This window comes from Shewanella sp. BJSY2023SW007 (assembly GCF_047314525.1).
GTDB lineage: Bacteria > Pseudomonadota > Gammaproteobacteria > Enterobacterales > Shewanellaceae > Shewanella > Shewanella chilikensis.
Map to the genome: position 1 here is coordinate 1 of NZ_JBKORL010000095.1, position 57,439 is coordinate 57,439.

The following is a 57,439-nucleotide window of genomic DNA, read 5'->3' on the forward strand; positions in this document are numbered from 1 at the left end:
TGTTGGGCTTGTATATCTCAGACACTGAAGGTGCACATCAGTGGCTAAGTATACTAACCGATCTTCATAGTCGCGGAATTAAAGACATCCTGATTGCCTGTGTCGATGGCCTTAAAGGCTTCCCTGAAGCCATTGAAACCATTTACCCACATACAGAGGTGCAGTCATGCATCATTCATCAAATTCGTAACTCAATGAAATACGTAGCGTCTAAAAACCAGAAGGCGTTTATGGCTGATTTAAAGTGTGTCTATAAAGCCACAACCCTCAATGCAGCTGAGATGGCGCTGGACGAGCTGGAAGCCAAATGGGGCGACAAATATCCTGTGGTCATCAAGTCCTGGCGCAACAAGTGGGCGCTGTTATCGACCTATTTTAAGTACCCGGAATACGTGCGTAAGGCTATCTACACCACGAACGCGGTTGAGGCCGTACATCGTCAGTTTCGTAAACTGACGAAAACCAAGGGTGGTTTTGCCAACGAGAACAGTTTACTCAAACTGCTCTACGCCGGTATATTGAAGGCTCAGGAGCGGTGGTCACACCCGATTCAAAACTGGAATTTAACGCTATCTCAGCTGTCCATCCATTTTGAAGGACGACTGGATGCTCACATCGATCTGTGATTTTTAACGTGACACAGAATTTTGAACACCCTCCTGAAAACAAACCCAAGCCAAGCCCCCTTTACCTGATAAAACAAAGCCTCGCGAGTTCGAGGCTTTGGATTCAAAACATTATTTTAATAATCAGAACATTTTTGGGGCCTTATACATATACCTCTTATCAATATAAAGCACTTTGCTTTCCATTGAGTTTGCTATCACTAGATATGACTTTTTATACTCTTTAGTCTCATTGAATCCTGCATATACCATGTACGAAAGATAATCACTATTCAATTTAATGTTCGAGCAATTTAGAGGTTTATTGTCAATCTCATAAGGCTCGTAAACCAAACTTTTACTGCCAGCTAATGCTAAAAGTTCATGCAGGCTTATAGATTCCTTGCCTACTAAGCCTAATGTTTCTCTGGCTTCTTTTTCAATTTCTGGGGGGCAAAAATCCATAGCTTCAGCCTCTGTACTATTACAACCTGTAACCATAAATAACATAGATATGATAAAAAGTTTTAATTCGACTCTCATTTATCCAGCTCCTTCTCTAACCCAATATACAGCAGGAATATACAGGACACCCTAAACACTTTCCGAGCTGCAAGAAAGCCCGCTGCAAGGTGTCACTCTCTGATAAATAACGACGGATTTTTGGAAATGAAACTCTCTGAGACGCTCACTTTCGGAGGTTCATGCAGAATTGCCCTTGCCAGGCCTGCCTGCGGCAGGCTTAAGCCTGTTTCTGCAAAGATCACAATCGATTTAGATTAATAGGGATGCATTTGCTCCAAGACTTTCTGCCGCCACAGCGGCTATCAACTTCGCCCAAGAGCAATTCATGAACCAGCGCTAAACTCAGCTGCCGAATCAGGGATTCGACAGCATTTCTCAGGCTGTGCCGCCGACCGTCAGACGGTCCAGTTTAAGCGTTGGCTGCCCAACCCCGACCGGGACACTCTGGCCGTCTTTACCGCAGACGCCGACGCCTTTGTCGAGTTCAAGATCTGTGCCCACCATGGAGATCTGCCCCATGGCTTCCGGGCCGTTGCCTATCAAGGTCGCCCCCTTCACCGGACTGGTGATCTCGCCGTTTTCAATCAGGTAGGCTTCAGAGGCCGAGAACACAAACTTACCCGAGGTGATATCCACCTGACCGCCACCGAAGTTGGGGGCGTAGAGGCCTTTTTTCACCGACTTGATAATATCGGCGGGCGCCGACTCACCGGCCAGCATATAGGTGTTGGTCATCCGCGGCATAGGCAAGTGAGCATATGATTCGCGGCGGCCATTCCCGGTGGGCTTTTGCCCCATCAGGCGGGCATTGAGCTTGTCCTGCATATAGCCCTTGAGAATGCCGTTCTCAATCAGCACTGTCTTGTGCGCCGGGGTACCTTCATCATCTATGGTCAGCGAGCCACGGCGGTTTTCCAACGTGCCATCGTCCACCACAGTGACCAACTTGGAGGCCACCTGCTGGCCAATCTTACCGCTGAAGGCGCTACTGCCCTTACGGTTGAAGTCACCTTCCAGACCGTGGCCAACCGCTTCATGCAACAAGACTCCGGGCCAACCTGCGCCCAGAACCACAGGCATTTCACCGGCAGGGGCGTCTATCGCCTTTAGGTTGACCTGTGCCTGACGCACGGCCTCGCGGGCAAAGGCAAAACACATGGGCAGGCCGTCATCAGCGGCAGCCATCAGGGTTTGATAGTGGTGACGACCACCGCCACCGGCACCGCCCCGTTCACGGCGGCCGTTTTCTTCGAGGATCACCGAGCAGTTGAAGCGTACCAGCGGCCGGATATCCGCCGCCAGAGTACCATCGCTGGCAGCTACCAGTATCTCTTCATGCACTCCGGCCAGGCTGACCACCACTTGAATGATGCGGCTATCCAGGCTGCGGATATAGGCATCCGCTTCCTTGAGCAGGGCAATTTTACGGCCCTCTTCCAGTGCCGCTATCGGATCTTCACTCAGATACAGCGCCTTGGCGCCGCGGCGCTTCCAGGCCTGAGTTTGATAGCTGCCCCCAGTCTGGGCTATGCCTCTGGCGGCATCGGCGGCGGCAGCCAGGGCCTTGGGGGTTATCTCATCGGCGTAGGCGAAACCTGTCTTTTCACCACTGATGGCTCGAACACCGACACCACGCTCAATATGAAAACTGCCTTCCTTGACTATGCCATCTTCCAGCACCCAGGTTTCATGACGGCTGCCCTGAAAATAGAGATCGGAAAAATCCACCTGGTGTTGGTGGATTCGCTCCAGGTAAGTTTGCAGATCGTCGAGGTGCAGTCCCTCTTGCAGTAAACTCTGTCCCACTTGGGTTAAAAATGGCATTGGGTCTCTCTCAATCCGGCCCTGTGGCCTTGTTGGTTATTTCCGCTTACCGTCGCCCAGTTGCGGCGGCAAAAATCTATTGTGTGTCTCTACGGGCATGGCGCTGCGCACCCGCGCTAACTCGGCCTTGTCCAAACATGCCTGCACCCAGCCTGTGCCTTCGGCCTTCTGCGCCAGAATGCGTCCCCAGGGGTCGACTATCATGCTCTGGCCCCAGGTCTCGCGGCTTCCTTGATTATGCTGGCCCCATTGCGCCGCCGCCAGTATAAAACACTGGGTTTCTATCGCCCTGGCTCTGAGCAACACTTCCCAGTGCGCCTCGCCTGTCACCTTGGTAAAGGCCGAGGGCAAGGCGATGATCTCGGCGCCTTGCAAACGCAGCGCCCGAAACAGATCCGGGAAACGCAGATCATAACAGATAGCCAGGCCGATGCGGCCAAAAGGGGTATCCACCACGCTTATCCGCTCACCCGGGCAAAAGGTATCGCTCTCGCGGTATTGGCCTGTACCGTCGGTCACTTCCGCGTCAAACAGATGCAGCTTGTCGTAGTCGCCGAGTACCTGCCCCTGATCATTAAACAGATAACAGCGGCTGTAAACCCGGCCATCGCCACAGGCTACCGGAATAGAGCCGGCCAGCAGGAAAACCTGAAACTGGGTGGCAAGTTCGGCCAAGCGCCGTTTAAGCGGACTTTGCCCAGGCTCACCGGCCCAGGCCAGCTGCATGCTCTCATGGCCGCCAAACAGCAGGCTGCACTCGGGCAGCACCACGAGTTGGGGTTCATTATCTTGGCGGGGAAGAGTCTCAAGCTGCGAGACGATAAATTGCAGGTTCTGTTCCGGCTCGCGGCAACTCTGACACTGTAGCAGACTGACTTGCATGTTCGACTTCCTGTTTCACTGGCACTTCTGTCTTGGGTTCACTCGGCGATTTGAGCGGCAGCGGCGTGACTTTATCGGCTTGAGGCAAAGGTTTTTCAGCCTCAGCGCCGCCCCCCTCTTCAACAGCCCTCACTGGGTCGCTGTTAAGCGCTTTGGCTTTGTTGTACTTGGCTTGATCGCCTTGGCCTGCATCCGAGGCCGCAGGCTCATCATCCTGCACATGAGTCTGTCCTTTCCCAGGCGCCGATTTGGGTTGCCGTGGCAGTACAGACTCAGGGATCTCTATCTCTTTGCTCTTTCGCTCCAACTCTTCCAGCTTGGGCTCTGACATGGTGCCGGTCAAGCGGAAACGTATCTCTGAAATAATCTCAATCACGGGTTCCAGCACCTTGGTCAGGGCAAAAGCCCCCAGGCCCATGGTCCAGGCACTGGTACTGAGCAGCACAACAGTCGGCACGCTGGAGGCCAGTTGCGGCACAAAGCGAATATCATAGTTGAGGCTCTCGGTAACCAGATCGGTATAGCCGCGCACCTTCATGTTACCGGCAATGGCGTCCATCTCGGTATTGGTGGTCTTGAGCACCCCGTTCTCCAGGGTCAGATCGCCGCCAAAGGAGTTGTAATACAAGCCCTTGCCAAACACATCGGTAAAGTCCAGTGACAACTTGCGTAAAAGCGAGTCCAGACTAAAGAGAGAGAAGATCCGCGCCCCCTTGTCACTGAGCTGTTCGATATGCCCCTTGCCGAGATCGAAACGTACTTTACCGCTGAGACTCTCCAGATTAAACGCCAGCGGCGCCCCCAGCCAGTTGAGCTCGGCCTTGACCTCCAGCGGCGAGTCTTTCACGCCGGGATCCAGTCCCAAGCGAGTAGCCAACAGATCAAATTTATCTCCCTTGAGATTGAGCTCGACCTGGGTCCGGTTGTTACCATCACGGCTCAGCCATTCACCCTTGCCCTGCAAACTGGCATCGTTGCTGCTGAGCGCCAAGGTCTGGATCTGATAGCCCGTCGCCGACGGGTTAGCCTGCAACAACAAACGCCCCAGCGCCATATCCTGATAGCGGAAATCATCCACCTCCACCGCCAGCGGCGGCAGGTCACTGCCCTGAAGCAGATTGGTTTCAGGCTCGGGCTCGGATTGCGCTTTGGAATCGGGCTCAGCCGCTGCTGCCGCTATCGGATTCAGATACAGGCGCGAGGCCACCAGCTTCAATCCTTGGCTGTACCAATCCGGATAGATCTCTACCCGACCGGAAAACTCCGGTGACAGTCCCTCTATCTGCCAGGCATGCTCTCCGGGGCGGGCACTGAGTTGCAACTCGGTAAAACGCTGCCCCAGTAGCTCGAGCTGTTTCACTCTGGCCTCTATCCCCTTGAGCGGAGGGAAGAAGGCCTTGTCGGCTGCAATGCTTGTAGTGCCGGCCGTGCTCTCGGTTTGAGTCTCATCCTGGGTCTTGGCCTGGGTCTTAGCTTGAGTCACGGCTTGAACTGCTGTTTGGCTCTCGCCAGCAGCCTTTTCGTCATGGTTACCACCGCCGACAAAGGCGTTGATCAGCGGCTGCCACTGGGCAAAATCCACCTCATCCAGGGCCAGCCGTAAGTGACCATCCTGCTTCTGCAACTGATCGCCGCTGCGATAGAGGCGCCCCAGCAGCAGGTCATAGTGTTTCAGGCCCTTACCTGAGTCGGCATCAAAGCCACCCCAGAATTCGGCCTTATCCCCCAGACGCACGCCCAGGGAGCTGGTCTTGTTGTCACCGAGCAGCTCGGCCTTGAGCGTCAGCGCCTGCCCAGATGCCTTTTGATAAGGCGGCGGCAACAGCAACTCTGTCTGCTTGAGATTGGCATTAACATTGGCTTGAATTCGATAGCCTATCTCATCAAAGATCAGCTTCAGATTCCCCTGCCAATCCAACGCGCCCTGATAAAAATCGCTTAAAGGATTATCCAGCTCGGACGGCAAGTTGGCGAGGTTCCACTGGCCCTTGAGCCTGGCATTGAGCCCCATATTCTGATTGACCTTGCCGGTATCGAACCCAAACTGCAACGGCTGGCCAAACAGGCTGGCACTCAAGCCTTCACCCTTGACCACCTCGTTATGAAAACTCACCTTGCCGCTGACCTTATCCAGCAGCACCCCTGGCTCACGGATATAAATCGGCACCCCGGCAAACTGGACATCACCGAGGATCTGCGCCTCTTCACCGTCATAGAGCGGAATACTCAAATCCAGCTTGCCGCTGACAGGCCCCTGAACCTGCACCACATCCAGGGTGATACCGACACTGTCTCTAAGCGGCGAGCGCTGCAACACCTCAGTGGCATCCTGCCCTTGAGTCGCCAGTTGCGCCTCGACCCGCAGCAGACTCCGGTGATCCATCTTGGGGATATAGACATGGGCGCCATCGGCCGCCACATTCAACAGCTTGCCCTTGTTGACCCAGAGATCCATCCGGGCATTTTCAAACAGCGCCTTGAGACTCAAATCTGTCACCGCCGGCCAATCCGGCTGGAAGGCATATTCGGCGTGGGTCAGATTGAACCCTGCCTGAAACACCCCGGAATGATCTTGATAGGGAAATCCGGCCAACTCACCGTGCCAGACCACGGCGGCATCATCGCTACGACCGGCCTTAAGGGCGCCTTCCAGATAATCGGCCAGCGACTCACCCATGGCATGGCGCGGGAAATAACGCCCGGCATTGGCGGCGTTGAGTAGTTTGACCCGGGAAGACAGCGCCAGGTGTGGCTTGTCGGCCAGCAGCAAACGCATCGAGGCGTCCAGGCTGATGTCGTCATTGCCCAGATGTAGTGCCGGCAGCACCAGCGCCTGGCGCTCAAGCGAGAAGCCCAGCTCAAAGGCATCGGCGCGAAAACTGAGCGGCGCCTTGAAACCATCGCCAAAGTCCAGTTTATAGTCCTGGCTAGGCAATGCCGCGCTGAGGAAATTGTTCCGCCATCCCAGGGAAAGATCGATTGGTGTGCTGCCAGGGATGGACTCGGAAGGCTGCCAGCTAACCCGCTCCAGCGCCACTTTGGCCTGCAGTTCACCGTCCTTGGGGCGATAGATAGCCAAAGGCCCGAGCTTGCCCTGAGGCTTGAGTTGCTGCCAGGTACGCAAGCCTTCCAAGGGCATGCCGGGAACTAGCGGTAACAGCGGCAACAAGCCATCGAGTTGCAGTTCATTGAGTTTGCCATAAAGCACCCCGGCGGTTTCCATGGCGTGAAACTCCAGCTTGGGCCAAGGCTTGTCATTGGTTGCCAGCTTGAGCTCGCTGCTGTCCAGGCGCCAGCCGTCGGCTATGGGCTGCCAGGCGATCACTCCACCGTCTATGGCAAATTTTTGTGGCTCATCTCTGAGCGACCAGCGCAGCCAGCTGGGCAACAGCTTGATCACCCCGGATTCCAGGCCACGGTTGGCAAACTCAATCCAGGCTTCCAGGTTAATCACGCCCTCCAGTGGCAGCTTGGTTTGCGGATCGTAGGGATTGGGCTGGCGCGAGGCCCACTTACCTAGATCCAGCGACTGCGCCTGCAGATAGGCCTGGCCCTTGATACTATCAGGCTTGTAGCCATCGCCCTTGAGATCCAGCCTGAGAGTGAGTTGTTCGGTCGCCGTTGCCAGCTCGTCCAAATAGAGAGCGCCGCTGCCCTGATGCAACTTGCCGCTGTTGCGCCAACTGAGGTCCCGCAGATGAATGGGACGATAATCATGGCTGCTGGACAGCAGTTGCACACTGGCATCGCGAATAGAAAAACGGTCCAGCTGCTCCAGCAGCAAAGCGTAGAGCCAATCGATATTGGTGGCTGGGGCAGGTTTACTTTCAGTATCAAGAGTCGCGGTCGATTTTTGCCCCAGATGATCCAGATCCAGCGCCAGTTGCACCCCGTCGAAGATCACGTCTTCCACTTGCGGGCCGGCGGTCATCAGACTCTGCCAAAAATCCAGTTTGACATCGACCTTGTCGATCATGAGTGTCACCGGCAAACGCTCCTGCGGCGGCAACACCAAGTCCTCAACCGTCAGCGCCGGGCCGAAAGCCTGCCAACGGGCCGACAGATTGCCTATCTGGACCTCGACGCCATATTCGCGCTCGACATAGTCGGCCAATTGCTGCTTGGCTTCATCCAGTTGCGGCAACAGCCCGCGGATGAGACTCACCATCAAGGCAAACAGCACCAAGGTCACGGCCAAAGTGCGCCAGCAATAGCGGCCAAGGGTTCGAGGGCAAAAAGACAGCCGCACTAGACCATCACCACATCATATTTACTCTGCACATACATGGGCTCGCAGTGAATGCGAATACGCTTGCCGATATAGACTTCGAGTTCAGCCACCAGGTGGTTCTCGTCATCGGACAGGCAGGCGTGTACCGCAGGGGCACAGTAAATCAGGAATTCATCGGCATCATAGGTGCGGTTGAGACGGATGATCTCGCGGAAGATCTCAAAGGAGACGGTATCCACTGTTTTCATCGAGCCGGTACCACGGCAGGCAGGACACTCGCCACAAAGTACATGCTCCAGGCTCTCGCGGGTGCGCTTGCGGGTCATTTCTACCAGGCCGAGGCCGGAAAAACCTGAGATATTGGTCTTGACCCTGTCATTGGCCAGTGCCGTGGCCAGGCTGTTGAGCACCCTTTGTTTGTGCTCATCCTGCAGCATATCGATAAAGTCGATAATGATGATGCCGCCCAGATTACGCAGCCTCAGCTGACGGGCAATCGCCTGGGTCGCTTCCAGGTTGGTGTTGAATATGGTTTCTTCGAGGTTACGGTGGCCGACAAAGGCCCCTGTGTTAATGTCCACAGTAGTCATGGCTTCTGTCTGGTCGATGATCAAATAGCCACCGGACTTGAGTTCCACCTTACGCTCCAGCGCCCGCTGAATCTCATTCTCCACATCGTAGAGATCGAAAATCGGCGCCGGGCCACTGTAGTGTTCTATCTTATCGGCAATTTCCGGCATGAACTCCTGGGCGAAATGCAGCAGTTCCTCGAAGGTGTGGCCCGAGTCCACCTGAATGCGATCGAGCTCGGCACCGACAAAGTCCCTGACAATTCGCACCGGCAAGGCCAAGTCCTGATACAGCAGCGTGGCCTTGGGCCTTTTGCGCCGCTCGCTGACCTTGGCCCACACCCGCCGCAGGAAAGCAGCATCCTGCGCCAGTTCATCCTCACCTATGCCTTCGGCCGCGGTGCGAATAATAAAGCCGCCGTCATCGTCGACAAAAGGCAGGGTAATCTTCTTCAGCCGCGCCCGCTCCTCTTCGGAGTCTATTCGCTGGGAAACCCCCACATGGCTTGAGCCCGGCATAAACACCAGGTAACGGGAAGGCAGGGTAATATCCGTGGTCAGCCGCGCGCCTTTGGTGCCAAGGGGGTCTTTGACCACCTGCACCATGATGTCCTGGCCCTGACGTACCAGCTCGGCAATATCACGCACCACGAAGTTGCCCTTTTCCACATCGGCAACGCACTCTGTGTGCGGCACTATGTCCGAGGCATGCAGAAAGGCCGCCTTTTCCAGGCCGATATCGACGAATGCCGCCTGCATCCCGGGCAAAACCCGACTGATCTTGCCCTTGTAGATATTGCCCACCAGGCCGCGCTTCATACGCCGCTCGATATGCACTTCCTGCAGGACACCGTGTTCTACCAATGCGACTCGCGCTTCCGTGGGCGTCACATTGATCAGCAGTTCTGACCCCATCTTCCGCGGAGCCTTGCTATTGACTGTGCGACTGGTATTCACGATTTACCCTTGTTGGATGTTAATTCATTGATTTTATCGACTGGCGGGCGTTAAAGCTGCTAAAAATTCGTCAGTTTGTGTAAGCGAGCTTACAAACATCCGGCCTTGTGCAACAGCGAGCGGGTTTCAGCCATGGGCAGGCCCACTACCGCCGAATAACTGCCTTCAATCTTGGCGACAAAGCTGCCACCCAGCCCCTGAATGCCATAGGCTCCCGCCTTGTCCATGGGCTCGCCCGAGGCAACATAGGCCTGAATATCGGCATCGCTCAAGTCGCAGAAGTACACCTGGGTGACCACCAGAGCCGCCTCTGTGCGCTTGCCATCGGTCAAGGCCACGGCGGTCATCACCTGATGACTGCGGCCACTCAGGCTCTTGAGCATGGCGCAGGCATCGGCCTTGTCCACGGGTTTACCCAAAATTCTGTCGCCCAATACCACTATAGTATCTGAGCCCAGCACTAGAGTATCAGACCCTTGCTGATGTTCAGGGTTCCCGCGCCACAGGGCTAAACCTGCAGCCGCCTTCTCTTCGGCCAAACGGCTGACAAACTGCTGCGGGGTTTCCCCGGCTTGATGACTCTCGTCGATATCGGCGGGCAGGATCTCAAAACCAAAGTTCGGATTTCCCAGCGCCAGCTGTGCCAAAAGCTCGCGGCGTCTGGGGGAGGCTGAGGCCAAAATCAGCGGCATATTAACGTACCTTGTAGTGGCGCCTGACGCGGCGCAGTATCCAGAAGACCCAGGGCCAAATGACCAGGCTGGACAGGGAAGGCAGGAATAGCTCCATGGTGAAATGCGCCCCTGATACCACAAACTGGGCCCAGAAAATAATCAGATGATAGAAGCAGATCAGGCTGGCGATCACCAAAGACTGCTGCCACATGGGGAAGTTACGCAACTTCTGAAAGTGCAGTACCACCACATAGATCACCAGGGAAATGGCCAGTGCGCGGATCCCCAGGGTAGCCCCCAGGAGAATGTCCAGCAGCACCCCCAACACCCAGGCGGTGAGAATATTGTATCTATGGGGCAGTGCCACGGCCCAATAGATCATCACCAGCACCAACCAATCGGGGCGCCAGGCGCTGAACATTTCCGGTACCGGCATGATCTGCAGCAGCATACCCAGCAACAGGGTCAGCCATACCGCCAAACGGCCATTGGCATTTTCCAGACTCATGATTCGGCTCCACTGTTGGCGTCGATTGCAGCCGGCTCTAGTGACTCAGGCTTGGCGCCGGGATGGTCTTCAGGCCAGATAAGCAGCAGATAACGGATTCGGTCCAGCGCCGCCAGCGGCTGCGCCGTGACCTTGAGGTAGCTCTGGCCATCGTCCCGGGAAACCGAAATCACCCGCGCCACCGGATAACCTTCCGGGAAGCGGTTGCCAAGCCCAGAAGTCACCAGCAGATCGCCGACCTTGATGTCGGTACTCTTGGCCACGTGTCTGAGTTCTATCTCATCGAGCTCGCCTATACCGTTGGCTATCAGGCGCACATCGTTGCGGGTAATACGCACCGGCAAGCCGTGTTTGGGGTCGGAGAGCAGCAACACCCTGGCGGTGAGTTCGCTGACCTGTACCACTTGGCCGACAACCCCCTGGGCATCCACCACCGGCTGACCGACAAACACGCCGTTGCGACTGCCGTGGTTGATCACCACATAATGATGGAAGGGGTCACTGGCCACTTCCATCACCTCGGCCACCATCTTGCGCGAGTCCATATGCACCGGCGAGCCCAGCAGTTCACGCAAGCGTTGGTTTTCCTGGCGCAGGTGTTCAAAACGCTGCAGTCTTTCACTCATCAGCAGTTGCTGGCGCAAGAGTTCTTTGTTTTGCTGCTCCAGCATGTCACGGGTCGCCAGACTCTGGGCAGACCAATCCAGCAGCTCACCTGGCACATTGGCCAGGTACTGTAGAGGGCTCAGTAAGGATGCCAGCGACTGTCTCGCAGGTTCGAGACGATCATTGGCAACCAGCAGGATCACCGACATGACCACTGCCAATGTCAACCTGAACTGATTTGAAATACCGCGAACAAAAATAGGCTTCATAGAAAAGCTAAGGCGGTAAGATACCGCCTGTGCTGGAAAGTATTAGTTTTCTTCTGAGAACAGGTCACCGCCGTGCATATCGATCATCTCCAGTGCTTTACCGCCGCCGCGGGCCACACAGGTAAGCGGATCTTCGGCGACCATTACAGGGATCCCGGTTTCCTGCATCAGCAGACGGTCCAGATCCCGCAGCAAGGCACCACCACCTGTGAGCACCATACCGCGCTCAGAGATGTCGGACGCCAACTCCGGAGGCGACTGCTCCAGTGCTACCATCACGGCACTGACAATGCCCGACAGCGGCTCTTGCAGCGCTTCGAGGATCTCATTGCTGTTCAGGGTAAAGCTTCTCGGTACCCCTTCGGCCAGATTACGGCCGCGCACTTCAATCTCCAGTACTTCATCGCCTGGATAAGCCGTGCCGATTGTGTGCTTGATGCGTTCGGCCGTGGCTTCACCAATCAGGCTGCCGTAGTTGCGGCGCACATAGTTGATGATGGCATCGTCAAACTTGTCACCTCCGATACGCACGGAAGAGGAGTAAACCACGCCGTTGAGCGAGATGATGGCCACTTCAGTGGTACCACCACCTATATCCACCACCATGGAGCCTGTGGCTTCGGAAACCGGCAGGCCGGCCCCTATGGCGGCCGCCATTGGCTCTTCAATCAGGTAAACCTCACGGGCGCCGGCACCCATAGCTGACTCCTTGATCGCGCGGCGTTCAACCTGAGTGGCACCTACAGGCACACACACGAGTACCCGAGGGCTTGGGCGGAAAAAGCTGTTGTTGTGCACTTGCTTGATAAAGTGCTGCAGCATCTTTTCGGTTACATAGAAGTCGGCGATAACCCCATCTTTCATTGGGCGGATGGCCTGAATATTGCCGGGGGTACGTCCCAGCATCTGCTTCGCCTCAGTACCGACTGCGGCCACGGATTTCTGCCCAGAGCTGCTTCGTTCGCCACGGATGGCGACCACGGAAGGCTCATTCAATACAATGCCTTCTTCACGAACATAAATGAGAGTGTTAGCTGTACCCAAATCGATCGACAGATCGTTAGAAAAAATGCCACGCAGCTTCTTGAACATGTAACTAGCCTGTATTCTGTGGAGTCAGAAGAAATGAAAATCAGCTAACTTTATCAATGCCTCCGGCATTCCACAAGACTCGCGGGGTTAACATTCGCTAATCCGTGAGGGTTTTTGGCATATATCTGTAAAAGCTGTCGCAATGCGCTGAGATAAAGTTGCCAAAAGCTTGGATCATGCCAATCCCTTGACATGATTTGTGTGCTTATTAAGCAAAAAAGGTTTGCACCAACATAAAGAGCCCGGCCGACAAAACTATGGTCATAGGCAGTGTCAGTACCCAGGTTAACAGGATCTGTTTAATAGTGTTTTTCTGTACTCCGGAGCCATTGGCCACCATGGTGCCGGCCACGGCCGAAGACAGGATATGGGTGGTAGATACCGGCATGCCTGTCATACTGGCGATACCGATAGAACCGGCGGCGGTCAACTGCGCGGCGATACCCTGACTGTAGGTCATGCCACCGTTACCGATTTTCTCGCCAACCGTGTGCACAATCCGGCGCCAGCCCACCATGGTGCCGCAACCCAGCGCCAGGGCAACGGCCACTATGACCCATAGCGGCGCATATTCGGTAATGGCGTTAAGCTGACCACGCCAATGTTTTAACTGACTGACTTCTGCAGCGGGCAATGGCTGCTTGGCCAATTTGCGGGTACTGTCATCGATACAAAGGATCAACTGCCTGGCTTGCCGGCGCTGCTCCTGGGTCAGCTGTTTAACCGTATTCCCTTGCTCAAGGAGCCTATCCAGGCTTTGCATCGAAGCTATGGCCGAGTCCTGACAGCGACTGTCGGCGGCGTGCTCACCCAAGTTAGCCACCAGCTGCGGGTTGCGATCATACAAGGCCATGATGCGCCGGTTGGCATCCTGAGCCTTATCCATATCGAAGCTTTGACTGTTCAAGTCCAGGGCAAAATACCCCGGCGCCATGCAGATAAGCACCAACATCACCAGACCTATCCCCTTCTGACCATCGTTGGAACCATGGGCGAAACTCACCCCCATGGCTGAAGCTATCAAGGTAATCCGGGCCCAGAATGGCGGGTGCTTCTTGCCATTGACCGCCATCTGCTCTGCCGGAGTGCGATGCAGTTTGGGCTTACGCCAGATACGTTTCATCACCAACAGCAAAATCGCCGCCAGAATAAAGCCCAGGGTTGGAGACAAGAGCAAGGAGAGCATGATATCTATCGCCTTGCCGGTATTGACGCCATCCAGCGGCGATTGGCCGTTGAGCCAGGCATAGGCACCACCGACACCCATGATGGAGCCGATCAGAGTGTGGGAGCTGGAGGCGGGAATACCGAAGAACCAGGTACCCAGGTTCCAGACGATGGCCGAGAACAGCAGGGAGAACACCAGCAACAGGCCTTGGGAGGAATCCATGTCCAACAAGAGCCCGACCGGCAGCAGATGCACTATGGCGTAAGCCACACCGAGCCCCCCCAGCAACACCCCGGCAAAGTTGAACAGCGCCGAGGCCAGCACTGCGCCTCTGGCCGGCATGGCATTGGTATAAATCACAGTGGCTACCGCATTGGCGGTGTCGTGGAAGCCATTGATGAACTCGTATGCCAACACAAAAAGTACAGCCAGGATCAGCCCCAAAGACCAGATCCACCCCAAACCCGCAAGCGCTTCCAACATAATTTAATCAGCCAAATACAGCAGAGGCTGTCGATTATGCTCAATGTGAGTTGAAGACAAAGTTAAATTATCTACATCTTGGCGCTTTAGTGATTTGCTTCACACTGTTGTTATTTGGCTTCAGTTAACTTCCCGCCAACTGATGATCCTGTCGTTGCCGCGATAGCGGCCAAAGAAGGCACTGGCTCTGGGGTCGCTAAGTGTGCCGTCATTGAGACCATTCCAATTCCAGTACCACTGCAACCATTCAGGCGTTTTGAGCGGCGCCGTCACCTTACCGCGATAGCCGGAGCTTCCGAGCGCACGCCACAAGAGTTCAAATTCACCGCCAAAGGCAGTGACTGTGTTGCCGCCGCTGGCGAAGCGGCTAATACTCTGCCCGGCACTGAGCGCAGGTTCATAGCGGTAACCCAGGGTGAGTTGATCCTGTTGATATTCAAGCGGCGTGTTGAACACACTGCAGTTATCCAGCTCGTTCAAACGCCAGCCACTACCATCCCAATACTCTGTCCTCGCCGCCATGCTCAAGATTTGGGTTTCCGGGCCAAAGGTATTGTCCAACAGCAAACGCCCATGACGCATCTTTTGGCTACCAAGACGCACGGCGCTGCAGCTGCCTGCCACAGAGCAGTCACCGCTGAAATCGCTTTGCATATTGCTCCCCTGCAGCTCGGCAATCTTGTCCGGATCCTGAATTTCCAGGCCTATATCCAAAAGCGGGAAAGGCCCGTCTGTTGCAACAGGGTCCTTACGGGCAAACTTGAGTTGCCCTTGGAACTCAGCCAGGCCATCCACCCAGGTATCTGAAGTGATCTCGCCCCCCGAAACCCGGCTGTCCAAGGCCACTCCGTCGAATTGATTGACTGCCTGATAATGACTGTAAGCCTTGGCAAAATCACCGACATAATTTTGGGTCACTTGCCTATCCAGTGCCAAGGCGCTGACTTTATAACTGACTTCAAATGGCTGATCCATATAACTGAAACCATTACAGGCGGGCAGCAAACTGGCTTCATCGACTCGGAAAAAAGCCGGCACAAAACGCCCGACTGGCATTTTGGTTTTGCCGCTCGGCCCCTGCCAATAAGCACTGGCCACCAAACTCGGGAAGGTCACACTGCCCTCGTAGGGCAAAGGCGCCGTGACGCCGAATTCAAACACCCCAACCTCACTGACCGCCTGAGCGAGCCGGTTATTCTCAGGCGTTTGCTGGCGCAGATGATCATACTGCTGCAGTTGCAGTTCACCGGGTTGACCTGAAGCCGGTGCAATCAACTTATGCCATAAAGAGAGACCCGCCTGTTGATAGGACGGAGTAGTAAGGTTTTTACAGAGATCGGCATTGCCATACTCAGACCAAGCCTTGGCGCTGATGCTAAGTGGGAAATTTTCCTGCGCTCGCCGAAAAGGCGCACAGGAGGCATCCGCGGCCTGGCAGTATTGCTCTACCTCGATACAGAATCCCAACGGGAAGCTGACAAAATCATCGGCGCCGTGCATCACCAGCCCCGCATCCCCTTCGCTGGTCGTTCCCGTATAGAGGGTGTTTAACTCGACCCGACCGGCATCGGCATAATTGATATCGATTCGGCTTTGGCCTTGACTATCGAAGGCCAAGGTCAGCGGCGTGGCGGCAGCTTGACTGCTGCCTATATCCTGCCAGCTCAGGGCGCCTGTCGGTTTCAGTTGCATCTTGGGTGAACCGACAACTACCGACAGCGCCTCACTCCAGAACGAAAGCGTCTTGTTGGTACTGGCAAAGGCCGGTACACACTGGGCTGTGCCATCTGACTTCATAGCCTTAACTAGCACTCCCGTCTCTGGCTTGTTGGCCAGCTTATCTGCCACATCAAAGATGAAACCACTATCGGCAAAACTCAGGCGACAGGCGGCCGAACTCAAGGGATCGCTGCCACTTCGGCAAAGGGTATCACTGCCGGGGCGTGTGGCCGGTGTCGAGGAGGAAACCCCCAGTGTCAGCGGCGTTTGATCAAACTTTTGCAGTTGAATTTGGGTACTGCCACCGTTGAAAGTCACCGAACTTGCCGGCAACCAACGGCCGTTACTGACGGGGTTAGGGCTCAGATTGGCGGTGACAGTACCAGTGAAGAGCTCTGAGCAGCTGGCATTTTTACAGGCCCTCAAGGTGATGGGTTCGGCGCGACAGGTAAAAGGCGCGCTGCTGTAATCAAACTCAAAATGATGCACCTGCTCGCCCACGGGTTTTGACTCCAGGGCACAAACCTTGAAATTGTCTATCTCATGGTTGTTGTTGGCATCACCGGTAGAGCCGGTCAGCGACAGGTAAAAATCTGTCGGCACACGGCTTTGGCCAGGAAAGTTACGGGCATTGAATGGGCTCACCAGAGTTTGGTAACCGGCACCTGTATCTCGCTCAACAGACACCATGGCCATGTTGGCCTGGCGGGAATCTACAGTAATCTTATACTTGTGCCCCGGCGCAGGAGACTGAGAGCCTCGAACATCAATACCGGGACTGATAGAATCTTCCGTCCCCTTCAGGTAACGATAAGAACCCGCCTCTGAACCACGAATAGAAACAGATTGTCGAATCTCCCCCAGGCCTCCGACACGCCCTTCTGTAGGGTTGGAAAAATTTCCGTATTCATCCAGTGCCACCCCCAACCAGCCTCCGGCAAAACCCGGGGTACCATCATTACGCTGGGCATAACCCAAGGCGCCACCAAAACTGCCCGGCTGCGGCGTCACCGCCGCATCAGAAAGGATCACCGCCACCCCATCACCGCCGGTGCCACGCCGGGGCGACCAAGCGTAATAATCAAATTCAACTGTTACCAGGTTGCCTTCGGCCGGAAACAAGCGCTGATAGGTACTGGAGGTTGCCTGATTGCCCCGGGCAGGAGTCAAACGCAGACGTCCGCCCACTATGCTGGGCGGCACTGAATTGCCCAGCACCTTGATGGCCCAATCATCTGCCGATAGAGAAGCCGAATTAAAATAATCTTTGAAACAATGCAGTTCCTGCGGTGGAGGATCCACTATGACTTCGTTAACTTGAGTATCACTATTCATTACCAAATGGCGACTGGTTACTCTGCCATTCACCACAGCTCTATTATTTAAAGTCACCGTACCGTCGGCGTATACATAACCATTAATTGTACTATCGTTATTCAATGTCAGGCCGTTATAGGCCACTATGGTCAATTGCCCACCCGAAGCCACATTAATAGTCGCACCATTTAATTCTGCATTATTCGAGATAAAAATGCGGCTGTTACCTTGCACATACAACTGAGCACCTTGATTAAGCTGCAAGGTTTCCAGCCAATAATCTCCCTGTGCCAACATTAACCTGGTATTGTTACCAAGCTCCATTGAACGGAAACGATATTCCATATTCGCATTAGAGAACGTGCCCACACAACCACTGTAGATTGACAGCCTTCCCCACATATTTTGCACGGCACTTTGCTGGGTCAGGGTTGCACAATCAGAAATCGAGCTCCAACTGGTACTCGTCTTAAATCGATTTTCGTTGGCATTAAGGTTGAAGCCACCAACACTAGAACTGGCAATCTGGCATTGCATTCGCCCACCGTTACCATCATCACACGCATCCGTAGGTGACCCGTTATTTATTGAGCAATACTTCAATGCCATCCCTTGGGTTCCATTGATTTTAGCATTGTTATATAAGGTTAGAGATGAAGTACCCTGCGCATTACAATTCCGATTGTTATTACCATGATGCCCTTGCACCACTGCTGGAAAAATTTCACTATTATCAATAACCTCGAATGACATTGCCTGAAATGAGCAACATAAGGTGATAACCCACAACAAGTATCTATTCACGGGCTTCCACCTCCACAACCCGGCTCACTCTCAGACATTGACTGTCATCAGCCGCGCCCACACCACAACTGCCGCTCTCGCATACCGCCTTGCTGCGGATACGATACAACTTGGCACTGACCGGGCTGGTATCCTGGCTTAAGGTCTCGCAACTAAGCTGGACATTACAGCCATGAAACCCGGTCACGTCCGGCACCGTCCAACTTGAACCCACGGCGGCGCAACCGGCAGTGCCGCCGCTTAAGGGGAACAGCCTGGCCAGGGCCGCATCGGCGCCGCTGTTGGCAGCATTGAGCGCCCTTAAGCCCCAGACTTCCAGGTTGACGCCCTCGTCGGCGTCGCCGCCAACCCGCAACAGAGTCACCGCCAACAGCGACATCACCAATATTACAAAGATGGCTATCACCAAGGCGCTGCCGCCCTGATGCTTTTGCGCATAACAGTGATAATTTCGACTAAGGAACATTGATCACCTGCACTTGATGTTGATACTGAAACTGCTCGCCGACAACAGCAAACTGCGGCTGCAACTGTACTATGGCGTTGTTAACCAGAGTCGCAGGCAACAAACGCACCGCCGGGTTGGTGGCCATATCATTACTCAAGCCTTCGGCCATCAAGGCTCCAGTGCCCATGGTATCGGGCAGAGGTTGGCCGGCATGATAACCATAGTGGCTATAACGGCGAATGCTGCCATCCACGGAAGAAAAGCAGTAGCTGACAGGTTGCCCGGCCACATAAAAGCGCTTCGCCGGCGAGGCTTCGGCAAAATTAACCGCAGCGGCAAACTGCAAGGTCAGCAGTGAGCCGTTGGCAGTGACCTTCTCTATAGCGTGACGCTTGTTGCTGCCACTGCCATAAACCTCCGCATTGGTCAGCGGATACACCAGCAATTGTTCACCGGCCGAAACCGCCGTTGCCGGTGCAAATGCTGTGGCATTGTCCGCCTGGACATCCGGCGCCAGTGGCAATGACAGATAGCTGCCGCTGGCACTGATGGGCAGAAACTCCAAACACTGCAGCTGAGAACTGGACTGCAACCTGAGGCTGGAAGGCACGGCATTACGCAGTTCCCGGCTCAGGCGCTCCATCACGAAACGGCTGCTGCCCAGCACTCTGTCAACGGCGGTAGAATCCACAAAGATACGGGTACCAAAGATAATAAAGCTGCTGACACCCACCACCAGAACCCCCAGGATAAGGATCACAGTGACTAACTCCACCAAGGTAAAGCCCTTGGCGAAAACCTGTCCTTTGAGCTGCATAAATCCCTTACTCTGCCTGCTGCGCATCAGAAATTACTCCTCAGCACGTCGTAACGGATAGCTTCGCCTGCCGGGGTGGTTACCGTGACAGTCACCAGCTTGCTGTTGGCTTGATACTGGGATACCTGAACGCTGAGGCGATAGCCTGGATAGTGTTTAAGATAATTCCGGCTGGCATTAAGCATCAGGCTCTGCTCGTTAAGACCGTGGTAATCGTCGATATCGTCAAATTGATCCCGACTCTCACCATCCGGGCCATAATCGCTAACCCGGGTACAGCTGACACCGCCCAAACCGTCACAGGCGGGTAGACCACCGTTGGCGCCGCTATGCTCATCATAACGCTTGCCCCAGATTTCATTGATCACAGCCTGAGCCAACTCGGCGCTGCGCACTCTATGCAGGGTCTGCGCCGCGTGATCGCTTTGGGGAAACAGCACACTGGTCAACAGCACTAGGGCGATACCGAGCACCAACATGCCGATCACCAGCTCTATCAGGGTGAATCCCCGCGCTTCAGCCCTCATGGATATAGCCCTCGGACTCTATGGCGATAGTCAGGGTTTCATCGGCGACCACAGAGAGGCAGGCGCCATTGCAGGCAAGGTTAGTGCGGCCCAAAGCATCGAACTGGATCTGAAAACTGTCAGCGCCGTTACTTTGAAGCAGTATCCGGGTATTGCGCGGCAAGCTTTCGGCGCTATTACTGCGGATAAGGGTGGCGCAATCCTGGGTCAAATGGCTGAGTTGATAAGCGCCGCTGCTGATAGTGAGTCGATAACAGCGGTCGGGATTATTGAGAGCCAACATCTGGGTCTTTTGCAGCTCGGCAATCAATTCCTGTCGCAGCGTCCAGGCACTGTAACTACTGGAGGATACCAATTTGGGCAGCACCACAACAGAAAGTATGGCCAGCAACATGATAGTCACTACCAGCTCCACCAGAGTAAACCCCCGGGCGCCTGTGCCCTTGGTCGCAGCCATATGATTTCCCGCCAACGCTATCCCCGCTCAAGTATGGCAAATAAGCTCAATAGTTTGAATCCTGACGTAAAAAAGGCCTGCTTGGCAGGCCTTTTCAGCTACAGGCTATTAGCAGTTGGTATCCACGATCTCATATACGGGCAATGAGTTACTGGTAGCTTCCGAATACTCAACAAAGCATTTATAGGTGTCTGAAGGCGTTGTTCCCTTGCGATAAATGATCACATCAGCAGCACTGACATTGGCTGCGCTGGGAGCTGCGATAACCCAGTCCCCGCTGGAGGTGGTATCTGCTTCCAGAATTTTGAGAATATTGGTTGCATCAGCCTTCACATATCCATATACAGCAGTGATATCCGCACTATCATCCCCTGTAAGATCAACATTGTCACCATTGCTACCGTCGTCTTTTTCTTTACCTTGAATAGCAGCTTTCGAATAGAGCAAGGAATTACCGCCCTGTAACGCTGCTTTCATACCAGAAAGAGTTGACTTGGTTGCATCTGATTGCAGATTCAAAAACTTAGGCGCTGCAGTGACGGCCAGTATCCCCAAAATGATAATCACCACCACTAATTCAATCAGCGTAAACCCTGTTGTTTATTCATTTTCTATCCCTTTCAAATTAGCAATCTGTACCTGTTACCACATACTTTGGCAACGAAGTTACTGTGGCTGGGGTGTAGTTAATACGACAGGCCTCACTGCCTTTCTTACCCTTGGGGACAATAATGAAAGAAGTTTCACTGACATAGATCACCCCAAAGTCTTCAGTTGCAACGGTATCTGTTCCGGTAATAGCCTCGAAAGTATTGTCCATGGCTTTTTCCAGATTGGTTTTCACTGTGGTGGAATTGGTCGCACTATCCAAATATCCAAAATCCACAGTAACACTAATATCACTGTTACCACTCTTGCCAATGACAACACTCTCACCCGCAGTTTTACCTTGACCGGCAATAACAGCCTTGGAATACACCATGGCATTGGCCCCCTGAAGTGCCGCCTTCATTCCCTGGAGAGTGGATGCTCTGGCATCGGATTGCAGATTGATAAACTTGGGCGCTGCTACCACAGCTAAAATACCGAGAATGATGATCACCACCACCAATTCTATCAAGGTGAAACCTTGTTGTTTTCGCATAGCGCTTTCCTTTGGTTCAAAAAATACAATTCAATCAGTTGCTGAAACTCAAGACCTGGCCGGTTCCCGGGTTATAGGTAATACCCTTGGCACCTGTGGTGTTGAGATCCGGCGCCGGTGTTGCCACGCCTGAACTTTGGTTCAGTGCCAATGATGCCACCTGATGGTAAACACAGAGATCCAGCCCGGTTATTAAAGTACCGTCAATGGCTGTAGCACTTACACCTGCACCATCCAGGGCTCTGACGGTATAACGTTGTTCTCTGGCGTCAGCGGTATAAAGCACATTTTTGGGCGCGCTCTGAAGCACAGTATTAAACACTTGCTGGCAACTGGCATCATCCATGGAAGTGGCCGAAGTATTGCCAGTGCCGGTTGGATAACCGAAACGGGTGTCCAAAGACACGGAAATACCATCGAGGAGCACTGACGTATTACGGCGACCATCAACCTCCCATTGGGAGCGTACAAAACTCACCGCCGTAGCCAGGCCACCCGTCACGCCTTCGAGGCTGGCATCCTCGGCATCATCTGTCACATTCAAAAAACGCGGAATAGCAGTTGCGGCCAGCAGGCCCAGGATAACTATTACTATCACCAACTCGATTAACGAGAAGCCTTGCATCTGTCGTTTCATCTAGGTTTCCTCCACCTGTTCGCCATGGATATTAGCAGCTCCGTTAAGATAAAAAACCATTTAGTCAATAATCTGTATTTGACGTCAAAAAAATGACCCTTCCAGTGTCCAACTGATAGCTCAAACTGTCACCGGCAGGGCTCAGATAACGGCAACTTTGATCCCGGTTGATAAACTGAGCTTGAATCACCGCCTTATCCGGTATACCTCCCAGAAGCTGCTGCCAAAGCACCTCGCAGCCTTTGTCATCCCGGCTGGGTGCCTGTGGCCAACCGGCCGGATTCATTGCCAATGGACTAGGCTGCACCTCGTGATCCAATGTTTGCCAATCCAGTTGCATCTGTTCAGGGCGCCCCAAACGCAACCACTGGGATCTCACCATAGCTATCACATTCAACAACCTGTGGTGTTCAAGCTGCAGCCCTCTGGCCGATACCTTGTCCACAGCAGAAAAATAACGCATTCCCAACACCGCCAAAATAATCAACAGAATCAACAGCGCCGCCATACTGGCAAAGGTTCGCAGCAGATCTTCCTCAGCCTGATGCTGGCTTGGCATCAGCCGCCTCCCTTGACCACATTGAGCATGTCCCACATAGGCAGATAAATACCCAGGGCCAGGATTAACACAACAACTGCCACTATGCCGATCAAAATAGGTTCCAGCCTGGCGGTGAGGTTCTTGAGGTCATAATCTACCTCACCCTCATAAAAATCGGCGGCATCATTGAGTAGCTGATCTATGCGGCCGGTTTCCTCCCCAACCGCCACCATCTGCAACACCAGAGGCGTAAACAACTGACTCTGATTGGAAACCCTCAGCATGGATTCCCCCGCTTCGACCCCGCGGCGCATGTTGACGATTCTGTCGTGCATATAACTGTTATCCACGGCGTCGGCCACCAAGCTGAGCGTCTGAGTCATGGGCACCCCGGCGCTCAACATCATGGCGAAACTACGGCAATAACGAGCCAGGGTCGAGCGCTCTATGATGGAACCCACCGCCGGAATATGCAGTTTCCAACGATCCCACTGCTTTTCCCCCTGCTCGGTTTTGTGCCAATAACTCACCCCGAGTACAGTTACCACCAGCGCCACCAGCATCAAGGGCCAATAATTGACAAACAGGTTGGAGGTACCGATAAGCAACCGGGTCGCCCAGGGTAATTCGGCACCGAAGCGGGAAAACATTTCGGCGAACTTGGGGATCACCATAATATTGAGGATCACCAGTGCCAGCACCACCGCCAACAGAACAAACATAGGGTAACGCATGGCAGATTTGATCCGTCTGCGGGTTTCCTGCTCCCGCTCGATATAACCGGACAACTGCAAAAAGGCATCTTCCAGTTTGCCGGTGTTTTCTCCCACATGCACCATGGAGACGAACAAGGCGTCGAACACGTCCGGATGGTGGTTCATCGCCGACGACAGCGGCCGCCCGGCGGTCAACTGCTCTGAGACATCCTGCAACGCCTCTTTCATCCGCTTTGAATGGGTGGTTTCCGCCAGCCCGGCAATGGCTCGCAGAATAGGAATGCCGGAGCGGGTCAGGGAATACATCTGCCGGGTAAAGATCTGCAGTTCATCCAGGCTGACTCTACGTTTCAGTAGGCCCTTGAGGCTAAGATCCCGGCCCGCTTTGACCTCATTGAGTTCCAGCGGGATCACGGCTCTGGCCAGCAGTTGATCGGCTGCCGCACTTTCAGAGGCGGCATCCAACTGCCCTTTTACCTGTTCACCACCGGCATCCCGGCCCCGATAGGCATAAAGCGGCATAATCAGACCTCATCCCTAGCCATCATCTCGGCCGCCAACGGCACCTGAGCTTCAGAGACATCTTCCACCAACTTGGCGACCTCTTCTATGGTTGTCAGGCCAGAATGCAAATACGCCAATGCCGATTCAGCCAGCGGGGTAAACTGCTCGCTGGCGTAAGCGGCGCGGGCAAACTCATGGGGATTACCGCTGCGCATCGCCTCTATCATGGCTTCATCCAGTTCGAGGATCTCAAATACCCCAATCCGGCCACGATAGCCGGTGCCGGAACAGCTCTGACACCCAGTGCCCACTCTAAACCTGGCATCGGAAAAGTCGCGCTTGCTGATGCTCTGGAGCCAGACCCTGTCCTGCGGCGTGAGTTGATAATCTGTGGCGCAGTTCTTACACACCCGCCGCACCAGGCGCTGGGCGATAATGACCCTGAGGGCACTGGCCACCAAATAACTGGCCGCCCCCATATCAAGCAAACGCAGGGCGCTGGTAATGGCGTCATTGGTGTGCAGGGTCGAGAGCACGAAGTGACCTGTCAGGGCGCCGCGCAAGCCGATTTCGACGGTTTCCTGATCCCGCATCTCCCCCACCATTATGATGTCGGGATCCTGGCGCAAGGTGGTGCGCAGTACATTGGAAAAATCCAGGCCTATCTTGTGATTGACCTGCACCTGGTTGATCCGCGGCAGTTGGTATTCCACCGGATCTTCCACAGTAATGATCTTGCTCTCAGCCTTGTTCAACTCGCTGAGAATGCCGTAAAGTGTAGTGGTCTTACCCGAACCTGTAGGGCCTGTGACCAACAACATGCCGTGGGGGCGTTTTATCTGCCGCCGTACCCGCTCAAGAATATGAGGTGGCATCCCGGTTTCATTCAGGGTCAAGAGCCCTGCCGATTGATCCAACAGCCGCATCACCACAGACTCACCGTGATAGATGGGCATGGTAGACATACGCACATCTATCTGATGGCCTTTGATTTCAATATGAAAACGGCCATCCTGGGGCAAACGTTTTTCCGAGATATCCAAGCCGGCCATCAGCTTAAGCCTGAGCACCAGCGCCGCGGCGATATTGACCTCTTTGAGCACGTTTTCCTGCAACAGACCATCCACCCGCTGGCGGATCCTGAGCGACTTGTCACCGGGTTCAATGTGAATGTCCGAGGCGCGGATCTGCACCGCATCCTCGAAAATCGACTGCAACAGCTTAACCACTGTGGTCTCGTTGTCGCTGTCGCCTTCAGTCAAACTGGCGAGATCGAACTGATCATCGGCGGCGTATTCCTCCTCCAACTTACCGGCCATCTGGGCAATGTGGCCGGTGCGGCGATAGAGGTTGTCAAAAGCATCGAACAGCTGCTGTTCCTTCACCACCGCCAGTTTCAGGCGTCTTGGCGCCAACAGCACATCCAATTCATCCAGCGCCTGCAGATCGGCAGGATCGCTCATGGCCACCAGCACGGAATCGCTATCGGCCTCAATCACCAAAGCTCGAAAACGCCGCGCCTGCACTTCAGACAAGAGGTTGACCACCTCGGCAGGAATGGGGCGCTTGCTGATATCGATAAAGGGAATATTCAACTGATGCGAGAGAAACTGCAGCAGCTGCTCCTCGCTGATAAAGTCCATGTCTATCAGGGTGCGTCCCAGCTTGCGGCCGGTTTGTTTTTGTTGTGACAGCGCGTTTTGCAGCTGCACCTCGCTGATAATCTGCTCCTGTACCAGGAGATCACCGAGGCGCATTTTCAACTTGGGTTTCACTGGCGGCCTCCTAACTGGACGAGTCGGTTTTCTATGTAGTCACGGGCATCCGAGGACAAGCCCTGGCGCTTGAGTGCTTCCTGGTAACTGGCCTTGGCGGCATCATAATCGCCACTCGCATCCTGGGCATAGGCTAGCCCCAACCACCAGCGCCCCTGAGAGGCATCCTGCTGGATCAAGCTAAGATAACTTTGTTGTACCAAGGGCCAATCCTTGAGACTTTGGCCAAGTTCCGCCTGCAGCAGCCATTTCTCGCGCCCAAGCTCGCTGCCATCGGCTATCTGTTGCAAACTGGCAAGAGCCAGAGGTAACTCGCTGCGAGCCTTCTGCACCCGGGCCAGCAACAACCAAAACACTGGTTGCTGCGGATAACTTTCGGCACCTTGACGCAGCAGTACTGCCGCCTTGTCCAACTCGCCACGGCCATAAAACAGCGCAGCCAGCTCCTGGCGGGCGTTGTGATTAGCATCATTCAAACGCAAGGCTTCGGCATAGGCCGACATTGCCTTGTCTGTCTGTCCCAGTTCCTTGGCCTGTTGTCCCTGTTGTAATTTCTTTTGCGACAGCTCTGCCGGGGTCAGAGAGACCTGAGTCACGCTCATTTTCGTCTGGCTTGGTTTAGCAGCCGCTGATCTGGATTGGGTTATCCGGCCACTCTCATTGGAGCTGGGCTTCTGCTCCAAGCCTGACTTTTCATTGCGACCCGGTGTTTTTATTTGTGCTGACTGAGCCGGCTCTTGTCCAGCCTCCTGTCCGAGCGGCTCTGCCTTGGCGGCCGGAATATCACTAACGGCCTTGGTATCAAATTTCCCAGAGGCGGCACGGCTCGAATTGAAGCTGCCCGTTTCTGAGCCATAGATTTCCGGGCTTTTTGTTTCAAAGTCGTTCGTTTCAGAGCTTTTTGTTTCAAAAGCTGAGCCTTGAGCATTCAAGCCCGTATCAGGAGCTTTGGATTGTTCACTTGGAGCCAGGCTCTTGCTGGGAAGTTGCAGCACCGAGATCTGCGCCTCAGGATTCAAATTTAATCTATCACTGCCATCGGCAGCACTTGAGACTGCCCTCGGCTGTGGCCGATTTCGGCCCGTGGGCCCAGGCTCATACGGCACAGTCTGCGATGGCTCTGCTCGGTCACCACTAAAGTTTTGAGTTTGGGATGAGCTTGGGTTGTTACTTTCCAGATAACCCCCCAGCCATAATCCCAGCGCCAACAAAGAGATGCCGAGCAGTGTGCCACCCAGCAACAACCACCAGGGGGTGGCCGCCGCGTGACTGGCCTGCCCCACCGGCACATGAGCTAAGTTGTGGGGCTGCTGGCGTTTATCCAGGTCCTTGAGCATCTGATTGACCACGCTCATAGTCCAGTTCCCCTCATGGCATAAACCCCGATCGAGGCGCCGACTGAAGCAAGGAGCAGCGCTAGAGTCGACCAAAGCCAGCGCCAGTTGGAAGTACGGGAAGCATCTTCGGTATCCTTGATGGCGCCTTTGATATGAGTGGATGTTACTTGCTGTTTACCTTCACCGAAACAGAGCAGCAGCGCCTTGTGCGCCAAAATATTCACCAATCTGGGGATCCCTCTGGCGGCGATGGCAATACGCTTACTGTCTGCGGCGCTGAACAACGCCGGCCCCTGATAACCGGCCACTGCCAATCTGTGGCGCAGATAGGCATAGACTTCGTCCCGGGTCAGCGACCGCAAGCGATAGCTGAAGGTAATCCTCTGGCGTAACTGGCGAAACTCTTGCTGCGCCAAGCGCGCATCAAGCTCGGGCTGGCCGAAGATCACCACCTGCAGCAACTTGCGGCTCTCGGTTTCCAGATTGGTCAACAGCCGCAAAGCTTCAAGACTCTCATCCGGCAGAGCTTGGGCTTCATCAAGCAGCAAAACAATATTAAGCCCTTGGGCACTGAGCGCCAGCAGTTGCTGCTGAATAAGACCACTGAGTTGCTGCTGATCTTTAATATCACTCACGGCAATCCCCAGCTCCTCGGCAATCGCCAGCCTGAGTTCTGCCGGGGTCAGATAAGGATTAGGCAACCAGGCGCAGCGAAACTGCTGCGGTAACTCGTTGAGCAGTTTGCGGCACAGCAAGGTCTTGCCGGTTCCCACCTCGCCGGTGACCTTGATAAAACCTTCACCGGTTTGCAGCGCCACCTGCAATACTTGCAAGGCCTCCACATGGGGAGCCAACCCCAGGAAGAATCCTGTGTTGGGGGTCAGGGCAAAAGGCATGCTCTGCATGCCAAAGTGCTGCAGATACATAGAAGCGGTTATTCCTGTGGATACCAGCGGTCGAGCAAGCTCTGGGAACGTTGCAGTTCTTTTTGCCAGGTGCCATCAACTACCACGGTCGGCTTGAGCAAAATCACCAGCTCTGTCTTGCGCTTTAACTTACTGCGGTTGGTAAAGGCTTCACCGATAAAGGGAATATCGCCCAGCAGCGGCACCTTGGATACCACTTCGGTATTCTCGCTCTTCATCAGGCCGCCAATCACCACCACATCACCGGAAAGCGCCTTGATGACAGTGTCGGACTCACGGATTTCACTCTGGGCCAAGGGCAGATCCAACGAAGAGTCACTTATCTTGATACTCTTGTTCTGCTCTTTCACATCTGTGACTGAAGGATGTACATGCAGCAAGACACTGCCGTCTTTGTCTATTTGGGGCGTCACGTCCAGAGCGATTCCCGAGAAGAAGGGCGTCAACTCCACCTCAGGAGAGGTCACAGGCGTAGTGCTGGCCACTGTGGTAGAGGAAACATCCGTGACAAAGTATTCGTCACGGCCAACTTTGATCACCGCCTTCTGGTTGTTGGACGCTGTCACCCTGGGGCTTGAGAGCACATCGACATCGCCTTGGGTATCGAGCAGAGTGATCAAAGCCGAAAAATCCGTACCCGTAATTTTCAACGAAGTTACACCGCCGATCACATTTGAGATTGAATCAGCAAACGTTCCTCCAGAAGTACCGAAACCCACCTCAGCTTTATGACCTCTGCGATCATAACTGCCGGTGATTCCATCCCAATTGTTATCTGCACTCCCTCCATCAGAGGCTAACCTATCCCATTGGATCCCCTGCTGATAACCATCGGAGAGGGTCACTTCGAGGATCTTGGCTTCCAGAATAACCTGCCGCTGCAGATGGCTCTCGGCGGTGGAAAGGAAACTGCGAATTTGCCGTAACTCATCCGGATTGGCTCTGACGGTTACCAAGCCGGCCTGGGGAGTGACCACCACGGAGCGGCCATCGCCACTGTTGCCCAGAATCGATTCCAGGGTCTTTTGCAGCTCGCCCCAGAAATCTGTCTTGGTGCGGGAACTGATAAAGGTGCCGTTGGTGTTATTGCTGTTCTGGTTGTTGCTATTGTTATTGTTGTTATTGCCAAAACCACTGTTGTTATTGTTGTTCAGGCCATTATTGTTCTGATTGCTATTGCCGTTGTTGTTATTGTTGTCAGAGATCCTTCCCGAGCTGACCGAGGTCAGCGACAGACCGATACGCTCCATATAGAGGTAATTGACCGGGAAAGTCTCGGTTCTAAGGCCAGCGGGATAGACCCTCAAGACTCGTCCTTCCCGGCTGATCTCATAACCGTAAATATCCTGCACTACCTGCAAGGCTTCACTCAGAGTTACGCCCTTGAGCGATAAAGAGATATTGCCGCTCACTTGTGGATGCACAGCCACACTGAAGGGAGTGCCTTCCACCAAACTCGGAAAAAACACTCTGGCATCGACATCATTGGCCGAGACATCAAAACGCCGCTCTGTCTGCATAGGTGCCGCCAGCCCGGCCAAAAGACCATCGGCATTCAACTCCTGCTGCACACCGGGAGGCAAGCTGGCCGGAGGGGGCACTACTGCCCTGGCACTTTGCTGCGCCATGGAATCGCGCAGCGCCTCTTTGGAAGCTGCTGGGTTGGGCCTATCCGTGGTTTGGCAGGCCGCCAGGCCCAGAACCAACAACGGCAGCATAGAGGCGAGTCTGGTTTTCATTAATGTTTTTCCTTGCGCTCGGTAATCGCTTGAAACAGATAGAGTCGGCGGCCATCGGCCAGCAAAACACTGCCCTGATCGATACGGCTTAGCACCACACCTTGAATCCTGTCTCCCTGGCGGTAAATTTGGTTATTGATCACGGCCCGCCTGCCCTGAGGTCCATTGAGCAGACTGCTCAGTACCAAGCCCTGCCCGCCCGGCTCCTTGGCCGGAGCGTTCAGCCCCTGCGCCGGCATGGTGGGGTCCCGCAAACTGGCGGCAACGAGATCCTGGCTACAGAGTAGCGCCAATAAGATTAAGCTCTTAGCTGGATGATGCCACACTGATAAAGTCCTCATTGATGCTGAGCGTGTATAACTCAAGTTGCACACTGGCCTTGGGATACTCAGACACCCGGTAATCCAGGCGCTTCCAATAAAGCTTGTCCGGCATCTTTTCCACCGCCTGTACAAACTTGAGCACGGCGAAATAGTCACCTTCCAGCTCCAGCACTATGCCGTGGCTATAAAGATTCATCTGCTGCTCATCGGCTTTGCCTACCACCAGCAAAGGGGTTGGGGCGACAGACTTGAAGCCGGTCAACTGTATTCCCTGCACCCGTTCCAGCAAGGCAGTAAGCAATGACGGCATATAACTGGCGGGCACCATGTCAACCATCTGGCTGTCCAGCTGTTGATCCAGCGTAGCGATATCACGATTCACTTGCGCCAAATTTGCCTTGAGCGCCGTATCCGGATCTTCCGCCAGGCGTTGACGATAGAGCGCCAGCTGTTGCTGGCTGAGCTTGATGCTACTCTGGCCAGCATGCAGCCGTTGCAGATTGCTCTGGCGCTCCAGCCAGAAAGACTCCAGCGGCAGATACAGCAGCAATAGCAGCAACAACAGGCTGACTCCCGCCACCATGCCTCTTTCTCTTTGACTCAAACCATCAAAGGCTTGGCCCAGACGCCGAAGGAAATTCATTTCTTCACCTCCAGGGCTTCACTGGTCAGAACGAAGGCCAATGGCTGGCCTGGCTCCCGAGCCATGGTCATAGAAGCAAACGAGCGCCCTCTCAGACTCTCTGTTTGTTTGAGCTTGTCTATCCAACGCGGCAGACTCTGCGGATATTGGCCGAAACCTTCAAACGCCAATTTGCCTTCTTCCAGCTTGATGCGACTCAGCCACACACTGCCATCGGACACTTGAGCCAACTCCTGCAGCACAGGCGCAAAGCCCTTGGAGGTCATGCGCTCCCGCTGCCCAAGTTCGGTCAGCAGTAACCCCTTGAGCTCCCGCTCCTGAGTACGGCGCTCCAGCTCAACGACCAGCTCGGCACTAGGGCGACGCTTGGCCAATTCGGCTTCCAGTTGTTGTTTTTCGCTCTCCAAGGCCTGGCGCTGCGACTCGACCTCAAGCAACTGCCTGGACACTTGCGTTTGCTGCCACCATCCCAAGCCGATAAGCGAAAGCCCCAATAACAAGAGCACACCTGCAATAGCCAACAAACGGGCGAAACTGAGCCTTAACCTGGGGGGCAAGAGAGAAGGCGAATAGAGATTGACCCGGGTCTTGCTCATTTACTCCCCCGCTCAAGTTCCTGATAGCTGAGTTCAGCCATTTTCATGCCGACATCCATGCCATCTACCGGACGCACCTGCTGGTTGAAATTACGGGACACAAGTTGCGCCAAGGCATAGGTTTGCCCCTGAACCATAATGTCAATCGAGGCCACCGGCGCTTGCCGAAGCTGACTTTCAAAAAAGTCCATCGAGCGCTGGATCTCCAGGCTAAGGGTATCGGCAACGCCGAACCCCAAGGATTCGGCATCGGTCTGATGCAATTCGGCAAATCCGCGGATACGCCGCTGCATATAGAGCTCACCCTCGCGTACCACAGTGAGTAATAACTCCTGTCCAGGCACTTGGCTTATCACCAGCCTGGCTAAAGGGTCTTGGTTAAAGAGGTTAGTGGGCAGTAACTCTTCGATGCTGATCCCCACCAACTGCATACCGGCCTTATCTATTTCCTGGGCCAAGGCAGACAAGCGACTGTGGGAACAGACGACAACATTGAGTTTGTCACTGCTTTTAATCGGCGATTCAAAGTAATCCAAATGGATATCGGTTGGCGGCGTGCTGACCATATCCTTGACCGCCCACACCAATGCCTGAGCCATCTCATCGGCTTCAACCTTGGGCCGGTCGGCACTCAAAAGCTGATAGCGACCAAAACCTAAAGTCAATTGTAATTTTGAAGGGCCAAAATCGGCATAAACCGAGGAAAACAGTGAGTTCCAATCATCTTTGTGCAGTGGATAGCAGTGACAAAGGGCTCTTTGATCGTCATTTTCCGGGCGAAAGACCCAGGCGTGATTGGCCGCGAGGAACACCCCGGTATTGCTACCGGATTGAGGCGCGCCAAAGTTGAAAAGACGACTGATGAATGACTTGTTCGTCATAAGAAACCCTGAGTCCCTGTGAAAACGGCAGCGTTTATCGTACCCATAAGGTTATGAACTTGCTGCCAATTTAAAGTTAAGTCAATATTTTGGCATGTTCATTCTAAACACTAATCAATTCATTTTATAGGCAAATATTATTAAACTGAGAGCTGCCCTAAAGATAGGCTCAGCAAAGTCGGCAAACAAGTCCAGCCTGTAGTAACCCGGAACTCTTTCTTGATCAGGCTGTTGCCGGCATAGGCTCGCTGAACCAGCTACCCTGAGCGGCGCTGACGCCGAGTATTCTCAGTGTCTGCCACTCTTCAAACAACTCCACCCCCTCGGCGCAAACCTGCACTTCGGTACGGTAGAGTCCACCTATCAAGCTACGAACAAACAGTTGGTTTTCGGGTCGTAAATGGATCTGCCGCACTATGGATCTGTGCAGCTTAATCAGTTGGAAACCTGTGTCCTGAATATATTGGGTGCTGATCACCTGCTGGCCCACATGATCGACGCACAGGCGCGCCCCCATCTTGCGGATCATCTGTAACCTGGAGGCGATTTTCTCCTGATTGGGCGCCGCGATATCCTCACTGACCTCGAAGATCAACCTACCGGTCAGGTCCCGGTATTCCAGCAAGGTGGTACGCAACCAGCGAATAAAGGCGCGGCTCATCAGCGAATCCAGGCTCAGGTTGATGCTGAAACAAACCTTCTTGTCCGGCTCACTCGGCAGCAACTCAAATAAGACTCTTTCCAGAGTCTGGCGCTCAATTTGCGGCATCAGGCCACATTTAACCGCCATAGGCAAAAATAGGGTCGCTCGCACCAGATTACCTTCGGGATCCCTGGCTCGGGTAAACACCTCTCTATGGTGCAGCTTGCCGTCACAATCCATCACGGGCTGGGTATAAGCCAGAAATCGCTTATTGACCAAGGCCATTTCCAGAAAGCTGCGCCAGCGTACCGAGCCCTTGGCGAACTCCTGATCCACCGCGCCCTTATCATACATAAACCAGGTATTGATCCCCTGCAGCTGCGCTGCTCTAAGGGCCATTTCCGCCTCTTCCAGCAGTTGCTGATGGCCATCACCCACCTTGAAATAAGCGCCGCCGAGATGATAGAAGTTGTCGGCATTGTCCAGCTTGGGCAATACCTGGCTTTGGCAGACTTTTAACAAGCGGATCGCCAGTTGATCGGCCTCCGCCAGGGAGATTTGGGTCACCACTATTGCAAACTGGTTATGGGAGCGGCGGGCAAAGAAACTGTTGGGCTGAGACTGCAGGATCTGGCTGATACCGTTGACGTTTTGTCTGAGCAGTTCCAGCGTCAGACTGTCCCCCAGCTTTTGTTGCAGCAGATCCAGATCCTCCAGCTCCAACAGATAGAGCACCCCATGGGCTATCATGCCCTGCTCATTGCTCAGGGCATCGAGGCGATTCTTGAGAAACAGACGGTTACCTATACGGGTGTCGGGATCCAGGAAGGTATTACTGCGAATAAACTTGTCGAACCTGGCACGTTCTTTCTGGGCATCGGCCAGTTCTTCCAGCAAACGGCTGAGGGCACGGTTAATCAACCTGGGTTTACCCTTGCCCGGCATCGCCAGTGCTTTTTCGTGCTCACCCAGGAGAATCAAACGGCTGCGCTGCGCCAGCTCTTCAATCCCCTCCAATTGCCGCGAATACCAGAGATAGCCAAAGCGAACAAACGCCAGTACGGCCCCGACGCCAAGTAGAATGATCAAGACTTCGTACCAACCTGGCCTGTGCTGGGAAAACGGCTGCGGCAGTTCCAGCTCCATGCGAAACTCAGGGTTGCTCTTCAACGAAGATTGATAGCGCACCAGGTTTTCTGTAGCGATATTGCCTTTATATTCAAATAGTAATTTATCATGATGCCAGAGCTTAAAACTGGCGGCATTGTAGGCAATCAACATGGGTGGCAGCCAGGACTCCAGCTCCCAGTTACTGCCGGAATGGTATTGATTGGCCAGCATGGTTTCCAGCTCCGTGACTTTCTGTTGCTGGAACTTGTAGGTCAGTTGCAGAAAACTCATCATGGCGCAGAGCAGAAACACAAATGCCACTATCGTCAGCGATAAGAGCCAAAAACTGGTGAGCTTTTTTGTGAGAATACGGGTGAGTTTCATTGAGGGCGATCCTGCCAGTCTTCTTATTCTTCTTGGGGTGAGCCGCCTCACTGCGGGAACTCAGTCTGCTGATTATTCAGCAGCCATACGCAAAAGGCAACCAACAAGCAGCATAGACCAGAAAATGTCCCAACAGTCTTGCAAAAACAACAAAGGGGCCAACAAGGCCCCTTTGGAATAAAACTGCTATCAGACTTCCGGGTATTGCGGCAAAGTGTCTATCTGAGCCACCCCAGAGTCGATTGCGGCTTGGGCCACAGCCTTGGCGACTTTAGGCAGCAATCTTGGGTCCATCGGCTTGGGCAACACATACTGAGGGCCAAAGCTCAACTCGCTGACATTGGGGTAAGCCGCCAACACAGATTCAGGCACAGGCTCCTTGGCCAGTTCGGCAATGGCATAAACCGCGGCTATTTTCATCTCATCATTGATGCGGCTGGCACGCACATCCAGGGCGCCACGGAAGATGAATGGGAAACAGAGCACATTGTTGACCTGGTTGGGATAGTCGCTGCGACCGGTTCCCATGATCAGATCCTTACGTATCTCATGGGCCAGCTCAGGCTTGATCTCAGGATCCGGGTTGGAGCAGGCGAAGATCACCGGCTTCTCGGCCATCATGGCCACTTCCTCGGCGCCGAGAACGTCAGGGCCGGAAAGGCCCAGGAACACATCGGCGCCCTTGATCACATCCTGCAGCGTGCGCTTGTCTGTATTGTTGGCAAACAGTGCCTTGTACTCGTTGAGATCTTCACGGCGGGTATGAATCACGCCTTTTCTATCCAACATGTAGACATTTTCACGCTGGGCACCACACTTGACCAACATGCTCATACAGGCGATGGCCGCTGCGCCTGCACCCATACAGACAAACACAGCCTCTTCCAGCTTCTTGCCCTGGATCTCGAGGGCATTGATCATCCCGGCGGCTGTCACAATTGCCGTGCCGTGCTGGTCGTCGTGAAACACAGGAACCTGGCAGCGCTCGATCAGCTCACGTTCAATTTCGAAGCACTCGGGCGCCTTGATATCTTCCAGGTTGATACCGCCAAAGGAGTCGGCAATCGCTTCAACAGTATGAATAAACTCTTCAGCTGTGCGGTGTTTTACTTCGATATCTGTGGCGTCGATATTGGCAAAGTGCTTGAACAGCAAAGCCTTTCCTTCCATTACCGGCTTGGATGGCAAGGGGCCGAGGTTACCCAGTCCCAGAATGGCAGTACCGTTGGAGATCACAGCAACCGTGTTGCCCTTGTTGGTGTATCTGTACGCATTGGCAGGATTGGAAGCGATTTCACGTACCGGCTCTGCCACTCCAGGGCTGTAGGCCAGAGCCAAATCCATACTGGTCTCGGCAGGCTTGGTCAGCATCACTGCGGTTTTGCCTGGAACGGGGAACTCATGGTAATCGAGCGCTTTTTGACGGAAATCTGTCATTTTAAAATCCTGAAATGCGGAATGATATTAAGTAAAAACCGTACAAACACAGGTCTGGATCACTGCAAAATTCCTTTCACAGTGACTCAAATCACAAGGCGCTAAAGATACGCGAAAAGGCACGAGTTTAAAACAGTGGATGGCAAATTTTCCACTTAAGTCAGGTATTTTGCTTCTAAGGGGGATTTTCCAAACTTATCTGTGAAGGATGGCTGACGATAATCTGCCACTTTTTGTAGGAAAAATACAACTTACCCCGCACTACAACGGCTCTTTTGAGCGAGTTCAACGCTAAAACCTTGCTAAAATTACCAGATCCGGCCTGAGGTATGCCAACATAGAAGTTATCGTCCAGAATAAGCCACAAATACTGTCCCTTTCTTTCAAAATCCGTCACTACACCTCTGACCAGCCGGTAGTGATTTAAATCCTGTTGTCCGATAACCGAAGTCGCCTTGGGCGCATAGTCGTCAAACTGCCACAAGCCTGCATTCTGAGTGCGCGCTTGCTGCTCCATCTCGGCAAAGCATTCCCAAAATGGATGTTCCTGATAGACCCTGGCCATCGCAAAACCCTGTTGCAGCAACGCCTGCTGCAACAATAAACCATCCGCAGTAAAGACATAGGCCAAGGTGCGACCATAGGGATCCAGCTTGGTAGGACCAAACATCAGCGCCAGCTCATCCCCCACTTTGAGCTTAGAGGCTACAAAGGCCCTGGCCTCCAGACTGTAGCGCTGGGAGAGACTGGGATACTGATGATCTATCTCGGGGGCATTGACACCTATCAAGCGTATCAGGCGGCCATCTTTGAGTGTGAGGGTATCGCCATCATTGATATAGGCGAGTGTGACCTTTTCGCTGGCTGTATAGGGAATGCACAAGTTGTCGGCTGTGCTGGCCTGCGCCAATCCCAAAGACTGCAGAGTGCCCAGCAACAACAAGCCGTTTATCAAGCCTGCGCCTATGCGATTAAGGTTCCTTAGAGATATCATAGCGCCTCCCTTGGCAGTGTTTTTTCTTGGCCGCCCTGACTAACAGCGCAAAATCCTTTTTCACTGTTAACTATGTATCCTAGCCCCGGGTCAAGGTGATATCCGAAACATAGCCGTGAGCGCAGTTTTGTAAGGCGTTGCTTAGCATGGCTGCCGCTTCATCGGCCGTCATAAAATTCGATGTATCCACCAACTTACCGCTGCTGGGCCAAAACCCGGTTGCCATTCCACCTGGGTAGACGGCTATCAGCTTTATCTTGCTGCCCTTGAGCTCCAAGCGCAGAGACTCCAGCATGCCTCTGACGGCCCACTTTACCGCACAGTAACTGCTCTCTCCGGCCTTGGGTTGCAGCGCCGCGGTAGACATGACAATCACCAGTGTCATGCTCTCTTGCCGCCAACGAGCCAGCATGGCTCTAAGCAGCAACAGGGTGGACAGGAGATTATTGTCGATAAGGCTCTTTATCTCGGCCGGTGACTGAGTTTCCAGGTTACCGAAGCGACCACTGCCGGCACAGTGCAACAACATTTCAGGGGCCTCGCCCAAAGTATCTAGCAGAGCCTCAATCGCGCTCGGATTGGTTAAATCTGTTGTTTGACAACTGACTCCTGGCAACTCTGCCGCCAGTTGTTGCAACCTCTGTTCGTTGCGGCCGGTTAACAACAAGGACTCACCTTCAGTATGATAGCGCCTCGCTAGCGCTGCCCCCAAGCCACTGCTGGCCCCTGTGATCAATTTCATTTGCTTTGCTCTCCGACTTCAGATGGGGATTGCGGCAGAGGCCGATAGGTTTGGCTTTGCCAGTCAAATTGATAGGTCTTGCCCTGCCATTGATACAAGGTACGATTACCTTCTTGTATCACCCTGGCGTTAGCCGGCAGACTGGCGCGACTCCCGGTGTCGGCCAAGGTTTCGAAGTGAGTCGTGACTCGCTGCGGTGGCGCAACCACCACAGGTTCCGGCTTGGGTTGCCTGCGATATACATAGGGGCGCTGCCAGCGATCTCTGTACCAAGGCTCATCCCACTGCCAACGATTCCATGGGTCGTAGCGCCAGGGCGATAGCCAGGGATTGTTAACGCCCCAATACAGCCCCCAATGACTTCGTGAGCCATGGTTATGGTGGCGATTATAATCTTCTCTATGAATATCGCCCTGATAGTGGCGCTCGGCATGGGAGTTATCCCAAGCAGCAGCCACCTGTGGCAAACTCATCAGTATCAGACTCAGGAAAATTGCTCGTTTCATATAGCCTCCAGGCTTCAAGGCCCGCAGCTTTCATGCTACTACGGCTGACTCCCGGATTCACCAGAGAATCACAGGATAAACGAAGATGACTCAGCGTGCATTCAGCCAAGGGTTAGCTGTTTGTCTCTAGCCACGGCAACTATCTCAGGGAAGATCCGACTTCGACAAGCCCCAGACATGCCTGCAGTCAGATACCTTGACCGCCGATTGCTGTGCAAGCCAAAGTGCCTTGAGGAGTTATTCGCACCTTCCTTAGCAGTTAACCGTTGCCGGGATTAATGCTATAGTGCGCGCCATTAATGCATTCGGAAGCGAGGCTATTTCCACATGAGTTTTAAGGATTTACGCAGTTTTATCGATCACCTCGAGAGTCAGGGTGAGCTCAAGCGTATCAGCTATCCGGTTGATCCTTATCTTGAAATGACCGAAATAGCCGATCGGGTGCTGCGCGCCGGTGGCCCAGCACTGTTGTTTGAAAACCCCAAGGGCAAACAGATGCCTGTGCTGGTTAACCTCTTCGGTACGCCGAAGCGGGTCGCCATGGCCCTGGGCAAGGATGATCCCATGGCGCTGCGGGACGTGGGCGAACTGCTGGCGTTTCTCAAGGAGCCAGAGCCACCCAGGGGCTTCAAGGATGCCATTGCCAAGATCCCCATGTTCAAACAAGCGCTGAACATGCCACCCAAGACAGTGCGTAACGCCCCATGCCAAGAGGTGGTGTTGCAAGGCGATCAGGTCGACCTGACCGCCCTGCCCATTCAGCACTGCTGGCCCGGCGATGTTGCACCACTGGTAACCTGGGGTTTGACCATCACCAAAGGGCCGAGACAGAAACGCCAGAATCTGGGGATCTACCGCCAGCAACTGCTCGGCAAGAACAAGCTGATCATGCGTTGGTTGTCACACAGAGGCGGGGCGTTGGACTTTGCCGACTTCAAGCAGCAGCACCCAGGTGAAAAATATCCTGTGGTAGTGGCTCTGGGCAGCGACCCAGTCACCATTCTCGGCGCCGTCACGCCAGTGCCCGATGCCATGAGTGAATATGCTTTTGCCGGGCTGCTGCGCGGTGAGCGCACCGAAGTGGTCAAGGCCTTGAGTTGCGATCTGGAAGTACCGGCCACCAGCGAAATCATTCTCGAAGGTTATATCGATCCCGAAGAGATGGCGGTGGAAGGCCCCTACGGTGACCACACAGGTTATTACAATGAAACCGACAGTTTTCCTGTGTTTACCGTGACCCATATCAGTCACAGAAAAGACGCCATCTACCACAGCACCTACACGGGAAGGCCACCGGATGAACCGGCTATGCTCGGGGTAGCGCTCAATGAGGTCTTCGTTCCTATCCTGCGCAAGCAGTATCCGGAAATCGTCGACTTTTACCTGCCGCCGGAGGGTTGTTCCTACCGGATGGCGGTGATCTCCATCCGCAAACAATATCCCGGCCATGCCAAGCGGGTGATGATGGGAGCCTGGTCTTTCCTGCGTCAGTTTATGTATACCAAGTTTATTGTCATAGTCGACGAAGACGTGAATTGCCGCGACTGGCAGGACGTTATCTGGGCCATAACCACCCGGATGGATCCCAGCCGCGACACTGTGATGATAGACAACACCCCCATTGACTATCTGGATTTCGCTTCGCCCGTGGCGGGACTGGGATCCAAAATGGGCCTGGATGCCACCAATAAGTGGGAAGGTGAAACCAACCGCGAATGGGGCACCCCAATAGTGATGGACCAAGAGGTTAAACAGCGAGTGGACGAGATTTGGGAGCAGTTGGGCATAGAAGACCAAGCGACCCTATAATCCGCAATAACTACGTTAGCCATTATTAAAATAAGCCTTCAACAGAGAGGTAAAAAGGAAGTTCGATGAATAGCATCCGCTGTAAAATAGAGAAAGTTGCCCCATTCAATGACGCTGTGTACCAGGTATTGCTGCGCCCCGAAAAACCGCTGGAGTTCAAGGCAGGTCAATACCTGTGTGTGGTAATGGGTGAGAAAGACAAGCGTCCCTTCTCCATAGCTTCGGCTCCCGGCAGCGAACTCATAGAACTTCACATAGGCGCAGCCGTCAGCGAGAGCTATCCCATGCAAGTGGTCGAGCGGCTGAGAAACAACAGCCATATCGATATCGAAGCTCCGGGCGGCGAAGCCTTCCTCAGACACCAGAGTGTCAGGCCCAGACTGCTGGTTGCCGGTGGTACAGGCTTCTCCTATATCAAGAGCCTGGTAGAGCAGCAAATCGCCCTGGGGCAAAAGGTTGAAACCCTGCTCTATTGGGGCTGCCGCAATCCTGAAGCCATGTACTACGAAACCATCGCCAGAGAGTGGCATCAAGCACACCCTTGGTTGCATTTCGTGCCAGTAGTAGAACAGGCCGATGCCGACTGGCAGGGGAAACAGGCCAATCTACTGTCGCAGATACGCTCGGACTTTGTCAGCCTGGTGGGCTATGACATCTATATCGCCGGTCGTTTCGACATGGTCGGCGCTGCGCGAGAGCTGTTCCGCGAGATGGGACTGGATGAAGCCCACCTCTACGGCGATGCCTTCGCCTTTATCAAATAACTGTCTTCATCTTTATTCAATAGTGGTCGCAGCATGCGGCCGCTATTTTTGCCACTATTAATGTGTGTCAGCTCTCATCCACCGGGGTGCACAGTCCAAGCGCTCTGACATAGAATAAACAGATACACAGAAACCCCGGACACAATGGAGTTCCCATGAGTCATCCTCAAGTCACATCACTGAAACTGAAGCGTAAATCCAAACTGCTCGAGATAGGCTTCGATGATGGCAGTCAGTATCAGCTGAGCTGCGAATTTCTGCGGGTTCACTCTCCGTCGGCCGAAGTACACGGCCATGGCAACCCCAAGCTGGTGACTCACAAAAAAGAGGTCAACATCAGCGCCATTGAGCCGGTCGGCAATTATGCGGTTAAGCTGGTGTTCGATGACGGCCATGATACCGGCCTCTATTCCTGGCAGATACTGCACCAGCTCTGCACCCAACAAACTGAACTCTGGGAACAGTATCTGGCGCGGCTGCGTGCCGAAAAGGGCAGCCGTGAAGCCCTTATCAGCATGAATATCAAATATAACTGAGTAAAGTACGACCAAGTTATGCGATGACCTATTCGTACCTTTGCTAGCGGATCAGCGAGCCCAAAGGCAGCCCGCTGAGTGCCCTGGCATCCTGCTTGGAAAACCAGGTGTCGGGTAATGTCACCTGCTGCCACAGCTCCCGGCACAGCGATTGACTGTCCTGCCAATTGCCGGCCAACAGCCAAGGCACCAGCAGATCGCCCACATCCGGGTAGTTAATCGGCTCAGGGCTACCCCGTTTGAGCCAACGTTTCACCGTTTGCGGCTCCAGCGTCATCATGCTGTCGGCCGCTGCCAGCAACTCCAGGGCGGCCACATTCGACAGCTGTTCAAACTGCCCAAGCAAGGGTTTAACCAAGAGCTTTTTACCCAGGGTCAGGGCTTCACTGGCCAGTTCAAATCCGGCATTGGCTATCACACCACCGCAACTGGCGAGGTCGGCCTTAAAGCCTTCACGATCAAAACCATGCCACAGAATATGCTCAGGTAAAGCAACTGACGCCGCTTGGCTGTGATACACCATAAAACGATAGTCATTAAAAGGAAGTAACAATTCGGCAATAGCTTGTGGGCTCTCAAACGGCAGATATACCAGAATATCGTGTGAATGTTCCACGGCGCAGCGACTGACATCGACAAAGGGCGGCAAAATTGGGTAACCAAAATGATGCCAGTGACACCCCAATGCCTGATCCACAGGGGCAAAGTTCTCCAGCAACCAGTTGTTGAACCAGGAGTTTCCCACCTTGGGCACAGGGTATCTGAGAGAAGCTTGATGGCTAATGCTTATGCTGGGCACCCCCTGGCGCCTGGCAGCCCAGGCCGAAACCGGCTCAAAATCATTGAGCAAGAGATCATAACCACTGAGGTCCAACTCGCGAATGTCCCGCCAAAGTGCTAGAGCAGAGTTATTCATCAGCGTCTTGGGGATGCTGACCTGTCCCTTTTGAGTAATAAAAGTCAGCCCGGCACAGACCCGGTAATCACCGAAGGCCTGCATATCAAAAAACTGCTGCGGCTGGCGACCACTGAATAAATAGTCAACCTGAATATCGTGCTTTGCCAAGGCTTTGGCTACTACCCTGGCGCGACTCAAATGGCCATTCCCTGTGCCCTGAACACCGTAAAGTATCCGCATTGATAGTCCTTATATCCAAACTACTGCTATGAGAGTGGCACTGCTGCCCAAAAGGGCACCCGCCAGGATGTCGAGAGGGTAGTGAACGCCGAGAAACACCCTGGAAACCCCAACCAGAGCAGCCCAGATAAATACCGGCACTGCCAGCTGTGGGTAAATTTGCCATACCGCACTGGCGAACACGAAGGCACCCGCCGTATGGCCGGACGGCAGACTGAATTTGTCAGAGGGCTCAAAGCTGGCCCTGAAGCCCACCAGAACCTGATGACATGGGCGTTTACGGCGAATGGCATTTTTCAGCAGCAGATACAAAGGCAATTCCACAGCGTACGCCAACAGCAACAAGGCGAAAAAACGCGGCCCATCCTGCTCCAATAACATGAGCAGCGCCAGACACAGGTAAAGCGGGCCATTACCCGATGCAGAAAACTTGAGGGCACAGGCTTCCAGATCATGTTTGCGGCCAAATTGTGTCAGCGCGCGAAAGGTTCGAAGATCGAGTTCAGCGAGGTATGTAAACATGGCTGAGGCTCCTTCTGTGGACAGTAAGGAGCCGGGGCAAGGGCTCCAATCTGTGTAGCAGTAAAGAGCCTAGTCAAGGGGTGTGACGGGCAGGTGACACCTGCCCTAAGCTTTTATGACATCAGGCAGTGATTGCCGCCCGGCCACGATAGATTTTGATCAAATGATAAACGTTGATACAAGCCACAAAGGCGTTCATTCCCGCTACCGGCCAGGCAGAAATGGCCGCACCGTAAATCACGAACAGGGTACAACCGGTAAAGTTGATCCAACGCAGCCAAATAATATCCTTCATCATCAGAGAAATGGCCACCATGATGGAGGCAAAATAGCCAATGATTTCAATTGTGTTAAGAGCTTCCATAAGGCACCTCGTTCAGGCCCTCTGCCGTCCATAAGCCTGACGGGGGATCCGTGCCCCTAAAGCAGGTTAAAGTTAAGTAAGTTTGGATGGTACTTATATTAACAAAAGCCACAGCACATTTGTAATAAAAATACGTTATTTAATGACTCACATCAAAAAATGGTGCACATTTATACACTAGCCACGAAATATTACCACACAAATGTTAACAAAAAGAAAATCCAGCAATACCGTGATTGATAACACTTTTCTTTTCAAGAATCCCTTATATACTGGCACTTAGTGCGTTATCCCGCGGTCTTGTCAGACCTTGCGGTTCAACAGGAGTGTAAATATGGAATACAACACCTCAGAACTTTGTGACATGTACTTGGATGTTGTCGATGTCGTCGAGCCTATGTTCAGCAACTACGGCGGTTGTAGTTCATTTGGCGGCTCCATTAGCACCATCAAGTGTTTCGAAGACAACGGCCTCATTCTCGATGTATTGCAGGACGATGGCGAAGGAAAGGTTCTGCTGGTAGACGGCGGTGGTTCTCTGCGCCGAGCGCTGATCGATGCCTCGATTGCCGAGGTTGCAGTCAACAACAACTGGGAAGGCATTATCGTTTACGGTAGCGTGCGCGATGTCGATGCCCTCGAAGAGCTGGATATAGGTATCCAGGCTCTGGCCTCCATTCCTGTTGGTGCCGATGGCAATGCCATTGGTGAAGTGGACATCCCAGTGAACTTCGGTGGTGTTACCTTCCTTCCAGGCGATCATATCTACGCCGATAACACAGGGGTAATTCTATCTCCAGAACCCTTGGATATCGACTGATATTCACTGTTGAACCAAAGCCGGCTTCTGCCGGCTTTTTTGTTGCCTTTTGCTCAGCCTCAGCCAGAATAGAGGCTATTCTTGCCCCGTCAGAGAAAGGGATACTCTATGGAACTGCCGCTCTCCCCCATCACGCAAGCCAAGCTGGCCCAATCTTTCAGCCCAAGAGAAGGTGAAACCCGTCTGGGTCAGAAAGTGCGCCTGCTGCCAAGCGCGGCGAGCTATATGGATGCGCTGACTCAGGCCAAAGCCGCAGGCGCCCGTTTTGCCATCATAGGTATCAAGGAAGATCTTGGGCCCAGAGCAAATCTGGGACAAGGCGGCGCCAACCAGGCCTTTGACGCCATGTTGCCGGCACTGCTTAATCTGCAGTCCAACCGCTTTCTCAGTGGTGAAGAATGCCTGCTGCTGGGGGAAATCACCCCGGTTGCCAATGCTGCCAATGATTGTCAGCAACTCAGACAAGAGGTGGAGTCTCTGGATCAGCAGGTCATCGAAGCCCTGACTCCGGTTTTTGCCGCCGGGCTTGAGCCCATCGTCATCGGCGGTGGCCACAACAACGCCTTTGGCTTACTCAGCGCCGCCCGGGCGGCATTATCCAAGCCGCTGGCGGCGGTCAATCTGGATCCTCATTCAGACTTCAGGTTGCGTGAAGGCCGCCACAGTGGCAATGGTTTCAGTTATGCCGCGGCCAACGGCTCTCTGGGGCATTATCACGTGCTCGGGCTGCATGAACTGAAAAACAGTGAAGCCAATCTGGAACAACTTACGGCATTTGGAGGCAGTTGGCACAGCCTGCAGCAAATTTGGGTACGTCGCGAGCTGAGCTTAGAACAGGCTCTGAATGACATTGCCCGCCAGCTGCGCCATACGGGGCTGCCGGTCGCCATAGAGCTGGATCTGGATGCCATATCCCAGATGCCCTCCAGTGCCTCAACCGTTGCCGGTATTCCGTTGTTGGATGCGGCACATTACGTCAGCCATATGGCGCGCCACACCTCTAGTGTCTATCTGCATCTGGCCGAAGGCGCCCCGGCATGCCACGATGCAGGCCTGGCCGCAGGCTACAAAGCCGTGGGTCAGTGCCTTGCCGAACTGATTTACGCCTACCTACAGGCCAAACAGGTCTGAACACTGCCACACTCTTTTCGCTTTAGCACCGCCAAGCTTGCCCGTGCTCAAATAGGCAGGACGGCTCAGCGAAGTTCAGCCGCGATAGGGAATGCTATGGCGGCTGAGGCTATTCACCCCCGGCAGATATTGTGGTCTAATGCGCAGTCTGGCCACGGGGCCAACAGCGTTTTTTACTGCGGCGATCACAGCTTGGCCGCGCAAAGATTCAGCAAGCCGCACCAATAGCTTACACTCGCGGCAATACAAGTTAGTCATAGGAATACACTGATGTCTGAAGGCTCACCAAAGAGTACACATTTCGGGTATAAAACTGTCGAAGCTGAAAAAAAGGCCGACCTGGTAGCCGGAGTCTTCCATTCCGTTGCCGCTAAATACGACATCATGAACGATGTCGCTTCCTTTGGTATCCATAGATTCTGGAAACGCTTCACCATAGAGTGCGCCGGTGCCCGCCCAGGAATGAAGGTATTGGATCTGGCCGGTGGCACCGGTGATTTGACCGCAAAATTCTCGCACCTGGTGGGCGAAAAAGGCCAAGTTATTCTGGCGGATATCAATGATTCCATGCTCAAAGTTGGCCGCAGCAAGCTGCGCGACAAGGGCATAGTGGGCAACGTCAGTTATGTACAGGCCAACGCCGAAGCGCTGCCCTTCCCGGACAATCACTTCGATATCATCACCATCGCCTTTGGCCTGCGTAATGTGACCGACAAAGATGCGGCGCTGCGCTCAATGCAACGAGTGCTCAAGCCTGGCGGTAAATTGTTGGTATTGGAGTTCTCCAAGCCACAGCATGAGATCATGCGCAAGGCCTATGATCTGTATTCGTTCAAGATCCTGCCCAAGATGGGTCAGTTGGTTGCCAAAGACGCCGACAGCTACGAATATCTGGCCGAGTCCATCCGTATGCACCCGGATCAGGAAACCCTGAAGCAGATGATGCTGGACGCCGGCCTGGAGCAGGTGGATTACATCAATATGACCGACGGCGTAGTCGCTCTGCATCGAGGCTATAAGTTCTGAGATGAATGAACTGAGCCTGACATCACAGTGGCGGCTGCTGTGCTGCGCCGCTCTGGAGATGGCGCTAGAAAAAGTCACCAATCAAGCCGAGAGTGAATATGTCCGGCTGAAATCGCTGCACGGTAAAGTCCTGTGTCTGCAGCTCAGTCAACTGAATTGGCCGCTTTATTTAGTGTTTGCCAAGAAAATTCAGGTGCTTTCCAACTATGAAGGCGAGGTGGCGGTAACCGTCAAGGCCGATGCCACCACTCTCTATCGCCTGGGCGAAGGCGAGAGTCTCACCGAGCTTATCAAGCAAGATAAGCTGGTCATCGAAGGTGAACTCTCTCTGTTGCAAACATTCAGCCATTTCCTGCAACAGGTCAGATTCGACTTTGCCGAGCCTTTGTCCCGTTATCTGGGTGATGCCCCGACGCATATACTATTGAGCGGTCTGGAGCGAGCCAGGGCAGATTTAAGCCGGGTGTTTAACAAGACCCAGTCCCATCTGGCGCAATTAACCACCGAAGAGTATAAATTAGCCCCTCATCGGCTTGAATTTATTCACCATTGCGACAAAATTGACGAGCTTGCGACCGCCACGGACGCCTTAGAACAACGACTCGCCAATTTGAAGGACAAGAAAAGCCCATGAGTTTCGCCAGTATCAAGAGAGGATATCAGGTTATCAGCATTGCCCTGCATTATGGTTTGGATGAGCTGTTGCCGAAAAAGTTGACCCCTTGGTACTTCAAACTCTGGCGTCGCAGTCTATTTTGGCTACGCAACAAACATAAATCCAAGGCAGGCGGTGAACGGCTGAAACTGGCGATGCAAGAGTTGGGACCGGTTTATATCAAGTTCGGCCAAATGCTCTCCACCCGCCGCGATCTGCTCAGTGATGAATGGGCCCATGAATTGGCCATGTTGCAGGACAGAGTCCCGCCATTTGACTCCAAGTTGGCGCGGCAAGCCATTGAGGCCGAGCTTAAGGCCCCCATAGAAACCCTGTTTGACGATTTTGACGATACCCCGCTGGCCTCGGCGTCTATTTCCCAAGTGCACACGGCAACGCTCAAGTCCAACGGTAAGCCTGTAGTCCTCAAGGTATTACGCCCCAATGTAGAGCAAAACATTCTCGCCGACTTGCAGTTGATGAGCCAGAGTGCCAAGCTGCTGGAAACCATTCTCGGCCCGGATAACCGCCTGCGCCCGGCCGAAGTGGTGGAAGACTACCGCACTACCATTTTGGGGGAGCTCAACCTTAAACTGGAAGCGCTCAATACGGTCAAGCTGCGCAACAATTTTATCGACTCCAACGCCCTCTATATTCCCTATGTCTATGAAGAGCTTTGCTATCCAAGGATGATGGTGATGGAGCGCATCGAGGGGATCCCTGTATCTGATATAGCAGCGCTCAAGGCACAGGGCACCAACCTCAAGCTGTTGGCCGAGCGTGGGGTGGAACTCTTCTTTACCCAGGTCTTTCGCGATAATTTTTTCCACGCCGACATGCACCCGGGCAACATCTTTATTTCCCGCGAGCACCCGGAAGATCCTTTCTATATCGGTCTGGACTGCGGCATTATGGGAACACTTAACGACACGGATAAACGCTATCTGGCAGAAAACTTCCTTGCCTTCTTCAATCGTGATTACCGCCGTATCGCTCAGCTGTATGTGGAATCCGGTTGGGTTTCGGCCGATACCGATATTCAGGCCTTCGAGCAAGCAGTCAAAGTGGTGTGTGAACCTATGTTCAACAAGCCGCTGAATGAGATCTCCTTCGGCCATGTATTGTTGGAACTTTTTCGCACCGCGCGCCGCTTCCATATAGTGGTGCAGCCGCAGTTGGTCTTGCTGGAAAAGACCTTGCTCTATATCGAGGGCTTGGGACGTCAGCTTTACCCTCAGCTGGATCTGTGGCAAACGGCCAAACCTTTCCTTGAGCAGTGGATGGCAGAACAGGTCGGCCCCAAGGCAATGTTCAAAAAAGTGCAAACACAATTGCCCTTCTGGTCTGATAAACTTCCAGAGTTTCCGGAGCTGATATATGACAATCTGAAGCTGGGGCGTAATCTCCTTGGGGCTCAGCAGCAGATGCTGGATAAGTATCTTAAGCACCAGCAAAAAGCACACAAAAGTAATTATTTGTTAATCACATCCGCAATTTTGTTGATCTGTGGCACGATTTCACTCAGTCAGGACGCTACACTGTGGCCGTCCTATGTCAGTATTGGGGCCGGAGCAATCCTATGGTTTGTTGGATGGCGATCCAGGCCTAAAATTAAGAAATTTTAATTAGTACATTTTAATTAAAGGTTCATAATTGAACCAAGATTATCTAAGAGGAAACCTTCATGGGTGGTATCAGTATTTGGCAACTTCTCATCATCGCGTTAATTGTAGTGCTGCTGTTCGGCACCAAGAAGCTGCGTTCACTGGGCGGCGACCTCGGCGGAGCAGTTAAGGGATTTAAAAATGCCATGTCCAGTGACGACGACAAGAAGGCCATAGAGGACACTTCTGCACAGAACACTCAGGCAGACCCAAAAGCACAGGCGACTGATAAGAAGCCTGAGTCCAAGGACAAAGAACAGGCGTAATTCCCTATGTTCGATGGTATCGGCTTTATGGAGCTGCTGCTCATCGGGGTATTGGGGCTGGTCGTTCTCGGCCCCGAACGTCTCCCGGTAGCGGTACGTTCAATTACCGGCTGGATCCGTGCCATGAAACGCATGGCTAATTCGGTCAAAGATGAACTTGAGCAGGAGCTCAAGATCGAGCAGTTACATGCAGACCTGAAGAAGGCCGAGAGTAAGGGCCTCAGCAATCTGTCTCCGGAACTGCAGGAATCTATCGATCAACTGAGAGAAGCGGCCCAATCGGTTAACCGCCCCTATCAGGTTGAAGACAGCAAATCTCCAGCCCAGGAATCCCCCAAGGCAGAAGCCGCTGTCGAGGAGAAAACACCTGCCACCGAGACGGCTCCCAAGCCGACAGGTACTGACACTAAATAATGGGTAACGCATGTCGCAACAGCAGCCATTAATCAGCCACTTGCTTGAACTGCGCACTAAACTGCTCAAAGCCATTGCAAGTGTGCTTATCGTGTTTATTGCCCTGGTTTACTGGGCCAATGATATCTATCACTATATGGCGATCCCATTGATGCAGTCATTGCCGGATACCGGCAGTATGATTGCAACGGATGTGGCCGCGCCGTTTTTTGCTCCCTTTAAACTAACACTGGTACTGTCTTTTTTCATTGCGGTGCCCTATGTGCTATTTCAGATCTGGTCCTTTGTCGCGCCCGGACTATATAAACATGAAAAACGTCTGGTAGTTCCGCTCTTATTCAGCAGTACTCTGCTGTTTTATTTGGGAATTGCCTTTGCCTACTATGTAGTGTTCCCGGTCGTATTCGGCTTCTTTACCAGTGTGGCTCCGGAAGGGGTTCAGGTCGCGACCGATATCAGCAGTTATCTGAGCTTTATTCTGAAGCTGTTCTTTGCCTTTGGTTTGGCATTCGAGATCCCGGTCGCCGTGATTTTGCTGTGCTGGGCCGGAGTCACTACTCCGGAAGACCTAAGAGCCAAACGCCCCTATATCGTTGTCGGTGCCTTTGTGGTGGGCATGATGCTGACACCGCCAGATGTCATCTCTCAGACTATGCTGGCCGTGCCAATGCTGTTATTGTTTGAAGGTGGACTCTTGGCTGCCCGTTTTTACAGCAAGGCTTCGGATGAATCAGACGAGGACGAAACCGAGGAAAAGCAGGCATAATCAGCAGGCAGCAAGGGTAATAACAAGAATAAAAGAAGGATGATATTCATGCGTTTAACCTGGATTGCTGCCTCTACTGCTGCACTGCTTTGTTTTCAGGCTCAGGCCGGAATCGAGCAGGAGTTGGCTCAATGTGCCTCCCTAACTGATAAACTCGACCGGCTCATCTGCTACGATGAGCTGGCTGCCAAAGTCTCTCATGTAAAAGCCCCCCAAGTTAGTCCTGCCGAAGTAACCACTGTGGTTGCCGCTGCGCCTGTAGCCAAGAGTGTCCAGGTCGATCCTGCGGCCGACTTCGGTGCCGATAACCTGGAATCCACTATCCAGGCCAGCAAGAAAAATGAAGTTGCGAAGATTTTCCTGACCATCAGCGAGGTCGAGAAAGACCCCTATGGCGCCCTCAAAATCAGCTTCAATAACGGTCAGGTTTGGAAACAGACCGACAGCCGCAATTTCCGCCTGAAATCCGGGCAGAAGGTTTATATCGAAAAAGCCGCCTTAGGCTCATTCCTGTTGGGAGCTGAAGGGCGCAACAGCACTATCAGGGTCAAACGTCTGCAGTGAATCAATACCTGGATATCGCTGTCAATTTGATTGGCAGCCACCTGGAACAAGATCTCAATCGAGTTATCAATGAAGCGGCAGGCGAAGGCGTCTCGCCGCTTATCATTATTGGCAGCCATCTGGATGAAAGCCGAAACTGCATCCAGGTTTGCCGGCAATATCCCCAAAAAGTCTACACTACAGCAGGTGTCCACCCTCATCATGCCAGCGAATGGCAAACGGAGAGCGCCGCAGAACTGAAGCTACTGGCCGGACAACCGGGCGTGGTTGCCATAGGGGAATGCGGCCTGGATTACAACAGAGACTTTTCGCCGCGCCAGCAGCAACGCCAGGCCTTTGAGGCCCAGTTGGCTCTGGCGGTAGAACTGCAATACCCGGTACTGATGCATCAGCGAGATGCCCATGATGATTTTCTGGCTATTCTGGATGACTATCTGGAAGCCCTGCCGGCGGCGCTGCTGCACTGTTTTACCGACGGCCCCAAACAGGCCGAAGACTATATTGCCAGGGATCTGTATTTGGGCGTAACAGGTTGGGTTTGTGACGAACGTCGGGGACAGGATCTGGTCAGCGCTCTCCCCTTAATCCCGGACAACAGATTATTACTGGAAACCGACAGTCCCTATCTACTACCACGCAGCATGCGGCCCAAGCCCAAATCCGGCCGCAATGAGCCCAAGTATCTGCCTTACATAGCCCAAGCTGTCGCCGACATCCGAGGTCAGTCGCTGGAGAGTCTTGCGCGCCAATGCTTTAGCAACAGCTTGCGTTTCTTTAAACTGGAGAGCATTCATGGCTAATGCCTACTCCATTCTATTGCTCTTCTTGAGTTTACTATCTCTCAGTCTTGCTGCCGAACCCAGAGTCGCGTTGTCGGCAACCGAAGGGCTGGATTTAGATCTACGCCCCAGCACCCGAGTCACAGAACAAGGCAATGATAGTCGCCTCAGCCAGATACAGAATTTACCGGATACCGCCTGGCACCCAGCCAATGACTACAACTTTATCGAAATGGGCGCCGATGGCCTCTGGTTCAACTTCAGCCTTTATGCCAAAGAGCCGGGCCATTTCAACAGAATACTAGCCTTCAATAACCCCAGTATGGACAAGCTGGAGATCTACCACTATGTCGATGGTCGTCTCCAACGTCAGCTAACTCTGGGAGATACCCAGGCCTTTGGCCACAGAAGCATATTAAGTACCAACTTCCTCTATGCCTTTCATATCAGGCAGCAGGAGCAGCACCAATTCTGGCTGAAATTGACCACTGCCGGCAGCAGCTATCTGCCTATCCACCTTTGGGAGCCATACGAGCTGCTACAAAGCCAGGAAACCCGCAATATGCTCAATGGCATACAGTTAGGCGCCCTGGCCGCTATAGGCTTGTTTGCATTGTTTATCGCCCTAACAACCCGCTCCTTTAGTTACAGCTATTACGCCGGCTATGTATTGACCATGACCTTATTGGTTGCTTGCATCAATGGCACGGCCTTTCGCTATCTTTGGCCCAATGTGCCGCAGCTGCAACAATATGTTATCCCTTCGTTGGTCCCTCTGGTTATCGCCTTTGGAATACTCTTTACCGAGAAGGTATTGCAGCTCAAGTACCACAGTATCCGTATGTTGAGAGCCTGTCGCTATACCGCGGCCAGCGCCATACTGCTGATGTTTGCCACTGTAGTGCTCGATTATGCGCTCGCCATCTATATCGAGATCATCTCAGTCATGTCTGTGAGCCTGATGCTACTGTTTTTCAGCATACTGCAGGCGATACGCGGCAATAAACTCGCCAAACTCTACACTGTCTCCTGGAGTGGCATGACGCTGGGGATCTTTGTCTCCTGCCTCATGTATCTGGGTCTTATCAAACTGCCCTTGATGCCCCAAACACCGGTGCTATTGGGACTCACCTTCGAGGTGGTGTTTATGGCGGCAGTACTGGCAATACGCTACAACGATGAACGCAAGGCCAAGCAAAGAATTCAGCAAGAAGCCCTGAAACAGGCGGAGCGAATCCGCGAAGCCAGGGAAGAAACCCTGAGAATGGAAGCCGAGAGCAACGAGAAGCTGGAACGTATGGTGCAGGAACGTACGCTGGAGCTGGAAATTGCGCTCAGAGAACTGAACGAAGCCAACCAGAAACTCACTGAGCAAGCCACCATAGATAGCCTTACCGGGGTCAAAAATCGCTCTACCTTCGACAAGCGTCTGCAGGCCGAAGGGCGCATCAGTCGACGGCAACAGACGTCGCTGGCGCTGCTGATGCTGGACATAGACAGATTCAAGACCATTAACGATACCCATGGCCATTTGGCCGGCGATCAAACCCTTAAGAGTATTGCCAATACCCTCAAGAATATCCTCAGGCGCCCAAGTGATCTGGTATCACGTTTTGGCGGTGAGGAGTTTGCTATTATATTGCCTAATACTGATACTAACGGGGCCCTGAGTGTGGCAGAACAGATACGTCACGCCATCTCGGCCTTGGATGTCAGTTGGGACAAACAAACAATCCCTCTGACCGCCAGTATCGGCGTCAGCGTCGCCATCATAGAGTCGGATATGCACATCACCCAATTGTTGGAGCAAGCCGACAAGGCGCTGTATCACGCCAAAAATTCAGGCAGGGATCGGGTCTACGCCTTTGATCCCGAGCAAGATACCCTTTCAGATCCAGCCAGGAGCCCAAAGTGAACATAATTACCAGTGCCTACCCACAGCGTCGTATGCGCCGTATGCGCAAGCATGAGTTCAGTCGCCGCCTGATGGCTGAGAACCAGTTGACGGTCAATGACCTCATCTACCCCATGTTTGTGCTCGAAGGTAACAAGCGTACCGAATCTGTAGCCTCCATGCCGGGCGTTGAGCGTTACAGCATAGATCTACTGCTCAAAGAAGCCGAAGAGCTGGTAGAGCTGGGGATCCCTTTGATTGCCCTCTTCCCGGTAACACCGGCGGAGAAAAAGTCTCTGATGGCCGAAGAAGCCTACAATCCTGACGGTTTGGTGCAAAGAGCCGTTCGTGAGCTCAAGGCAGAGTTCCCTCAATTGGGCGTGATGACAGATGTCGCACTGGATCCCTACACCATTCATGGCCAAGACGGCATCATAGATGAGACGGGTTACATCATTAATGACATCACCACAGAAATTTTGGTGAAACAGGCACTGTCCCACGCCGCAGCAGGTGCCGATATGGTAGCCCCTTCAGACATGATGGATGGTCGCATAGGTGCCATACGTCAGGCGCTCGAAGCTGCAGGCCACGTCAACACCCAGATTATGGCTTATAGCGCCAAGTATTCTTCCAACTACTATGGCCCCTTCCGCGATGCGGTCGGCTCTGCCGGCAACCTCAAAGGCGGCAACAAGCACAGCTATCAAATGGATCCGGCCAACTCGGACGAAGCATTGCATGAAGTCGCCCTGGACATTCAGGAAGGCGCCGATATGGTGATGGTGAAGCCAGGCATGCCTTATCTGGATATAGTGCGCAGAGTCAAAACCGAACTGGGTGTGCCGACTTTTGCCTATCAGGTCAGCGGTGAATACGCCATGCATATGGCAGCAATTCAAAACGGCTGGCTGGCAGAAAAAGCCATAGTGATGGAATCTTTGCTGTGCTTCAAACGTGCCGGCGCCGATGGCATTCTCACTTACTTTGCCAAGCAGGCCGCCCAATGGCTGAAAGACGCCAAGTAAATTGAACTCCAAAGCCGCCTTCAAGGCGGCTTTTTTGTATTTATACCATTCCCGGCAAGAATCCACTCCCTGGTTGAAAAACCTCTTTGTTCAGATCAAAATTATTTAGTGATCTTGCTAACATACATAGTGTTTGTCTCTTTGATATATCCCTCACCAATGTTTGAATCAGGGTATGGAGTCACCCCACCCGAGGTAGTATGATGCACCAGAATGTAAAAGCGTTACTCGCCACCACCGCGTTATTCTTCAGTTGCCAGGTTATGGCCAATGGCGGTTGTGGTTTCGAAGACAAACAGGAAGGCTTTATCGCCACCTGCAGCGAGGAGAAACAGGAAGTGATCTTAACGGGCGCAGTCGAAGCACAGAAACTGGTGACAGAATTACCCGAATTCAGCAGTGGCTATCAGAGTTATCAGGTAGAGACAGATGCCTTGGCTCCAATAAAAGCGGTCGATAAGGCCACAGAAATTGTCGTCATCATAGGCACCTGGTGCCCGGACTGCCACAGAGAAACACCGCGCTTTATCCGTATCATGGAGCAAGTGGCCAACCCTAATATCCAGGTGCGTTATATCGGGGTAGATCGCCAGAAACAGGATCCGGAAGGCTTGGCCGCCCAATATGACTTCCAGCGGATCCCAACCTTTATTGTACTTCAGGATGACAAAGAGATTGGCCGTATCGTTGAACGCCCGGAAGTCTCTCTGGAGCAGGATCTGGCCAAGATCCTCAAGTAATCTTTCAAGCCACTATGCCGCGTAACCTAAGGTGCACTAGGGCTGTAGCAACAAAAAAATGAGATAGTAAAAAGGACCTGGTTAAGGTCCTTTTTTAATTGTGCTTATTCTGCAGACTGCCGTTTGGCCAACATCTGCAACACCCCTTCACGCAAAGCGCCGCCGGATAAATGCAGTTGTTCAATACCCAGCAGCTCAAACAGCGCCAGCAAGATGGCAACACCGGATGTAAAGGTCGGTGCCCGCTCTGGAGCAAGGCCATCTATGCCATCCAGAGTTAAGCTCTCCTGAGCCAATAACTCCTGTTTCAGTGATTCCAACACCGCCAGAGTCAAAGTTTCCGACCTCTGCCTATGTTGCAACACTTCAACCACTGACTGCACTGCTCCGGAAGCGCCGACCACCGAATGCCAACCCAGCGCTTTCAAAGTCGATTTGTGTTCAGCCAAGGCCAGCTCCACCCTGGCTCGCACATCGTCAAAGTCCAGCGGTTGCAAGGGAGCAGAGGTGAAAAAGCATTGGTTGTAGGTGACACAGCCTATAGGCAGACTAGTTTTAAACAGCACCTTTTCACCGTCACCCACAATAAACTCGGTACTGGCACCACCTATATCTATCACCAGGCGTCGCCCTTCGCCATGAGTGGTCGCCACCATGCCTTGATAGATAAGTTCGGCTTCACGCATACCGCAGATGATCTCTATCGGGTGCCCTAATATTTGCAGGGCACGACGATTGAATTCATCGGCGTTGCTGATACAACGAAGGGTTGCTGTGGCAATGACGGCCACATTGACATCATCGACTTGATGTTCGACAAGCATATTGGAGAACATGGCCAGGCAATCGAGGCCACGTTCGAATGCCGCCAGGTTGAGACTGCCATCAGCCTCAATTCCCTCGGCCAACCTCACCTTACGTTTGTACTTGGCGAGAACCTTGGGCTGGCCGCCGACGGTACGGGCAACCAGCATATTGAAGCTATTGGAGCCAAGAGTTATGGCAGCGTAGGCGGGTTTCGGCATTCAGGAATGTCTGCGAGTCCTGTCGTGACGAGGTGGACGACCACCGCTACGATGAGCTCCCTGAGGACGTCCCTGACCGCGATCACGGGTATTGCGCGGTCCGGCATGCTTACGATGGATACGAACCGGTGCTGGAATATCATCGAGCAAGGCTTCGGCATCATAAGAGGTTACCGGAATCGAGTGCTTGATATAGTCTTCGATAGCCGGCAGGTTGAGGGCGTATTCTTCACAGGCAAAGCTGACCGAAACCCCTTTGGCACCGGCACGGCCAGTACGACCGATACGGTGAACATAGTCTTCACAGTCATCAGGCAGGTCGAAGTTATAGACATGGGACACATCAGAAATATGCAGGCCACGGGCCGCTACGTCTGTGGCCACCAAAATATCCAGATCACCCTTGGTGAACAGCTCCAGGATCTTAAGGCGTTTCTTTTGTGGCACGTCACCGGTCAGTAGACCGACTCTGTGACCATCACCTTCGAGCCAACCCCAGAGGTTTTCACACTGATGTTTGGTATTGGCAAAGACTATCGCCTTATCCGGCCAATCTTCCTCTATCAGGGTAAGCAGCAGTGGGATCTTGTCTTTCATCGAAGGATAGAACAGCTCTTCCTTGATGTTTTTCGAAGTTTTCTCTTCCGGTGCAATTTCGACTTTGACCGGGTCATTCATATGGTCATAAGCCAGCTCCTGCACCTTCATCGACAGGGTAGCCGAGAACAGCATGTTGAGCCTGTCTTTGGCATCCGGCATGCGGCGGAACAGGAAGCGAATGTCTTTGATAAAGCCCAGATCAAACATACGATCCGCTTCATCCAACACTACGGCCTGAATAGCGCTGAGATTGATAACCCCTTGACGCACGTAATCTATAATTCGCCCCGTAGTACCAATCAGGATATCCACGCCCTTGTCCAGCACCTTGCGCTGGGCATCATAGCCTTCGCCGCCATAGACAATCCCCACCTTGAGTTTGGTGTGTTTGGACAGCAAGGTGGCATCTTTGGCTATCTGAATCGCCAGTTCCCGGGTTGGTGCCATGATGATGGCTCTGGGCTGATTAAGTTGGCGTTCGGCGGGAATGTCGGTGGAAAGTAAGTGGTTAAAAGTTGCTACCAGAAAGGCCAGGGTCTTGCCCGTACCTGTCTGCGCCTGACCGGCGATATCCTTGCCCTGCAAAAGTACCGGCAGGGAAAGTGCCTGAATAGGCGTACAATATTCGAAACCGTTTTCTGCAAGCGCCTGAATTACTTCAGGATGTAGTGGCAGTTCGGCAAGTTTTTGTTGAGATAAATGTGTTTCGCTCATAGCGCAAGCATACCAGTTAGGGTTGCAATAAGATACTCGATCGTTTGAAATAGCGACAAGAAAAAAACGGTGACTTGAATTGCCGTTAATCCAACCCAATATACAGGTTAAGCCATTAACAGACCAGTAATGGCAACCCAACTGGAGAACATCATGAGCG

General features: G+C 53.4%; 57 protein-coding genes (1 of these 57 cut by a window edge). 18 read left to right on the forward strand and 39 right to left on the reverse strand.

All coding sequences use genetic code 11. The features are described from left to right. A partial coding sequence (locus ACMHXE_RS16220; protein ID WP_224868444.1) for an IS256 family transposase occupies window positions 1–626 on the forward strand: 626 nt, incomplete at its 5' end. A gap of 123 nt (window positions 627–749) precedes the next feature. Here ACMHXE_RS16220 and ACMHXE_RS16225 read toward each other — a convergent pair. The 33 genes from ACMHXE_RS16225 to ACMHXE_RS16385 all read right to left on the reverse strand — a co-directional run bounded on the left by ACMHXE_RS16225 (window position 750) and on the right by ACMHXE_RS16385 (window position 38,060). Next, a complete protein-coding gene (locus ACMHXE_RS16225) occupies window positions 750–1,148 on the reverse strand; it encodes a hypothetical protein (protein ID WP_101054766.1) in 399 nt (132 codons plus the stop codon). 357 nt (window positions 1,149–1,505) lie between these two features. Then, window positions 1,506–2,954, reverse strand: a complete 1,449-nt coding sequence (gene tldD, locus ACMHXE_RS16230) for a metalloprotease TldD (RefSeq protein ID WP_071475647.1) — start codon at window positions 2,952–2,954, stop codon at window positions 1,506–1,508. Window positions 2,955–2,990: 36 nt separating this feature from the next. Continuing rightward, window positions 2,991–3,836, reverse strand: a complete 846-nt coding sequence (locus ACMHXE_RS16235) for a carbon-nitrogen hydrolase family protein (protein ID WP_412502375.1) — start codon at window positions 3,834–3,836, stop codon at window positions 2,991–2,993. Next, window positions 3,760–8,085, reverse strand: a complete 4,326-nt coding sequence (locus ACMHXE_RS16240) for a YhdP family protein (protein ID WP_413732792.1) — start codon at window positions 8,083–8,085, stop codon at window positions 3,760–3,762. The genes ACMHXE_RS16235 and ACMHXE_RS16240 overlap by 77 nt, the downstream gene beginning before the upstream one ends. Further along, entirely contained in the window at window positions 8,085–9,551 is a 1,467-nt protein-coding gene (gene rng, locus ACMHXE_RS16245; protein ID WP_044735291.1) for a ribonuclease G, read from the reverse strand. Before rng ends, ACMHXE_RS16240 begins: the two co-directional genes overlap by 1 nt. Before the next feature lie 131 nt (window positions 9,552–9,682). Continuing rightward, on the reverse strand, window positions 9,683–10,285 hold the full coding sequence (locus ACMHXE_RS16250; RefSeq protein ID WP_145839124.1) for a Maf family protein: 603 nt from the start codon (window positions 10,283–10,285) through the stop codon (window positions 9,683–9,685). A 1-nt stretch (window position 10,286) separates the two neighbouring features. Further along, window positions 10,287–10,775 carry a rod shape-determining protein MreD gene (mreD, locus tag ACMHXE_RS16255; protein ID WP_071238668.1) on the reverse strand — a complete coding sequence of 163 codons (489 nt, stop codon included), beginning with the start codon at window positions 10,773–10,775 and terminating at the stop codon, window positions 10,287–10,289. After that, window positions 10,772–11,650, reverse strand: a complete 879-nt coding sequence (gene mreC, locus ACMHXE_RS16260; protein ID WP_101054754.1) for a rod shape-determining protein MreC — start codon at window positions 11,648–11,650, stop codon at window positions 10,772–10,774. The genes mreD and mreC overlap by 4 nt, the downstream gene beginning before the upstream one ends. 42 nt (window positions 11,651–11,692) lie before the next feature. Then, window positions 11,693–12,742, reverse strand: a complete 1,050-nt coding sequence (locus ACMHXE_RS16265; RefSeq protein ID WP_025011854.1) for a rod shape-determining protein — start codon at window positions 12,740–12,742, stop codon at window positions 11,693–11,695. A 208-nt stretch (window positions 12,743–12,950) separates the two neighbouring features. Next, window positions 12,951–14,393 carry an inorganic phosphate transporter gene (locus ACMHXE_RS16270; RefSeq protein ID WP_335917445.1) on the reverse strand — a complete coding sequence of 481 codons (1,443 nt, stop codon included), beginning with the start codon at window positions 14,391–14,393 and terminating at the stop codon, window positions 12,951–12,953. 120 nt (window positions 14,394–14,513) lie between these two features. Next, window positions 14,514–17,774, reverse strand: coding sequence for a DUF6701 domain-containing protein (locus ACMHXE_RS16275; protein WP_413732795.1), 3,261 nt, complete (start codon window positions 17,772–17,774; stop codon window positions 14,514–14,516). 451 nt (window positions 17,775–18,225) lie between these two features. Continuing rightward, window positions 18,226–18,699 carry an MSHA biogenesis protein MshP gene (locus ACMHXE_RS16280; protein WP_345855616.1) on the reverse strand — a complete coding sequence of 158 codons (474 nt, stop codon included), beginning with the start codon at window positions 18,697–18,699 and terminating at the stop codon, window positions 18,226–18,228. After that, a complete protein-coding gene (locus ACMHXE_RS16285; protein WP_287589668.1) occupies window positions 18,689–19,525 on the reverse strand; it encodes a PilW family protein in 837 nt (278 codons plus the stop codon). Before ACMHXE_RS16285 ends, ACMHXE_RS16280 begins: the two co-directional genes overlap by 11 nt. After that, window positions 19,525–20,025, reverse strand: coding sequence for a prepilin-type N-terminal cleavage/methylation domain-containing protein (locus ACMHXE_RS16290; protein WP_101054742.1), 501 nt, complete (start codon window positions 20,023–20,025; stop codon window positions 19,525–19,527). Before ACMHXE_RS16290 ends, ACMHXE_RS16285 begins: the two co-directional genes overlap by 1 nt. Further along, entirely contained in the window at window positions 20,015–20,482 is a 468-nt protein-coding gene (locus ACMHXE_RS16295) for a Tfp pilus assembly protein FimT/FimU (RefSeq protein WP_101054739.1), read from the reverse strand. Before ACMHXE_RS16295 ends, ACMHXE_RS16290 begins: the two co-directional genes overlap by 11 nt. Window positions 20,483–20,590: 108 nt before the next feature. After that, entirely contained in the window at window positions 20,591–21,052 is a 462-nt protein-coding gene (locus ACMHXE_RS16300) for an MSHA biogenesis protein MshA (RefSeq protein ID WP_413732798.1), read from the reverse strand. Between the two features lie 55 nt (window positions 21,053–21,107). Beyond that, on the reverse strand, window positions 21,108–21,626 hold the full coding sequence (locus ACMHXE_RS16305) for a type II secretion system protein (RefSeq protein ID WP_219012047.1): 519 nt from the start codon (window positions 21,624–21,626) through the stop codon (window positions 21,108–21,110). Window positions 21,627–21,660: 34 nt separating this feature from the next. Next, on the reverse strand, window positions 21,661–22,263 hold the full coding sequence (locus tag ACMHXE_RS16310; protein ID WP_039034083.1) for a Tfp pilus assembly protein FimT/FimU: 603 nt from the start codon (window positions 22,261–22,263) through the stop codon (window positions 21,661–21,663). A gap of 64 nt (window positions 22,264–22,327) precedes the next feature. Further along, window positions 22,328–22,822, reverse strand: a complete 495-nt coding sequence (locus ACMHXE_RS16315; protein ID WP_413732800.1) for an MSHA biogenesis protein MshF — start codon at window positions 22,820–22,822, stop codon at window positions 22,328–22,330. Further along, window positions 22,822–24,042, reverse strand: coding sequence for a type II secretion system F family protein (locus ACMHXE_RS16320; RefSeq protein WP_413732802.1), 1,221 nt, complete (start codon window positions 24,040–24,042; stop codon window positions 22,822–22,824). The genes ACMHXE_RS16315 and ACMHXE_RS16320 overlap by 1 nt, the downstream gene beginning before the upstream one ends. 2 nt (window positions 24,043–24,044) lie before the next feature. Next, window positions 24,045–25,799, reverse strand: a complete 1,755-nt coding sequence (locus ACMHXE_RS16325; protein WP_101054731.1) for a GspE/PulE family protein — start codon at window positions 25,797–25,799, stop codon at window positions 24,045–24,047. Then, the gene (locus ACMHXE_RS16330; protein WP_413732804.1) at window positions 25,796–27,154 is read right to left on the reverse strand and encodes a tetratricopeptide repeat protein; all 1,359 of its coding nucleotides are present in this window, start codon (window positions 27,152–27,154) and stop codon (window positions 25,796–25,798) included. The genes ACMHXE_RS16325 and ACMHXE_RS16330 overlap by 4 nt, the downstream gene beginning before the upstream one ends. Further along, entirely contained in the window at window positions 27,151–28,062 is a 912-nt protein-coding gene (locus ACMHXE_RS16335) for an ExeA family protein (protein WP_071238659.1), read from the reverse strand. Before ACMHXE_RS16335 ends, ACMHXE_RS16330 begins: the two co-directional genes overlap by 4 nt. 8 nt (window positions 28,063–28,070) lie before the next feature. After that, window positions 28,071–29,801: a pilus (MSHA type) biogenesis protein MshL gene (mshL, locus tag ACMHXE_RS16340; RefSeq protein ID WP_226564640.1), complete on the reverse strand. Its 1,731-nt coding sequence runs from the start codon at window positions 29,799–29,801 to the stop codon at window positions 28,071–28,073. Next, window positions 29,801–30,127: an MSHA biogenesis protein MshK gene (locus tag ACMHXE_RS16345; RefSeq protein ID WP_413732806.1), complete on the reverse strand. Its 327-nt coding sequence runs from the start codon at window positions 30,125–30,127 to the stop codon at window positions 29,801–29,803. Before ACMHXE_RS16345 ends, mshL begins: the two co-directional genes overlap by 1 nt. Beyond that, window positions 30,108–30,767: a type II secretion system protein GspM gene (locus tag ACMHXE_RS16350; protein WP_101054718.1), complete on the reverse strand. Its 660-nt coding sequence runs from the start codon at window positions 30,765–30,767 to the stop codon at window positions 30,108–30,110. The genes ACMHXE_RS16345 and ACMHXE_RS16350 overlap by 20 nt, the downstream gene beginning before the upstream one ends. Continuing rightward, window positions 30,764–31,363 carry a PilN domain-containing protein gene (locus ACMHXE_RS16355; RefSeq protein ID WP_101054715.1) on the reverse strand — a complete coding sequence of 200 codons (600 nt, stop codon included), beginning with the start codon at window positions 31,361–31,363 and terminating at the stop codon, window positions 30,764–30,766. Before ACMHXE_RS16355 ends, ACMHXE_RS16350 begins: the two co-directional genes overlap by 4 nt. Further along, entirely contained in the window at window positions 31,360–32,244 is an 885-nt protein-coding gene (locus ACMHXE_RS16360; protein ID WP_101054712.1) for an MSHA biogenesis protein MshI, read from the reverse strand. Before ACMHXE_RS16360 ends, ACMHXE_RS16355 begins: the two co-directional genes overlap by 4 nt. A gap of 223 nt (window positions 32,245–32,467) precedes the next feature. Continuing rightward, window positions 32,468–34,381 carry an RNase E specificity factor CsrD gene (gene csrD, locus ACMHXE_RS16365; RefSeq protein WP_101054709.1) on the reverse strand — a complete coding sequence of 638 codons (1,914 nt, stop codon included), beginning with the start codon at window positions 34,379–34,381 and terminating at the stop codon, window positions 32,468–32,470. Between the two features lie 189 nt (window positions 34,382–34,570). Next, a complete protein-coding gene (locus tag ACMHXE_RS16370; protein WP_101054707.1) occupies window positions 34,571–35,818 on the reverse strand; it encodes a malic enzyme-like NAD(P)-binding protein in 1,248 nt (415 codons plus the stop codon). Between the two features lie 175 nt (window positions 35,819–35,993). Continuing rightward, window positions 35,994–36,812 (reverse strand): thermonuclease family protein, encoded by an 819-nt coding sequence (locus ACMHXE_RS16375; protein ID WP_412502387.1) that lies wholly within the window; start codon window positions 36,810–36,812, stop codon window positions 35,994–35,996. 79 nt (window positions 36,813–36,891) lie between these two features. After that, window positions 36,892–37,554 (reverse strand): SDR family NAD(P)-dependent oxidoreductase, encoded by a 663-nt coding sequence (locus tag ACMHXE_RS16380; protein WP_101054702.1) that lies wholly within the window; start codon window positions 37,552–37,554, stop codon window positions 36,892–36,894. Next, window positions 37,551–38,060 carry a hypothetical protein gene (locus ACMHXE_RS16385; protein WP_413732808.1) on the reverse strand — a complete coding sequence of 170 codons (510 nt, stop codon included), beginning with the start codon at window positions 38,058–38,060 and terminating at the stop codon, window positions 37,551–37,553. The genes ACMHXE_RS16380 and ACMHXE_RS16385 overlap by 4 nt, the downstream gene beginning before the upstream one ends. 327 nt (window positions 38,061–38,387) lie before the next feature. On the opposite strand from ACMHXE_RS16385, the gene ubiD reads away from it, so the two are divergent. From ubiD to ACMHXE_RS16400, 3 genes are all read left to right on the forward strand, one after another. Next, on the forward strand, window positions 38,388–39,869 hold the full coding sequence (gene ubiD / locus ACMHXE_RS16390) for a 4-hydroxy-3-polyprenylbenzoate decarboxylase (protein ID WP_054744491.1): 1,482 nt from the start codon (window positions 38,388–38,390) through the stop codon (window positions 39,867–39,869). 65 nt (window positions 39,870–39,934) lie between these two features. Further along, on the forward strand, window positions 39,935–40,633 hold the full coding sequence (gene fre / locus ACMHXE_RS16395) for an NAD(P)H-flavin reductase (RefSeq protein WP_101054692.1): 699 nt from the start codon (window positions 39,935–39,937) through the stop codon (window positions 40,631–40,633). Window positions 40,634–40,788: 155 nt separating this feature from the next. Continuing rightward, complete coding sequence (locus ACMHXE_RS16400) at window positions 40,789–41,169, forward strand: gamma-butyrobetaine hydroxylase-like domain-containing protein (protein ID WP_100141861.1); 381 nt, start codon at window positions 40,789–40,791, stop codon at window positions 41,167–41,169. A gap of 43 nt (window positions 41,170–41,212) precedes the next feature. Here the strand turns inward: ACMHXE_RS16400 and ACMHXE_RS16405 are convergent, their stop codons facing one another. From ACMHXE_RS16405 to ACMHXE_RS16415, 3 genes are all read right to left on the reverse strand, one after another. Further along, window positions 41,213–42,307, reverse strand: coding sequence for an MJ1255/VC2487 family glycosyltransferase (locus ACMHXE_RS16405; protein WP_413732811.1), 1,095 nt, complete (start codon window positions 42,305–42,307; stop codon window positions 41,213–41,215). Between the two features lie 9 nt (window positions 42,308–42,316). Then, on the reverse strand, window positions 42,317–42,829 hold the full coding sequence (locus ACMHXE_RS16410; protein WP_165565730.1) for a phosphatase PAP2 family protein: 513 nt from the start codon (window positions 42,827–42,829) through the stop codon (window positions 42,317–42,319). Window positions 42,830–42,950: 121 nt separating this feature from the next. After that, window positions 42,951–43,193: a YgjV family protein gene (locus tag ACMHXE_RS16415; protein WP_101054684.1), complete on the reverse strand. Its 243-nt coding sequence runs from the start codon at window positions 43,191–43,193 to the stop codon at window positions 42,951–42,953. A 334-nt stretch (window positions 43,194–43,527) separates the two neighbouring features. On the opposite strand from ACMHXE_RS16415, the gene rraA reads away from it, so the two are divergent. Both rraA and ACMHXE_RS16425 read left to right on the forward strand, forming a co-directional pair. Then, window positions 43,528–44,013, forward strand: a complete 486-nt coding sequence (gene rraA / locus ACMHXE_RS16420) for a ribonuclease E activity regulator RraA (RefSeq protein ID WP_025011574.1) — start codon at window positions 43,528–43,530, stop codon at window positions 44,011–44,013. A gap of 108 nt (window positions 44,014–44,121) precedes the next feature. Further along, window positions 44,122–45,144 carry a formimidoylglutamase gene (locus ACMHXE_RS16425; protein WP_226564653.1) on the forward strand — a complete coding sequence of 341 codons (1,023 nt, stop codon included), beginning with the start codon at window positions 44,122–44,124 and terminating at the stop codon, window positions 45,142–45,144. A gap of 75 nt (window positions 45,145–45,219) precedes the next feature. Here ACMHXE_RS16425 and ACMHXE_RS16430 read toward each other — a convergent pair whose 3' ends face one another. Further along, the gene (locus ACMHXE_RS16430; protein WP_165565732.1) at window positions 45,220–45,402 is read right to left on the reverse strand and encodes a hypothetical protein; all 183 of its coding nucleotides are present in this window, start codon (window positions 45,400–45,402) and stop codon (window positions 45,220–45,222) included. A gap of 12 nt (window positions 45,403–45,414) precedes the next feature. Here ACMHXE_RS16430 and ubiE point away from each other — a divergent pair, with 12 nt between their 5' ends. The 11 genes from ubiE (at window position 45,415) to ACMHXE_RS16485 (ending at window position 54,940) form a co-directional block, all read left to right on the forward strand. Beyond that, window positions 45,415–46,170 (forward strand): bifunctional demethylmenaquinone methyltransferase/2-methoxy-6-polyprenyl-1,4-benzoquinol methylase UbiE, encoded by a 756-nt coding sequence (gene ubiE / locus ACMHXE_RS16435; protein WP_101054677.1) that lies wholly within the window; start codon window positions 45,415–45,417, stop codon window positions 46,168–46,170. A gap of 1 nt (window position 46,171) precedes the next feature. After that, window positions 46,172–46,804: an SCP2 domain-containing protein gene (locus tag ACMHXE_RS16440; RefSeq protein WP_226564655.1), complete on the forward strand. Its 633-nt coding sequence runs from the start codon at window positions 46,172–46,174 to the stop codon at window positions 46,802–46,804. Continuing rightward, window positions 46,801–48,450, forward strand: coding sequence for a ubiquinone biosynthesis regulatory protein kinase UbiB (gene ubiB / locus ACMHXE_RS16445; protein ID WP_226564656.1), 1,650 nt, complete (start codon window positions 46,801–46,803; stop codon window positions 48,448–48,450). Before ACMHXE_RS16440 ends, ubiB begins: the two co-directional genes overlap by 4 nt. A gap of 59 nt (window positions 48,451–48,509) precedes the next feature. Next, window positions 48,510–48,755: a Sec-independent protein translocase subunit TatA gene (tatA, locus tag ACMHXE_RS16450; protein ID WP_101054667.1), complete on the forward strand. Its 246-nt coding sequence runs from the start codon at window positions 48,510–48,512 to the stop codon at window positions 48,753–48,755. A gap of 6 nt (window positions 48,756–48,761) precedes the next feature. After that, complete coding sequence (tatB, locus tag ACMHXE_RS16455; protein WP_071475672.1) at window positions 48,762–49,169, forward strand: Sec-independent protein translocase protein TatB; 408 nt, start codon at window positions 48,762–48,764, stop codon at window positions 49,167–49,169. A 10-nt stretch (window positions 49,170–49,179) separates the two neighbouring features. Further along, entirely contained in the window at window positions 49,180–49,935 is a 756-nt protein-coding gene (gene tatC / locus ACMHXE_RS16460) for a twin-arginine translocase subunit TatC (protein WP_039034057.1), read from the forward strand. 48 nt (window positions 49,936–49,983) lie between these two features. After that, a complete protein-coding gene (locus ACMHXE_RS16465; RefSeq protein WP_101054664.1) occupies window positions 49,984–50,499 on the forward strand; it encodes a hypothetical protein in 516 nt (171 codons plus the stop codon). Then, the gene (locus ACMHXE_RS16470; RefSeq protein WP_101054661.1) at window positions 50,496–51,299 is read left to right on the forward strand and encodes a TatD family hydrolase; all 804 of its coding nucleotides are present in this window, start codon (window positions 50,496–50,498) and stop codon (window positions 51,297–51,299) included. Before ACMHXE_RS16465 ends, ACMHXE_RS16470 begins: the two co-directional genes overlap by 4 nt. After that, on the forward strand, window positions 51,292–53,193 hold the full coding sequence (locus tag ACMHXE_RS16475) for a diguanylate cyclase (RefSeq protein WP_413732816.1): 1,902 nt from the start codon (window positions 51,292–51,294) through the stop codon (window positions 53,191–53,193). The genes ACMHXE_RS16470 and ACMHXE_RS16475 overlap by 8 nt, the downstream gene beginning before the upstream one ends. Continuing rightward, complete coding sequence (gene hemB / locus ACMHXE_RS16480) at window positions 53,190–54,200, forward strand: porphobilinogen synthase (protein ID WP_413732818.1); 1,011 nt, start codon at window positions 53,190–53,192, stop codon at window positions 54,198–54,200. Before ACMHXE_RS16475 ends, hemB begins: the two co-directional genes overlap by 4 nt. A gap of 203 nt (window positions 54,201–54,403) precedes the next feature. Continuing rightward, the gene (locus ACMHXE_RS16485; RefSeq protein WP_101054773.1) at window positions 54,404–54,940 is read left to right on the forward strand and encodes a thioredoxin family protein; all 537 of its coding nucleotides are present in this window, start codon (window positions 54,404–54,406) and stop codon (window positions 54,938–54,940) included. A gap of 104 nt (window positions 54,941–55,044) precedes the next feature. On the opposite strand, the gene ACMHXE_RS16490 is transcribed toward ACMHXE_RS16485, so the two are convergent. Together ACMHXE_RS16490 and rhlB are read right to left on the reverse strand one after the other, a co-directional pair. Next, window positions 55,045–55,965 carry an exopolyphosphatase gene (locus ACMHXE_RS16490; protein ID WP_101054653.1) on the reverse strand — a complete coding sequence of 307 codons (921 nt, stop codon included), beginning with the start codon at window positions 55,963–55,965 and terminating at the stop codon, window positions 55,045–55,047. Continuing rightward, window positions 55,966–57,279: an ATP-dependent RNA helicase RhlB gene (gene rhlB, locus ACMHXE_RS16495; RefSeq protein WP_413732820.1), complete on the reverse strand. Its 1,314-nt coding sequence runs from the start codon at window positions 57,277–57,279 to the stop codon at window positions 55,966–55,968. Between the two features lie 153 nt (window positions 57,280–57,432). Between rhlB and trxA the strand changes: the two genes are divergently transcribed. Beyond that, a protein-coding gene (gene trxA, locus ACMHXE_RS16500; protein WP_025011563.1) for a thioredoxin TrxA crosses the window boundary here: on the forward strand, window positions 57,433–57,439 show its 5' portion. The gene runs 320 nt beyond the window's last position; the window shows 7 of its 327 coding nt (coding positions 1–7); it begins with the start codon at window positions 57,433–57,435; the stop codon falls past the right edge of the window.

Bases quoted from the DNA above. Each gene is read 5' to 3' on its own strand.
- tatA (WP_101054667.1), top strand. From the start codon at position 48,510: ATGGGTGGTATCAGTATTTGGCAACTTCTCATCATCGCGTTAATTGTA.
- ACMHXE_RS16355 (WP_101054715.1), bottom strand. From the start codon at position 31,363: ATGAGCAAGACCCGGGTCAATCTCTATTCGCCTTCTCTCTTGCCCCCC.
- ACMHXE_RS16430 (WP_165565732.1), bottom strand. From the start codon at position 45,402: ATGACTAACTTGTATTGCCGCGAGTGTAAGCTATTGGTGCGGCTTGCT.
- ACMHXE_RS16265 (WP_025011854.1), bottom strand. From the start codon at position 12,742: ATGTTCAAGAAGCTGCGTGGCATTTTTTCTAACGATCTGTCGATCGAT.
- ACMHXE_RS16270 (WP_335917445.1), bottom strand. From the start codon at position 14,393: ATGTTGGAAGCGCTTGCGGGTTTGGGGTGGATCTGGTCTTTGGGGCTG.
- ACMHXE_RS16385 (WP_413732808.1), bottom strand. From the start codon at position 38,060: ATGAAACGAGCAATTTTCCTGAGTCTGATACTGATGAGTTTGCCACAG.
- mshL (WP_226564640.1), bottom strand. From the start codon at position 29,801: ATGAAAACCAGACTCGCCTCTATGCTGCCGTTGTTGGTTCTGGGCCTG.
- mreC (WP_101054754.1), bottom strand. From the start codon at position 11,650: ATGAAGCCTATTTTTGTTCGCGGTATTTCAAATCAGTTCAGGTTGACA.
- ACMHXE_RS16235 (WP_412502375.1), bottom strand. From the start codon at position 3,836: ATGCAAGTCAGTCTGCTACAGTGTCAGAGTTGCCGCGAGCCGGAACAG.
- ubiE (WP_101054677.1), top strand. From the start codon at position 45,415: ATGTCTGAAGGCTCACCAAAGAGTACACATTTCGGGTATAAAACTGTC.
- ACMHXE_RS16490 (WP_101054653.1), bottom strand. From the start codon at position 55,965: ATGCCGAAACCCGCCTACGCTGCCATAACTCTTGGCTCCAATAGCTTC.
- ACMHXE_RS16310 (WP_039034083.1), bottom strand. From the start codon at position 22,263: ATGAAACGACAGATGCAAGGCTTCTCGTTAATCGAGTTGGTGATAGTA.
- ACMHXE_RS16315 (WP_413732800.1), bottom strand. From the start codon at position 22,822: ATGCCAAGCCAGCATCAGGCTGAGGAAGATCTGCTGCGAACCTTTGCC.
- ACMHXE_RS16335 (WP_071238659.1), bottom strand. From the start codon at position 28,062: ATGTATCTGCAGCACTTTGGCATGCAGAGCATGCCTTTTGCCCTGACC.
- ACMHXE_RS16290 (WP_101054742.1), bottom strand. From the start codon at position 20,025: ATGAGGGCTGAAGCGCGGGGATTCACCCTGATAGAGCTGGTGATCGGC.
- ACMHXE_RS16350 (WP_101054718.1), bottom strand. From the start codon at position 30,767: ATGAATTTCCTTCGGCGTCTGGGCCAAGCCTTTGATGGTTTGAGTCAA.
- ACMHXE_RS16405 (WP_413732811.1), bottom strand. From the start codon at position 42,307: ATGCGGATACTTTACGGTGTTCAGGGCACAGGGAATGGCCATTTGAGT.
- ACMHXE_RS16370 (WP_101054707.1), bottom strand. From the start codon at position 35,818: ATGACAGATTTCCGTCAAAAAGCGCTCGATTACCATGAGTTCCCCGTT.
- ACMHXE_RS16285 (WP_287589668.1), bottom strand. From the start codon at position 19,525: ATGCGCAGCAGGCAGAGTAAGGGATTTATGCAGCTCAAAGGACAGGTT.
- ACMHXE_RS16410 (WP_165565730.1), bottom strand. From the start codon at position 42,829: ATGTTTACATACCTCGCTGAACTCGATCTTCGAACCTTTCGCGCGCTG.
- fre (WP_101054692.1), top strand. From the start codon at position 39,935: ATGAATAGCATCCGCTGTAAAATAGAGAAAGTTGCCCCATTCAATGAC.
- ACMHXE_RS16465 (WP_101054664.1), top strand. From the start codon at position 49,984: ATGCGTTTAACCTGGATTGCTGCCTCTACTGCTGCACTGCTTTGTTTT.
- ACMHXE_RS16295 (WP_101054739.1), bottom strand. From the start codon at position 20,482: ATGGCTGCGACCAAGGGCACAGGCGCCCGGGGGTTTACTCTGGTGGAG.
- ACMHXE_RS16440 (WP_226564655.1), top strand. From the start codon at position 46,172: ATGAATGAACTGAGCCTGACATCACAGTGGCGGCTGCTGTGCTGCGCC.
- ACMHXE_RS16375 (WP_412502387.1), bottom strand. From the start codon at position 36,812: ATGATATCTCTAAGGAACCTTAATCGCATAGGCGCAGGCTTGATAAAC.
- tatC (WP_039034057.1), top strand. From the start codon at position 49,180: ATGTCGCAACAGCAGCCATTAATCAGCCACTTGCTTGAACTGCGCACT.
- ACMHXE_RS16360 (WP_101054712.1), bottom strand. From the start codon at position 32,244: ATGACGAACAAGTCATTCATCAGTCGTCTTTTCAACTTTGGCGCGCCT.
- mreD (WP_071238668.1), bottom strand. From the start codon at position 10,775: ATGAGTCTGGAAAATGCCAATGGCCGTTTGGCGGTATGGCTGACCCTG.
- rhlB (WP_413732820.1), bottom strand. From the start codon at position 57,279: ATGAGCGAAACACATTTATCTCAACAAAAACTTGCCGAACTGCCACTA.
- ACMHXE_RS16305 (WP_219012047.1), bottom strand. From the start codon at position 21,626: ATGCGAAAACAACAAGGTTTCACCTTGATAGAATTGGTGGTGGTGATC.
- ACMHXE_RS16330 (WP_413732804.1), bottom strand. From the start codon at position 27,154: ATGAGCGTGGTCAATCAGATGCTCAAGGACCTGGATAAACGCCAGCAG.
- ACMHXE_RS16320 (WP_413732802.1), bottom strand. From the start codon at position 24,042: ATGCCGCTTTATGCCTATCGGGGCCGGGATGCCGGTGGTGAACAGGTA.
- ACMHXE_RS16485 (WP_101054773.1), top strand. From the start codon at position 54,404: ATGCACCAGAATGTAAAAGCGTTACTCGCCACCACCGCGTTATTCTTC.
- ACMHXE_RS16400 (WP_100141861.1), top strand. From the start codon at position 40,789: ATGAGTCATCCTCAAGTCACATCACTGAAACTGAAGCGTAAATCCAAA.
- ACMHXE_RS16225 (WP_101054766.1), bottom strand. From the start codon at position 1,148: ATGAGAGTCGAATTAAAACTTTTTATCATATCTATGTTATTTATGGTT.
- rraA (WP_025011574.1), top strand. From the start codon at position 43,528: ATGGAATACAACACCTCAGAACTTTGTGACATGTACTTGGATGTTGTC.
- tldD (WP_071475647.1), bottom strand. From the start codon at position 2,954: ATGCCATTTTTAACCCAAGTGGGACAGAGTTTACTGCAAGAGGGACTG.
- tatB (WP_071475672.1), top strand. From the start codon at position 48,762: ATGTTCGATGGTATCGGCTTTATGGAGCTGCTGCTCATCGGGGTATTG.
- csrD (WP_101054709.1), bottom strand. From the start codon at position 34,381: ATGAAACTCACCCGTATTCTCACAAAAAAGCTCACCAGTTTTTGGCTC.
- ubiD (WP_054744491.1), top strand. From the start codon at position 38,388: ATGAGTTTTAAGGATTTACGCAGTTTTATCGATCACCTCGAGAGTCAG.
- rng (WP_044735291.1), bottom strand. From the start codon at position 9,551: ATGGGGTCAGAACTGCTGATCAATGTGACGCCCACGGAAGCGCGAGTC.
- ACMHXE_RS16425 (WP_226564653.1), top strand. From the start codon at position 44,122: ATGGAACTGCCGCTCTCCCCCATCACGCAAGCCAAGCTGGCCCAATCT.
- ACMHXE_RS16280 (WP_345855616.1), bottom strand. From the start codon at position 18,699: ATGTTCCTTAGTCGAAATTATCACTGTTATGCGCAAAAGCATCAGGGC.
- ACMHXE_RS16250 (WP_145839124.1), bottom strand. From the start codon at position 10,285: ATGCCGCTGATTTTGGCCTCAGCCTCCCCCAGACGCCGCGAGCTTTTG.
- ACMHXE_RS16415 (WP_101054684.1), bottom strand. From the start codon at position 43,193: ATGGAAGCTCTTAACACAATTGAAATCATTGGCTATTTTGCCTCCATC.
- ACMHXE_RS16275 (WP_413732795.1), bottom strand. From the start codon at position 17,774: ATGGAATATCGTTTCCGTTCAATGGAGCTTGGTAACAATACCAGGTTA.
- ubiB (WP_226564656.1), top strand. From the start codon at position 46,801: ATGAGTTTCGCCAGTATCAAGAGAGGATATCAGGTTATCAGCATTGCC.
- ACMHXE_RS16380 (WP_101054702.1), bottom strand. From the start codon at position 37,554: ATGAAATTGATCACAGGGGCCAGCAGTGGCTTGGGGGCAGCGCTAGCG.
- ACMHXE_RS16475 (WP_413732816.1), top strand. From the start codon at position 51,292: ATGGCTAATGCCTACTCCATTCTATTGCTCTTCTTGAGTTTACTATCT.